Below are 56,851 nucleotides of genomic sequence, written 5' to 3'. Positions count from 1 at the left end.
CGCCGTGGCATCGGGCAACGACAACAAGGACGCGTGCTCCACCTCGCCCGCGCGGACGCCCGAGGCGATCACGGTCAACGCCACGGACAGCTCCGACACGCGGTCGACGTTCTCCAACTACGGGTCGTGCACGGACATCTTCGCGCCCGGCACGGGGATCACCTCGACGTGGAACAACGGCGGCACCAACTCCATCAGCGGCACCTCGATGGCGACGCCGCACGTGGCGGGCGCGGCTGCGCTGTACCTGTCGGGCAACACCTCGGCCACGCCGGCCCAGGTGGCCAAGGCGCTGACCGACAACGCCACCAGCGGCGCGGTGAAGAGCCCGGGTTCCGGCTCGCCGAACAAGCTGCTGTACACCGGGTTCATCGGCGACGGTGGCCCGAGCCCGTGCTCCGGTGGCTCGAACACCGATGACGTGGCGATTCCGGATGCGGGTTCGGCGGTGTCGAGCAGTGTGACGGTGTCGGGTTGTGATGGTGCGGGTTCGGTGTCGACGTCGGTGAAGGTGGACATCAACCACTCGTACACCGGTGATCTGGCGATCGATCTGGTCGGTCCGAGCGGGAATGCGATCGTGCTCCGCAAGGCCGGCGGTGTGGGTTCGGCGGGTGGGGTCCACGAGACCTTCACGGTGAACACCGGTTCGGAGAACAAGAACGGCACGTGGAAGCTGCGCGTGACCGACGTCTACTCCTACGACACCGGCACGGTCGACGGCTGGTCGATCTCCTTCTGATCCGCTCCCGCTTTACCGGTAGTCCCTCTCGATCGGGCGATCCCCGGCGACCCCGCCGGGGCTCGCACCACCCCTGTGCTCGTGGAGGAACAAGATCATGGGAACACCACTCCGGGCCGTGGCGGTCATCGCCGCCCTGGCCGCCCTCGGCCTGACGCCTCCGGCGTCGGCCCAGGCGGAAGCCGACTACGTCAAGGCGCGTCAGCCGTTCGCGGGCAGCTTCCTGGTCTCGCTCAAGGACGTGCCGCAGGGCGGTGCCACCGGCCAGGCCCAGATCCAGGCGCAGATCCAGCAGACGTCCGAACACCTCGTGGGCCGCTACGGCGGCCGGCTCAAGACCGTGTTCTCCGTCGCCATGCGCGGTTTCCTGGTGCGCGACCTGTCCGACGGCCAGGCCCGCAAGCTGGCCGCCGACCCGGCGGTCAAGCGGGTCTTCCAGGACGGCACGGCCAAGGCCGCCGACACGCAGAGCAACGCCACCTACGGCATCGACCGCGTGGACCAGAAGAACCTGCCGCTGGACACCAAGTACACCTACAACACCACCGCGTCGAACGTCACCACGTACGTGCTCGACTCGGGCATCCGCAAGTCCCACAGCGACTTCGAGGGCCGCGCGAGCTACGGCTACGACTTCGTGGACGAGGACCCGGAGGCGCAGGACTGCAACGGCCACGGCACGCACGTGTCCGGCACGATCGGCGGCAAGACCTGGGGCGTGGCCAAGAAGACCAAGCTGGTCGCGGTGCGCATCCTGGGCTGCGGCGGCAGCGCCCCGGACTCGGACGGCGTCGAGGGCATCGAGTGGATCGCCAAGAACGCGGTGAAGCCCGCCGTGGTCAACGGCAGCTTCACCTTCGACACCCCCGGCATCGGTGACGACGCGATCACCCGGCTGACGGCGGCGGGCGTCACGTTCGTGGTCGCGGCGGGCAACAGCTCGGCCGACGCGTGCAACACCGGCCCGGCCCGCAACACCAACGTCGTGTCGGTCGGCGCGACCGACAACAACGACAACCGGGCATCGTTCTCGAACTACGGTTCGTGCGTCGACATCTTCGCGCCCGGCAACAACATCACGTCGACCAGCAACTCCAGCGACACCGGCAGCACCAACATGAGCGGCACGTCCATGGCCTCGCCGCACGTGGCGGGCGGCGCGGCGCTCTACCTCGCGGGCAACCCGTCGGCCACGCCCGCGCAGGTGCTCAAGGCGCTGACCGACAAAGCGACCAACGGCGTGGTGAAGAACCCCGGCTCGGGTTCGCCGAACAAGCTGCTCTACACGGCCGACTTCGGCGGCGACGTGCCCAACCCGCCGTGCTCGGGCGGCTCGAACACCGATGACGTGGCGATTCCGGATGCGGGTTCGGCGGTGTCGAGCAGTGTGACGGTGTCGGGTTGTGATGGTGCGGGTTCGGTGTCGACGTCGGTGAAGGTGGACATCAACCACTCGTACACCGGTGATCTGGCGATCGATCTGGTCGGTCCGAGCGGGAATGCGATCGTGCTCCGCAAGGCCGGCGGTGTGGGTTCGGCGGGTGGGGTCCACGAGACCTTCACGGTGGACACGGGGTCGGAGAACAAGAACGGCACGTGGAAGTTGCGCGTGACCGACGTCTACTCCTACGACACCGGCACCGTGGACGGATGGAGCATCACCTTCTAGAAGAACCGGAGACCAACTGACAGGTGCGGGTGAGGCGGGGCGGCGTTCGGGTTGTGGACGCCGCCCCGCTGCCGCACGTCCTGCCCGTGACGCTCGCAAGCGCTTGCGGGGCACCGGTTCGCCGGCACTCCCGGCGGCAGCGGGTCACTTGGGGCAGTTGGGCACCGGTTCGTTCGCCCGCACGGCCACCGTTTCCACCCGCTGCGGCTGCGCGCCGGGACGCGGTGCCGGGATCGGGCAGATCCGCACCACGGCCGGCGGCGCACCCGTCCGGTTGCCGCTGTTGTCGAACGTGATCGGACCGCCGGCGCCCGCCACCGACTCCTGCGCCGTGGAGAAGCCGCTGATCGCCGTGTTGACCTGGCCGCGCAGCACCTGCCGGGACGCGGGCAGGGTCCGCAGGGCCGCCGCCACGGTCGCCACCGCGTCGTAGGCGTTGACCGCCCAGCCGTCGTCCACGTGGGCGACGTCGAAGCCCGCGTCGGTGAAGTGGCGCTCGAACTCGGCGAAGTCGGGGTGGTCGACGCCCGAGCCGTCCGCGCCGGACACCAGCGTGCACAGCAGCCGCACCCGGCCGCCGGTGAACGTGTCCGAGGACAGCCCGCCCAGGCGCAGGCTCTCCAGCACCGGGTCGTCCTCGGCGGTCCGCACGCGGTTGCTGTCCGAGGTGCTGAGCACGGTCACCGAGTCCGCCGCGCACTGGCCGTCGCCGAACGCGCTGTCCAGGCTGTTCAGGAACCGGCCCATGTCCCGGCCGCGCGCGATGTAGGCGACGCTGACCTCACCCGGCACCGAGCACAGCCGCTTCGCCGTCTGCGCCACCGTGCTCGGCTCGTCGGAGTCGAACTTCACCTCGACCAGGTCGTTGCCGAAGCGCTTCTGCATCAGCGGCAGGGCGGTGCAGGTGTAGGGGTCGGAGCCGCCGGTCGGCACCATGAGGAAGGTCGGCTCGGCGGCGACGGCCTTGCCCAGCTCGGCGATCTGCGCCGCCGCGCGGAACGCCACCCGGTAGTAGTAGTCCTTGCCGACGCCGCGCGGGTAGGTGCTGTCCTGGTCGCAGCCGGCGAAGCTCGGCTCGTCGGCGGCCGAACCGCTCTGGTCGAACCCCTCGGCGGTGACCAGGTCGGCGACCATCGGGATGCGGTTGCGCGCCAACAGGTCCGCCACCTCGGCGGTGTGCTGGTGGCTGAGCCCGACGCCGGCGACCGCGACCACCTCGGGCCGGTCGGCCAGCCGCCGCGCGACCTCCACGGCGGCTGTCGGGTCGGCGTACTGGCCGACGTGCCCCACCAGCAGCCGCACCGGGTGCAGGCAGCCGGGGCCGTTGGCCCGCCGCTGCCCGGCCGCCACGCCCTCCAGCTCGTGCCGGGCGCGCGACCCCGCGAACGGGTCGGTCAGGGTCAGCAGCACGCCGACGGTGACCGGCGTGCCGTTCGGCTCGCACTGGTCGGCGCTCGCGTTCTGCTCGGCGATCACCCGCATCACGGGCTCGAACCCGGGCAGCCCGAACGCGTACGGCCCCTCGCTGAGCCCGACGCACACCCCGCCGGACTCCCACCGGTCGGCGCTGGGCCACCCGTCGCGGCAGGCGAACCTCGGTCCCAGCACGGGCGCCGCGGCGAACCCCGCCACCAGCGCGGCCACCACCAGGACCGCCGCCGCGAGCCGCCACCAGTCGGTCCACCTCGGCGCGGGCCGGCCGCGCCGGGGCAGCACCAGGAACCGGTGGCGCGGTGCCACTGCGCGCGTCATCCGCGTCGCCCTCCCCGTCGCACGGCCCGCCGGATCATCGCCGCCGGGTCCTGGGCCTTGGGCGCGAGCGCCCGGTAGTCGACCTCTTCCAGGTCCTTGAGCTCGGCCAGCCGCTCGCGGGCCGAGACGCGCGGGTCGTGCTCCAGCACGGGCACCACGCCCAGCAGCCGGAACAGGTGGCCGGCCGGGGTGTCGCCCTCGCCGCGCGCGCAGACCTCGGCGAAGTCCCGGCGGCGCAGGTCGGGCGTGGCGACCACGGCGTCGAACAGCTCCAGCCACCGCGCGGTCGGCAGCGTCGGCAGCAGGTCCAGCAGCTCCCCGGCCACGCCCCGGCGGTCCCCGAGCAGCAGCCGGTGGTGCGGGTGCGCGGACGGCCCGGAGGCGAGCACGCCGACGACCTCGTCCCACGTCGGCCCGCGCCGCCCGTCGCCGGCCCGGCGGGCGTCCGGCCGCGCGTCCTCCGGCTCCGGCCGCCTGGCCGCGAGCGCCCGCAGGCCCAGGTAGCGGGCCAGCGGGTGCAGCCGGCGCGCGTCGGGCGGGGCGTCCGGCGGCGACCACAGCGTCGGCGAGGTGAACAGCGCCGACTCCAGGCCCAGCGGCGCGGGCAGCAGCGCCACCAGGGACTCCGCCTCCGCCAGGTGCCGCGCGGCCGACAGCGTGACCAGCGCCTCGCGCAGGGTCGCGTCGTCGTCCATGGTGGCCGACAGCCCGCGCGCGAACAGCCCCAGCAGGTGGTCGCCCAGCCGCCCGGCACCCGGACCCGGGCCGTCGAGCAGCCGGTCCACGTCGTGCACCAGGGCGGGTTCGTCGTGCAGCCGGTCCAGCACCGCGCGGGTGGCCTCGGGGTGACCGGCGGTCAGCCAGTGCACGGCCAGCCCGATCGTCTCGGCGATCGGCCCGGCCGCCCACAGCCGGTCCCGGGCGAGCTGGATCACGTCGTCGGAGGTCAGGTCCGCCGAGGTCACCCGCAGCCACCAGCCGGCGTCCGGCAGGTCGGCGAGCGCGGGCTCCACGGCGTGCGCGGGCGCGGGCAGCGCGCCGGTCAGCTCCGCCACCAGCGCGCCGCCGCTGGTGACCACGAGCGTCAACGGGTCGGGCAACCGCCCGTCCGGGCTGTTGCGGGTGGCCGCGAGCGCCCGCCGCACCCGCAGCACCGCGCCGACGAACGCCGTCGCGGACGGGGTGTCGCCGTCGTCGAGCAGCACCACCGCGTTGGCCGGCCGGTTGGCCATGCCGGCGAGGCTGTGCCGCAGGTCCGCCAGCAGCGCGGCCACCAGCAGGTCGTCCACGCCGCGCCGCACCACCGGGTCGTCACCGGCCGCGTGCGCGCCCAGCTCCAGCCGGACCAGCTCGGCGTCGTTGCCCAGGCCCTGCCCCCGGTGGCCGAACCAGTCCAGCGCCTCCGCGCTCCACACCCGGCGGGACAGCCACCGCGACCGCTGCAACCGGCCGACCACGTAGTCGGCGAGCTGGTTGGCGGCCGACTGGGCGATCTCCGCGCCCGGCGCGGCCAGGCCGCCGACCAGGTCGCCCGCGACGCCGATCAGCCGGCGGGTCAGGTCGGCCAGCGCGGCCCGGTCCCGGTAGGCCAGGTCGGCGGCGCGCAGCCGGGCCCGCGCGTCGTCGGGAGACAGGCCGGTGGTGTCGGTCTCGATGGCGATCTGGGCGAGCAGCACCCGCTCGAACGACAGCCGGTAGTAGGGCACCGCCTCGCTGAGCCCCAGCATGACCGCCGCGACCACCGGCCGGACCGCCCGGTCGCCGGCGCGGGCGTGCTCGCGCAGCCTCGGCCGCACCAGCACGCGCGGCGTCCGGCCGTGCCAGGTGTCGGCGACCTGGCCCAGCAGCGCCGTCCGCCCGCTGCCGCCGACCCCCTCGACGACCAGCACGGGTCTGCTCCCGGCGTCCGGCACCGCGACCAGCCGGTCCACCAGGTCGAGCAGTTCGGTCCGCCCCACGAACACCGTCGGCCCTTTCCGATAGCCCGGAGAACGCGATCCGCGCACGATGGCCGGACGCTAGCGGCCGGCGTGATCGCGGTGCTCCGTCCGGCAGCCGATTCACCCGGAACGAGTCCGCCCGCCGCCGGCGCTTCACCCGTTCGTCGGCACTGCGGCACCCTCGGTAGCCGGTGACTTCCCGCTCTATTGCGGAAAGTCCGCTGGTGGAGCCGCGTCCGCCCCTCAGGGAGCAGTGCGCCTGCGACCCCGGTGGCAGCCGCGCGCCGGCGGATTCCGACTCCACGGCGATGTCCCGCGCGGTGATCGTTCCTAGCGTCCGGGTGAACGCACGAACCCCACCACGAACGGACATCCCATGAACCGAATCGCCGAGAGGGCGGTGGCCGTGGCAGCGGTCCTCGCGGTCGGGGCACCGCCCGCCGCCGCCGACCCGGTCCGACCGACCCCGTCCGAACAGCAGGCCGTCGACTGGCACGGCTGCCGGACGGGTCCGGAGGACGAGGTCGGCGCGCGGCTGGACGCGGTGGGCGCGCGGTGCGCCGAAGTCGTCGTGCCGCTCGACTACCGCAAACCGGGCGGCCGGACGATCACCGTCGCCGTGGCCCGCCGTCCCGCCACGGACGGCGCGGCGCGGCTCGGCCCGCTGGTCGTGAACACCGGTGGACCCGGCCCGTCGCGCGACGGCGTGTCGTTCGTCGCGGAGAACTCGCCGCAGCTCGCCGCGCGCTACGACCTGATCGGCATCGACCCCCGGTTCTTCGGCCGCAGCACCCCGCTGGAGTGCGGCTGGCCCACCGGCCGGTACCTGCGCAGCGCGCAGTCCGCCAGTCCCGACCGCGCGTCGTTCGACCGCAGCGCGGCGGTGGCCGAGGACCTGGCCGCCCGCTGCGCGGGCCGGCGCGACCTGCTGCCGCACGCGTCCACCCGCAACATCGCGCGCGACCAGGACGTGGTGCGCGCCGTGCTCGGCGAGCGCCGGGTGTCGTACCTGGGCTGGTCCTACGGCACCTACCTGGGCGCGGTGTACCTCCAGATGTTCCCCGGCCGCGCCGACCGGGTCGTGCTGGACAGCGCGCTCGACCCCGACGCCTACGGCCCGGCCGTGACCCGCGAGACCGGTCCGGCCGACGCGGCGGCGCTGGAGGACTGGGCGGGTTGGGCCGCCGCCCACGATGCCGAGTACGGCCTCGGCGGCACGGCGGCGCGCGTGCTCGACACCGTGGAAGAGGTCCGCCGGGCGGCGACCCGCCGACCGCTGCGGGTCGGCGACCACCGGGTCGACGCGGCCACCCTGCCCGGTCTGCTGCTCACCGTCGACGACAGCGACGCCTCCTACGCGGCGTTCAGCGCGCGGGTGCGCGTGCTGCGCGACGCCGCCGGCGGAGCACCGGTCACGCCCACGCCGGACCTGGCGCAGATCCTCGCCCTCTACGACGACCCGGGCGTGAGCGCCGCGTTCGGCTTCAGCGCCGGCGAGGCCAACAAGTGCGCGGACCGCGCCGCGTCCCGCGACCCCGAGTCCTACTACCGCGACATCCGGGCGCACCAGGCCGCCGAACCCCTCTACGGCCCGCTCGCGCGGGACATCACGCCCTGCGCGTTCTGGCCGACCGCCCCGGTCGAGCCGCCCACCGCCGTCGGCAACGCCCACCCGGCCCTGATCGTGGGCGCGAGCGGCGACCCGGTCACGCCGTACCGGGGCCAGCTCACGCTGCACCGGGCGTTGAGCGGCTCGCGGATGGTCACGCTGGCGGGCGCGTTCCGGCACGGCGTGCACGGGTTCGCCGGTGCGGCGTGCGTGGACCGCGCGGTGGAGCGCTACCTGCTCGACGGCGTCCTCCCGGCCGCCGACGTCACCTGCCCGGCCTGACCGGGGCCGGCCCGGCCGGTTCGGCAGGACCCGGCCCGGTGGTCAGCGACCGCCGGGCCGGACCAGCCCCGCCTCGTACGCGGTCACCACCGCCTGCACCCGGTCCCGGACGTGCAGCTTGGCCAGGATGTTGCCGACGTGCGTCTTCACCGTGCCCTCGGCCACCGACAGCCGGGCGGCGATCTCCGCGTTGGGCCAGCCCCGGGCCATGGCCACCAGCACCTCCCGCTCCCGCCCGGTCAGCGCCGCGACGGCGCGCGCGGCGGCCGGGTCGAGCGCCGGGGCCAGGTGGTCGAGCAGCCGCCGGGTGGTCGACGCGGCGATCACCGCGTCCCCCGCGTGCACCGCCCGCACCGCGCGCAAGAGGTCCTCGGCCGGCGCGTCCTTGAGCAGGAAGCCGTGGGCACCGGCCCGGATCGCGGCCAGCGCGTGCTCGTCGAGGTCGTAGGTGGTCAGCACCACGACCTTCGGCGGGTGCGGCAGCGCCACCACCCGCCGGGTCGCCTCGATCCCGTCCAGCACCGGCATCCGCACGTCCACCAGGACCACGTCGGGCCGCAGCCGCCGGGCCTCCCGCACGCCGGCCAGCCCGTCGCCGGCCTCGCCGACCACCTCCAGGTCCGGCTGCGAGTCGACCACCATCCGCAGCCCGGTCCGCACCAGCTCCTGGTCCTCGACCAGCAGCACCCGCACCGGGGTCACCGCGCCACCACCGGGATGCGCGCGCACAGCGCCGCGCCGCCGGCCGGCCGCGCCGTCAACGCCACCGAGCCCCCGTGCACCGCGACCCGCTCCCGCATCCCGACGAGCCCGAGGCCGCCGCCGTCGCCCGGCGCGGGGCCCCTCCCGTCGTCCACCACGTCCACCGCCACCACGCCGGCCTCCGCCCGGACCGAGACCTCCGCCCGAGCCCCGCCGCCCGCGTGCTTCACCACGTTCGTCAACCCCTCCTGGACGATCCGGTACACCGCCGACCCGACCCCGGGCGGCACCGCGCCCGGCGGCCGGAACTCCAGCCGCACCTCCAGCCCGTTCGCGCGGACCCGCTCGACCAGCCCCGGCACGTCCTCGACGCCCGGCTGCGGCAGCACCTCCACCGGCCCGTCCCGCAGCACCCCCAGCACCCGCCGGGTCTCCGCCAGCGCCTGCCGCGCGCAGTCGCCGATCGCCACCAGCGCGGCGGCACCCGCGTCGGCCGCGTACCGGCCGCCGTCGGCCTGCGCGATCACCGCCGACAGCGAGTGCGCCACGACGTCGTGCACGTCCCGGGCGATCCGCCCCCGCTCGGCCAGCACCGCGAGCCGGTCCCGCTGCTCCCGCTCGACCTCCAGCAGCCGGGCGCGCTCGGCCAGCGCCGCCACCCGGTCGTGCCGGGCCCGGTGCAGCCCGCCGACCGCCCACGCGGCCAGCACGGTGCTCGCCAGGAACCCGCCGGTGAGCACGTGGGCGGACAGGGGCACGTCGAGCTGCGGCCACCCGACACCGCCCAGCACCGCACCGAACAGCCCGGCCCCCAACGAGAACCGCCCCCACGACGGCGGTCCGTGCGCGGTCACCGCGTGCACCGCGAGGGGGACGGCGAGGTCGGCGGGCAACGCGCCGACACCGTCCCGCACGGTCACCCACTGCGCGAACGCGACGAGGAAGACCGCACCAGCGCACCACACGGGCGCAACGCGCCGCACGGCCAGCGGCAGGCAGAGCAGCAGCGAGAACAGGAAGTACGCGAACCCCGCGCCGACGACCACCCCGAAACCGCAACACGCCGACGCGAGCACGAACGCGGCGACGCAGTCGACCACCACGGCGTTCCCGCGCATCCAGGAGTAGACCAGCGCGCCCGACACGCCGTCACTATAGGTACGCCCCGCCGGCCGGACCTCGGTCCGGAGTCGGACCTCCGACCGTCCGGCCTACGCCCGCAGGACTAGCTGTACTGCCCTGGGAGGTTGTGGTCGGTCCGACGCTAACGCACCGCTGACTCCGGCGGGCAGGCTGCGTCTTGCCCGGTGTGTCGTGGACGAGGGCTGGCCGCTGCGACGCGCGGCCGAACGGTTCCAGGTCTCGTCGACCACCGCCGGAACAGTTCGTACACGGTTTGCCAGGGGCCGTGGGCCGCAGCGACGTCCCGTCACGGGCAGCCGACCCGTGTCCGCTACCGGATGCCGTCGATGAGCTGTCGTCTGCGGGTTTTCTTGGTCGTCAGCCCCTCCACTGGAGACCTCGCTGCGTCTGTAACAACGACCCACCTGCGGTCACATCAGCTTTGAAACACGCGTTAGACGACCAACCGCACCCCGCTGGGTCGCCGGTTCAGGCCGGGCGGTCCAGATCGGCGACGATCCGGGCCAGCCGGGTGGTCCGGGCCGTCGCGGTGCGGGCCTTCATCAGGCTCAGGAGCAGGGCGTAGCGCCGGGTGCGGTCCAGGGCGGCGAACCGCTCGCGGGCGGTCGGGGCGTGGTCGAGGGCTTCGGTCAGGTCGGCCGGGACGGTGGCGGTGGCCTGCGGCTCGTACGCGGCGGCCCAGCGGCCGTCCCGTTGGGCCGCGCGGATGGCGGCCCAGCCCGCGTCGCGCATCCGGCCCGCTGCGATCAGCGCCTCCGCCTTGGCCACGTTGACCTGCGACCACGTGCTGCCCGCCCGGCGCGGTGAGTAGCGCTGGAGGTAGTGGTCGTCGTCCAGGCCGCGCCGCCGGCCGTCGATCCAGCCGTGGCACAGCGCGCCGTCCAGCGCCTCGGTGATCGTCACCGACGTCCTGCCCGAGTTCTTCTTGGCGATCTTCAGCCACACGCCGTCCGACTCGCGGTGGTGGGCGGCGAGCCACTGCTCCCACTGGGCGGCGTCGGCGAGGTCGAGGGAATCCACGGTGTCCTCCGGTGCTCGGTGTGGCACCCATCCTGCGCCGGGAAAGTGCTCATCCTCTGCGCACTTTCCCGGCGCACCGCGCATTCCCGGCGCACGCCGCACCGCCGACCGCGAGCGGCGGCGGGGAGGTCAGGCCGGCGTGATCCACCGGTCCACGATGTCGGTCAGCGCGCTCAGCGGTACGGCCCCGTTGGACAGCACCTGGTGGTGGAAGTCGCGCAGGTCGAACCGGTCGCCCAGGGCGCGTTCCGCCCGGGTCCGCAGGCCCTCGATGTGCAGCCGGCCCAGCAGGTAGGCCGGTGCCTGCCCCGGCCACGCGATGTACCGGTCGATCTCGTTGCGCACGTTGGACTCCGTCGCGGCGGTGTTGTCCCGCAGGAACGCCAGCGCCCGGTCCCGCGACCACCCGGCGTGGTGCATCCCGGTGTCCACCACGAGCCGGCACGCCCGCCAGGCGTCGAAGGACAGCATCCCCATCCGGTTCAGGTCGTCGGTGTAGAGGCCCATCTCGTCGGCCAGCCGCTCGGTGTAGAGCCCCCAGCCCTCCGCGTGCGCGGTCACGTAGGCGAACCGCCGGAAGTCCGGGATGTCCTTGAGCGACTGGGCCAGCGCGATCTGCAGGTGGTGCCCCGGCACGCTCTCGTGGAACGCCAGCGCCTCGTACTCGAACCGGGGCCGCTTGTGGGGCTCGTGCGTGTTCACCACGTGCGCGCCGGGCCGCGACCCGTCGTCGGCCGGCGGCCGGTAGTAGCCCAGCACCGAGCCCGCCGCCTCGGCCGGGTGCATCGCCTCGACCACGCACGGCGCGATCTCGTAGTGGCGGAAGTACCGGGGCAGCACGCCCTGCGCGCGTTCCAGGGCCGCGACCGCGCACGCCACGATCTCGTCGGCGGACTCGAAGCGCAGCTCCTCGTCGTCGCGCAGCCGGCGCAGCACCTCGGCCACGTCGGCCGTGCCGAACAGCCGCGAGCCCAGCTCCGCGACCTCCTCGTGCACCTCGGCCAGCCGGGCCAGCCCGATCCGGTGGATCTCCTCGGGCGGCAGCTCGGTGGTGGTGTGCGCGCGCAGCGACGCCGCGTACGCCTCCTCGCCGCCGGGCACGAAGCACATGCCGACGTGCTCGTCGTCCCGCGCGACGGGCAGCAGCGCGTCGGTGAGCGTGCCGGCCAGCCGGGCCAGCGCCGGCCGCACGGTCCGCTGCACCACCTCGGCCACCCGGGTCGCGTCGTCGCCGCGCGCGGGCCGCAGGAACGGGTCGTCCGCGAGGTCCGAGGCCAGGTAGCCGCGCAGCTGCTCCACCGCCTGGCGCACGCCCGTCGCGGTCGGGTGCCGCCCGTCCGCGCCGGCCTCCCGGTAGCGCTCGCCGGCCGCGTCGAAGTACCCGCCCAGGCCCTCCAGCCGGCGCAGGTAGTCCTCGGTGTTCCCGGCGGTGGTCAGGCGCACCACCGGCACCGAGCCGAACACCTGGCTCTGCACGCCGACCAGGCTCGCCGACACCGCGATCTCCGCCGTGCCGATGCCGAAGCCGCTCGCCAGCTCGGCCCGCTGGTCGCGCAGCAGCCGGTCCAGCATCGCGTGCGTCACCACGTCCTGGCCGGTCAGCCCCTGCGGGTCGATCGCGTCCAGCCTGCGCCGGAAGCCGTCCAGCCGGTCGACGCGCCGCCGGTCGGCGTCCCGGCTCGGATCGGGTACGTCGCCGTCGTACCCGGCGACGCCGTAGGTGGTGGCGGCGAACGGGTCGGTCTCGATGCCGTCCTGGAAGTAGTCCGCCGCCAGGTCGGCGAGCCGCTCGTCGGTCACAGTGCCCCCTCGGGGAAACGGTTCTCGTGGTCGGCAGGGTAGTGGCCGACCCCTAGGGCGGGCCGGCGTCACAAGGAGGGTCCGCCTCCACCGCTGCGATCCGCGCCACGCGCGCCAACCACCCCGGCACGGCCAGGGGGAGGAACAGCGCCAGCGCCACCGCGCCGGTGCCGCAGGGCACCTCCCCGCCGGCCCGCCACGCGGTCGGCGGGACGAGCGCGAGGACGAGGGCCAGGACCAGCAGCCGGCGCTTCGGGCGATTCCGCGTCACCGGGACTCCTTCCGCAGCAAGGGGTCCGATCGTCGCGGTGGCCGGGCGCGGTGCGCCTCGCCCGTGCCGGGTGACGCCCGCCGCCGGGCCGCCCGGCGCGGGCGAGGCCGGGTCGGCGCGGGGTCTGCCAGCATGGGTGCCGACGCTGAGGAGGCCCGGCGATGACCGAGGACGACCTGCGCCCGATCGACGTCGACGCGTACCGGGTGCTGCTCGACGAGCCGCGCACCGCGACCGACCTGGGCGAGCGGCTCGGCCTGGGCGCGGCGCGGGCGGGCGCGGTGCTGCGCCGCCTGGTCGACCTGGAACTGGTCACCCGGCTGCCCGGCCGGCCCGCCCGGTTCGCGGCGGTCGCGCCGGAGGTCGCGTTCGGCGGGCTGCTGGTGCGCAAGCAGAAGGACCTGGAGAAGGTGCGGCTGCTGCGCGCGGAGTTCCAGGAGCGGCACCGCCGCGCGGTGCGCGGCACGGACCCGGCGGCGCTGCTGGAGGTGGTGCGCGGCAGCGGCGAGATCTCCCGGCGCGCGGGCCAGCTGATGCGCTCGGCCCGGCAGGAGGTGCGGTTCGTCGACAAACCGCCGTACGCGCAGCCGCCGACCGTGCTGCACCCGGTGGAGCGCGAGCTGCTCGACCGTGGCGTCCGGTTCCGGGGCGTCTACGACCGCACGGCGCTGGAGCTGCACTCGATGGACGACGACCTGGAAGCCGGCCTGGCCCTGGGGGAGGAGGCGCGGGTGGTGCCCGACGCGCCGCTGAAGATGATCCTGGTCGACGCGCACCTGGGCCTGATCCCGCTCGACTCGGCCGCCCCCGAGCTGGGCACCGCGCTGGTGGTGCGGCCCTGCACGCTGCTCGACGCGCTCGGCGCGCTGTTCGAGAGCCTGTGGCGGCAGGCGCTCCCGCTCGCGGTGCACAACCACGGCACGCTGTCCACCCAGGACGCCCGGCTGCTGGCGCTGCTCACCACCGGGATGCCCGACCGCAGCATCGCCAAGCAGCTCGGGTTGAGCTACCGCACGTTCCAGCGCCGCCTGAGCGACCTCATGGCGGCGCTGGGCGCGCAGACCCGGTTCCAGGCCGGGCTGCGGGCGGCGGCCAAGGGGTGGGTGCGGGTCACCCCGCCCGGCTGACCGCCGCCCGGCGGGTCACGGGCTCCGGTACGCCTCCTGCACCGTCTGCCGCACCGCGTTGCCCCGGCTGTCCCGCGCTTCCGCGCGCAGCCAGACGTCGCCGGACACGGCCGGCGCGTCCACCGTCCACACGCCCTGCCCGGTGGGCGCGGTCGGCGCGTCGGTCCACGTCCTGCCGTCCGTCGACCACGAGACCCGCAGCCACACCACGGGTCCGGCACCGCGCGCCCCGGTGTGCGAGGCCGCCGCGACGTCGAACTTCCTGCCCGTCAACGTGTTCCGCACGTCCAGCGGCAGCCGGTAGTCCAGCGCGATCAGCGGCTGGAACGAGCACCGGTCGCCGTCCTGGCAGACGTAGCCGGTCGGCGGCGCCTCCGAGGACCGCGCCGAGGTGAACGACCACGACGTCTCGGTGCGCCGGGCGTGCCCGAGCAGCGGCGTGCTGGGCGCACCGGGGAAGCCGGGCCCGGCGAGCACGTCCACCACGTCCAACCGGTACGCGGCCGTCCCGGGCGCCATCGGGAACCGGGGGAACAGCGCGTACGGGCCGGTCACCGGCTGGACCTCCTGCCCGTCCCGGAACAGCCGGGCGGTGGTGGTGGCGAAGTACTTCGAGTTCTCGTGCGGGCTGACGTACGCGCCGCCGTCGACCCACTGGAGCGCCGGGGTGAACAGGTCGCCCTCCCGGCACTGGGAGCACAGCACGCCCCACCGGCCGCCCTGGTCGGCCCGGCGGCCCGGGTGGTCCGGTTCCAGCTCGACCGGGGAGGCGTGCAGCGGCGCGCGGAACCAGTGCTCCTCCGGCCGTTCCCGCTCGCCGGGCCGGTAGACCGAGAACCGGGTCAGCGACAGCGCGGCCTTCGTCGCCGACGAGGTCGCCACCCGCTTCCACACCACGGTGTCGTCACCCGGGCCGGTGTACTCGGTCCAGGAACCCGGGAACGGCAGCCGCACGCCCTGCGCGAACTGCGCCTTCCACAGCCCGTCCGGGAACGCGTACCACGTCTTCTGGCCGATCACGCCCGGCCGGTCGGCGTGGTAGGAGGTCTTCGTCGCCACGAGCTGGTCGGGCGCGTACCGGCGCACGTGGTCCGCCGGGACCCCGTCCCGGTCCACCACGTTCAGGTTGAACATCGCGTCCGGCGCGGGCCGCACGGTGATCTCCGCGTCGCCGCGCACCGCCGCCGCGTCCGCGCTGCCCAACGAGAACGCCGGGATCGGCAGGCCGGTGAGCGGCACCAGCGGCAGCGCGCCCGGCGCGTCGACGTAGGTGATCGCCGCGACCGCGCCCGCCGCCGCCGCGTTCCGCACGGCGGTGGCCGCCGCCGCGTTGACCGGGCCGACCGGGTCGGCCACCCCCGGCGGCACCGGCACCTTCACCAGCGCGACCTTGTCCCGCACGTCCGGCGCGTCGGCCGGCACCACGGCCACCCGGTGCGCGCCCGGCCACGCCACGGCCGCCGCCAGGTCGAAGACCGGCTCGAACGCGCGCCCGGCGACCGCGAGGTCCACCGCCGCCCGGCCCAGTGACGCCTGGTCCTGCAACGAGACCGCGCCCACCCGGGCGGGGGCGGACGGGGTGACCCGGACGTCCCAGCCGGTGGTGCCGGCGCTCACCCCCACCTCGGTGATCAGCCCCGGTGCGCCGGGCACCGCCGGCAGCACGCGGCGCAGCACCACCGTGCGGTCGCGCTGGTCGGTGCGCGAGGTGGTGGACAGCCCGACCGGCACCGCCGCGCGGCCGTCCAGGGTGATCGAGGTGGCGCGGTCCACCTTCACCTCGGCCGCGCTCAACCCGGTCCAGCGGCGGGTGGTGAGGGTGCGCTCCATCGTCCAGCCCAGCGCCGAGTACGACCCGGCGGGCAGCGACACCCGGCCCGCGCCGTCCACCAGGTCGACCCGGGTGGCCACCTCGCCCGCGAACGGGTCGTTGCGGTGGCCGACGCCCTGCGAGTCGTCGATGATCTGCGCCACGGCCTGCTTCGCGGGCGCTCCGGAGACGTCGAGCACCTTCAGCGACACCGGGAACAGCGGCGGCGCGTTGTAGGTGCTGACCGGGGTGCGGATCGTGCCGCCGTCCGGTGCGGTGGCGACGATCGTGCCGCCGTAGACGCCCGGCGGCCCCTCGTCCGGGTCGACCGTGACGGTCGTGGTGGACGTCGAGTGCGCCGGCACCCGCACGTCCGCGCGGGCGAGCTTCATCGCGGCGGCCGGCGGCGGGGCGCCGTCCCAGGAGTCCACCCGCAGCGCCAAGCCGAGCGACACCGGGGCGTCGCCCCCGTTGGTGTAGGTCACGTTCCGGTTCGCCGGCGCGGTGCCCTCGACCTTGCCGAAGCTCGCCGACGCCTGGCCGGTGGTCCGCTGGGAGACCGCGCGGGCCACGTCCAGCCGGCCCGCGCCCTGCTCGTACCACTTCGCGCCGACGTCCTTCGCGGTCGACGCCAGCACGTCCTTGATCGCCTGGCCGGTCCAGTCGGGGTGCTGCTGGGCCAGCAGCGCCGCCGCGCCCGCGACGTGCGGGGTGGCCATCGACGTGCCGGACGACGTGGTGTAGTTCTCGTCCACGGGCGTGCCGAGTGAGGTGCCCGCCGCCCGCGCGGCGACGATGTCCACGCCCGGCGCGACGATCTCCGGTTTCGCCAGCGCGTCCCGCAGGCGCGGGCCCCGGCTGGAGAACCAGGCCAGGTGGTCCTCGCGGTCCACCGCGCCCACGGTGAGCGCGGAGGACGCCGCGCCCGGCGTGGTGACCGAGCGGTCGGCCGGTCCCGCGTTCCCCGCTGCTACGACGAACAGCGTGCCGGTCTTCGCCGACAGGCGGTCGATCAGCCCGCTGAGCGGGTCCATGCCGTCGGTCGGCCCCGCGCCGAGGCTGAGGTTGACCACGTCCGCGCCCTGTGCCACCGCCCACTCGACGCCGGCCATCACCTGCGAGGTGTCACCCTCGCCGGACTGGCCGAACACCTTGGCGGACAACAGGGTTGCCGCCGGTGCGACACCCCGGTAGCGCCCGCCGGACGCCTTGCCGTCGCCCGCGATGGTGGACGCGACGTGCGTGCCGTGTCCGTTGTGGTCGGTGGCGTCGCCGTCGCCGCTGAAGTCCTCGGCGGCGGCGACCCGGCCCGCGAGGTCCGGGTGCCGCGCGTCGACCCCGGTGTCCACCACGGCGACCTTCACGCCCCGGCCGTCCAGCCCGCGCTCCCACGCGGCCGGTGCGCCGACCTGCTTGGTGCTGCGGTCCAACTGGACCTTCACCTTGCGGTCCAACGAGATCTTCGACAGGCCGAGCCGGCCGGCGGTCAGCGACTGCCAGAACTCCGGTGCCCGCGCCTTGTCCACGCCGACCGCGACCGCGCCCGCGCCCGGCAGCACCGCGCGCACGGCCAGGGAGGCGGACAGGGCCTGCCGGCCGTCGGGCTCGGCGATCAGCGGTATCCGGTCGGTGGCGTCGTCCTGGCGGCCGTCCGCGACCAGGGCCGTGACGTTGAACAGGGAGTGGTCGAGCTCGCCGCCGGACACCAGCGGCATCGCGTCGGACGGGTACACGAACACGCCTTCGCGGGTGGTGACCGTCCCGAAGGCGGGCGCGGCACCGTCCGCGCGGGGCGCGGGGTCGACCCGGACGGTGCCCGGGGTCTGGTGGTAGGACACGACGTCGCCGGTGATCAGGGTGACCCGGTGCACGGGTCCCGCCGCAGCGGGACCGGTCGGCCCGGGTGCGCCGGCCGCAGGGGGCGGACCGGTCTGGACCAGGGCGGCGACCAGCAGGGCCGCGCCGAAGCCCGTTCGGACACGCGTGGACATCTGGCCTCCTCGGTGGCAGGGAGTCCGAGGATGAGCCGGCTTTCAACAATGAGGAACTCTTGCGACCGGCGGCAACTCGCCGCCGGCGACTTGCCGCCACCGCCCGGCATCGTCCGCTCGCACGTCGTTTCCCGGGTTGTAGGGGCACATTTCCCGGTCGTGCCGCCGGGCGCAGACGTCGGCGGCCCGGCGGCAACGCCACGGACCCCGGCCGCCCGGTCGGCGGTCGGGGCCCTCGGCGTCCGGACGGGTCGCGTACCGGACGTGGCATCGCGGCTCAGGTCAGGTCACCCCGCGCGGTGGTAGGTCGAGCGGTCCCGCGCGGTGGTGCGGTGCGGTCAGTTCAGCGCGCCCGGCGTGCGCACGTGCAGGGAGAAGTCGCGCTGGTTGTTGTCGGTGTCGGTGCTGATGACGTCCCTGGCGGAGGAGACGGCGAGCAGCGGGTCGATCCCGGGCGGAACGATGGTCTGCGGGCGGGTGGCCGTGCCCTCGCGCGTGGCGGTCACGGGGACGGAGAACGCGACGCCGTCGACTCGCACGCCGGCCTGCGTGAAGACGCCCACGCCGCCGGTGTCCGGGATGCCCTGGCCGGTGAGCGAGATCGGCTGCACCAGCGCGCCGACGTCGACGGTGCCGGAGAACTGCGTGCCGGTCAGCACGACGACCGAGCCCGCGTTGCCGCGAGGCTCCAACACCATGCCGGGCAGGAAGTCGATCGCCGCCAGCAGCACGTTCGACGGGCTGTAGACCCGGACCTCGAAGTTCGCCAGGTCGATGTACTGGTTGCTGACGTTCAGGACCTCGATGAACTCGTCGAGCTGCCCGCTCGGCCCACGCGTCGCGACCTCGTTGACGACCAGGGACGACGAGACCATCGGTGCCACGCCGTCGCTGTCGGGCGCGGCCAGCGCGATACCGCCGGTGGTCGCGGTCGCGGTCAGCACGGCCAGGATCGCGGCGCTGCTCAGAAATCGACGCATGATAATTACCTCTCAACCACGTGTGTGAATCCTTCGACCGGGCCATCCAACTGGTCCCCGGTGTCACCAACAATGGTCCCGAGTGGTCATCAATGGAAAGGGGCCAGTTTGATCATCTGGTTATCCGTTGATTGTCGACATCTGCTTGCGGTGCTGCCTGCGCAGCCGGCGCTCAAACGCGGCGGCCCGCTCCAGCTCGTGTTCGGGGGTGTCCAGCACCTGGCCCAGCCACGCTCGCCAATAGGGGCCGGGAATGCGTTTACCCCGTTCCCAGCGCGATACCTCCTCCCGGGTGATGCTGTCGTTGCCGGAGGCGGAGTGCAGGCGTTCGGCCAGGTCGCACTGCGTCAGGCCCTGCACCCGCCGGAGTTCCGGCAGGATCTCGCTGATCGGTTCCGGTCTCGGCTCCCGCTCGTCCGCAGGCACGACAAGTACCCTCCTCTTCGCCCGTGTCGTGCAATCATCGGTCCATCATCGGAAGGTAGTACCAGGGAATTCACCCCGGTGCCACCCAGAATTTTTGGGGATCGATCTGCACGTGCGGCTGCACGTCATGGCGGCGGAGGTCGGAATTGTGAAAGCGGGGTCGTCCGGGCTAAGCCGGCGGCTCCGCGCAGTGGAAATCGCGCCGGTTGTTGTCGGTGTCGTTGCCGAACTCGTCCCGGGACAGCGCGAGCCCGCCGGGGCACGTGGCGGCGGCCTCGGCCTCGCGGCACGGGGAGTCGGCCGCGACGGCGACCCGGTCGACCAGCGCGCCGCTCCGGTCCAGCAGCGCCTGGCCGTCGCCGGAGACCTCCGGCACGGTCACCCGCCAGTCGGCGGGTCCGAGGTGGTCCGGCCCCGCGACGAGCAGCGGAGCACCCGGTCGCAGCGAGGTGCCGGCGGGCAATGTCGCCAGAATGGTCGTCGCCCGTCCGGTGCACGAGACGAGCGTCCACCCCGAGAGGTCGACCTCGGCGGTCGACGTGTTGCGCAGCTCGACGTAGCCGGTGGAACCGTGGGCGAGCACGCCGTGCACCTTGACCGGGCACTGGGCTGGGGGAAAGGACAGGCCGCACAGCACGGCCAGCGCGGCGGCCTGGTGCGGAAAAGTGATCATGGCCTCCAGTGTGGTATCGGCCCGGACGCCACGCAGGGGGCCAATGCCCCGGGGCCGCAGCGTGCGGGGGCCGTCCCACGATCGGGCGAGTGCGCGGTTTCACAGCGCAGGTGGTGTCCACAGAGGACTGTCAACGCCCGCGCCCCCGGCACCCGCCACGCCCTGCGCGAGCCCGCCACCCACCCCGCCCGTGGTACCGCCCGCTGCCCGCCGCTGCCCGCCGCCGCCCGCGCGCCGCTGCCCGTTTCCGCCTCGGCCCGCCGTCGCTGCCCACACCGCGCGTCGCCTCCCGCACTGTCGGTCGCCCCGCTGCCGTCCGCCGCTGCCGCACACCGACGCCGCAGCCCATCGCTGCCGCTGCCGTCCGCCGCTGCCATCCGCCGCCGTGTCCGCTGCCGTGGCCGTTGTGCTCGCCGACCCCGCTCGTCAGCCGCCCGCGAGGCCGCCCGTGCCCGGGGTCCAGCCGGTCGGCCCCGGGCCGGTCGGTGCCGGGCGGGCGAATAAGTGCCGTACCCCTACGGATCACGACCCTGATTGTTCCCGGACCGGTGCGGCCCGACAGTGAACCTCGCCGCCCCACCCCCTGCTGGAGCGGCTGTTCGCCTGGAAGGGAAGCACAGTGAAACGACCACGTCCCAGGGGCCTCGCACCCCTCGTCGCGGCGGCCTTGCTGCTACCGCTGCTCCCCCTGGCCGGAGCCTCCGCCGCGCCGGGCAACGCCCCTGCCGCGAACTACGAGGGCGACACCGTTCCGACCAGATCAGACGCCGGCGCGCTCTTCCACAACGGCCAGAACGCCACCGTCGACGAGTTCCCCGGGATCATCGCGGGCATCCGCGCGGGCGGCACCCGGCCGCAGGGCCAGACCTGCACCGGTTCCGTCGTCGCGCCCCGCAAGATCCTGATCGCCGCGCACTGCGCGGACGCCCAGGGCGAGAAGAGCTTCGTCTACGGCCTGGACGACCTCAACACCGGCGGCGGCTTCACCACCAAGGTCGTCGAGTACAAGAAGCACCCGAAGTACGTCAACTTCGACCAGGGCTACGACGTCGCGGTGGTCACCACCGCCGACGACATCCCGGTGCGCGGCGGCAAGTACGCGCAGTTCGCCACGTCCGCCGACTCCGGGCTGGCGACGCCGGGCAAGAGCGGCCTGGGCTTCGGCTACGGCAAGAAGGACTTCAACGACAACCAGCGCGACGTGACGCTGGACAAGGCGACGCTGCCGATCGTCAACGGCGACTCGGTGTGCCAGGGCGTCGGCGCCGGGTTCAAGTCCGCCACCATGATCTGCGCAGGGTACTCCGACGGCCGCACCACGATCCTGCCCGGTGACAGCGGCGGTCCGCTGATCGTCGAGGGCAAGATCGTCGGCGTCGCGTCGTGGAGCCGCAGCGACTTCAAGTGGTACAGCGTCTACGGGCGGCTGACCAACGACATGGGCGACTGGGTCAAGCAGGAGGTGGGCACGCCGCAGTCCGACTTCACCCTGGGCGCGTCGCCGTCGAGCCTGAAGGTCGCGGCCGGCAAGCACGCGTCCACCACGATCACGTCGGCGGCCGGCTCGGGTGGCGCGGAGAACGTGGCGCTGTCCGCGTCGGGCCTGCCGAGCGGGGCGAAGGCGGTGTTCCAGCCGACGTCGATCCAGACCGGGTCGAACGCGAAGCTGACCGTGGAGACGGCGACCACCACCCCCAACGGCACGTACACCGTGACCGTGACGGGCACCGGTTCCGGCGGCAAGACCGCCACCGCCACGGTGTCGCTGACCGTCGAGGGCGGCAACCAGGAGCCCGGCGACTTCACGCTCGGGCTGTCGCCGGCGAGCCTGAAGGTCGCGGCGGGCAAGTACGCGTCCACGACGGTCACCTCGGCGTCCGGGTCGGGCGGACCCGACACCGTGTCGCTGTCGGCGTCGGGCCTGCCGAGCGGGGCGAAGGCGGTGTTCCAGCCGACGTCGATCCAGACCGGGTCGAACGCGAAGCTGACCGTGGAGACGGCGGGCAGCACGCCGGCCGGCACGTACACCGTGACCGTGACGGGCACCGGTTCCGGCGGCAAGACCGCCACCACCACGCTGTCGCTGACCGTCGAGGGCGACGCGCCCGGCGGTGACGTGGCGGTCCGGCTCAGCCCGTCCTCGGCGTCCGTGCAGCAGGGCTTCTTCGCCCAGTTCTCGGTCACCGCGTCGGGCGGCACCGGCACCCTGTCGCTGACCGCGACCGGCAACCCGGCGGGCTCGCAGTTCCAGTTCAACCCGCGCTCGGTCGCCCAGGGCGGCACCAGCAGCGTGTTCGTGTCGACCGGCTTCCAGACGCCGCCGGGGACCTACCAGGTCACCATCAAGGCGACGGCTGCGGACGGCAAGAGCGGATCGGCCACGTTCACCCTCACCGTGACCCGGTGGGGTGGCCTCGGAGTGGTGTAGCCCCGGCGGAGGCTGACCACCGAAGCGGACCCCGGCCGACCGGCCGGGGTCCGCTCCGCCGTGTCCGCGACGGGACGCGGCGGAGCGGCGAGCGGGCGCGGCCGGTCGGCCGGGTCGGCGCAGCGCGGTCGGAAGACGGGGTCGGCGGTGGCCCTGGAGGTGGCCTGACGGGAGCGGTGCGGCCTGCGGCGGTCACGGGGTGCGCCGGGCGGCTGCGGGCGTCACAGCGGCTCTCGGCGACCGTGGCGACCCGGCACGATCGCGCCGGGCACGGGTGCCTCGGCACCGGACCGCCGCCGGCCGCCCGGCGTCAGGCGAGTTCCGCCCACACCACCTTGCCGCCCGCCGTGGGTGAGGTACCCCACTCGCGGCTCAGCGCCGCGACGATGATCAGGCCGCGCCCGCGCGCCGAGTCCACCTGCACCGGTCTGGGGTCGGGCATGGCGGGGGACTGGTCGGCCACCTCGATGCGGAGGCCCGCCTCGGTGCGGCCGACCGTCAGCTCCACAGGCCCCGACGCGTGGTCCACCGCGTTGGACACCAGCTCCGTGACCACCAGTGCCGCGTCCTCGGCCACGTCCGGGGACACGCCCCACGCCGCCACCGCCTCGCCCACGATGCGTCGGGCCTGGGCGGACGCGCCGGCGGTCGCGGGCAGCGTCACGGCCACCGGCGTCGCTGGCTCGTTGCGCACAATCCGCTCCCGTTGATCGGCCGTTACCGCATCGTCGCACATCCTGTCGCTTGGACCACCCAGTGGTCGCGTCCGACGCCCCGGTGCTGCACGATCTGTAGCGGCGCGGCACCCGCCGTGCGGGAAGGCTCGGACGCGATGGACTTGCAGGTGCGCAGTGAGGTCCGAGGCGGCTGGACGGTCGTCGCGGTGTCGGGTGAGCTGGACGCGGACACCGTGCCCGTGCTCTCCGACCACCTCGAAGGGACGCCGGGTGGGAGGGTGGTGGTCGACCTCAGCGAGGTGCCGTTCATGGACACCACCGGGCTGTCCCTGATGCTGGACTGGCACCGCCGGCTCGACGGCGCGGGCGGGCAGTTCCGGATGGCGTCGTTGCAGCCCTCGGTGCACAAGCTGTTCCGGCTGACCGAGTTGACCGAGGTCATGCACATCCACGGCACCGTGGAGGACGCGACCGCCTGACGGTCCCGTCCCGGCACCCGCGACCCCCGGCGTCACGCCTCGGCCTGCACGACCAGCAGCGTCAGGTCGTCGTGCTCGGCCGGTCCCAGCCAGGTGAACACGGTCCGCCGCACGTGCTCGGCCACCGCCTCGGCGGGCAGCCCCGCGCACTCGGCGAGGGCGGCCTTGAGCCGCGCGTCGCCGAACAGCTCCTGCCGGTCGTGGTGGGCGCGGGCCTCGGTCACGCCGTCGCTGTAGAGCAGCAGGGTCTCGCCCGGTCCGAGTGTGACGGTGGTCTGCTGGAACCGCACCTCGGACAGCACGCCGACGATCCCGCCGTGCACCGCGACCTCGTCGACCCGGCCGCCGGAGCGCAGCACCAGCGGCGCGGGGTGGCCGCCGGCTGCCAGGGCCACCCGCAGGCCGCCGGACTGCACCGGGACCAGGTTGCCGATGACCAGCGTCGTGAACAGCTTGCTGCCGGCGGCCCGCAGCGCCGCGTTGAGCAGGGTCAGCAGCTGCGCGGGCCGCTGCTCGACCACGAGCAGGGTGTGCAGGCTCGACCGCACCCGACCGGAGTGCACGGCGGCCTCCAGGCCGTTGCCGGCCACGTCGCCCAGCACGAACGCGGCGCTGCCGTCCTCGCGGGGGTGCACGTCGTAGAAGTCGCCGCCGATCGGCATCCCCCGGTGCGCGGGCTCGTAGACCCGGGCCAGCCGCACGCCCGGCACGACGGGCAGCGGGCTGGGCAGCAGGTGCGCCCGCAGCGCGGCCACGGCCCGCTCCTGGTCGTCCAGGCGGGTGCTGAGGCGGACGGCGGCGGCGGCCCGCTCCGCGTACCGGGTGAGCAGGTCGGGGTCGCGCAGGCCGCCGAAGCACACCAGCGCGCCGCCGCCGGCCAGCCGCACGGCCAGGCCGGGGCCGGTCGCGCCACCCCACGGGCCGTCACCTGGTCGGGTGATCTCGGCGTGTGGCTCGGTGCCGTCCAGCACGGCCGCCAGCGCCGGTGTGCCGCCGGCCACCTGCCGGGTGGTGCGGGCCGCCGTGATCTCGCCGTCCGGGCCGCGCCGCCACCACTCCAGGCGGCCCCGGGCGCTGGGCACGATCAGCACGGGGTGCGGCGAAGGGGCCATCTCGACCACGTTGAGCAGCGTCCCGGCGCGGTCGGTGATCGTGAGCAGGCGTCGGGACGCGTCCTCCAGGAACTCCTCGGCCCCCCGGTACCAGGCCGTCCAGCCGCCGCCGAGGTCCTGCGACCGACCGGCCACGATCGCGGGCGCACCGGGCCTGGCGTGCGGGAACAGGACGGCTGCCAGCGGGTTCGCCACCCGCACGACGCCCGCCGGGTCGAGCACCACGACGGCCTCGTGGAAGCCGTCCACGAGGCGGCGCCACGCGTCGAGGTCGAGGCCCGCCTCGGAACCTTGCCGGTAGCCCTGGGCCATCCTCGGCTCCTGTGTGTCGGGTCGTGCCCAACCTAGCGGACACGCCGCCACCGACAGTGGCAGGCTTGGCCCAGATCCGCTGACGTTGGAGGCCCCACGTGACGACCGCGCAGGACGACACGGACGTGACCCTCGCCCGGCTGCTGACCGCGATGCGCGAGATGCGCGACGGCAACTTCCGCCGCCGCCTCGTCGTGCCGCAGGGGCGCGCGGGCGAGCTCGCCGAGGTGTTCAACGAGATCGCGGAGCGCAACCAGTGGCTGGTCGGCGAGCTGGTGCGGGTGCGCCAGGCGGTGGGGCAGGAGGGCAGGCTGGCCGAGCGGCTGGCCCCCGGGGCCGGCCCCGGGGGCTGGGAGATGGCGGCCGGCTCGGTCAACGGGCTGGTCGACGACCTGACCCGGCCGACGACCGAGCTGAGCCGGGTGCTCGCGGCGGTGGCCGAGGGCGACCTGTCGCAGGAGATCACGGTGACCGGCCGGGGCGAGGTCGCCACCCTGGCGGAGAGCTTCAACTCGATGACCGCCACCCTGCGCACGTTCGCGGGTGAGGTGACCCGGGTGGCGCGGGAGGTCGGCACGGACGGCCGGCTGGGCGGTCAGGCGCAGGTCCCGGGCGTGGCGGGCACCTGGAAGGACCTCACCGACTCGGTGAACTTCATGTCCGACAACCTGACGGCGCAGGTCCGCGACATCGCCCAGGTGGCGACGGCGGTGGCGCAGGGCGACCTGTCGCAGAAGATCACCGTCACGGTGGCGGGCGAGATGCTGGAGCTGAAGGACACCGTCAACACGATGGTCGACCAGCTCTCGTCGTTCGCCGACGAGGTGACCCGGGTGGCGCGCGAGGTCGGCACGGACGGCCGGCTGGGCGGTCAGGCGCAGGTGCCGGGCGTCGGCGGCACCTGGCGCGACCTCACCGACAACGTGAACTTCATGGCGAACAACCTCACCTCGCAGGTCCGCAACATCGCCCAGGTCGCCACCGCCGTCGCGCAGGGCGACCTGTCGCAGAAGATCACCGTCGACGCGCGCGGCGAGATCCTGGAGCTCAAGGACACCATCAACACGATGGTCGACCAGCTCTCGTCGTTCGCCGACGAGGTCACGCGCGTGGCGCGCGAGGTCGGCACGGACGGCCGCCTCGGCGGCCAGGCGCAGGTGCCCGGCGTGGCCGGGACCTGGCGCGACCTGACCGACTCGGTGAACTTCATGGCGGGCAACCTCACCTCGCAGGTCCGCAACATCGCCCAGGTCACGACCGCCGTCGCGCAGGGCGACCTGTCGCAGAAGATCGACGTGGACGCGCGCGGCGAGATCCTCCAGCTCAAGACCACGATCAACACGATGGTGGACCAGCTCTCGTCGTTCGCGGCCGAGGTCACCCGGGTCGCCCGCGAGGTCGGCAGCGACGGGAGGCTGGGCGGTCAGGCGCAGGTGCCGGGTGTGGCGGGGACCTGGCGGGACCTGACCGACTCGGTGAACTTCATGGCGGGCAACCTGACCTCGCAGGTGCGCAACATCGCCCAGGTGGCGACGGCGGTGGCCCGGGGCGACCTGTCGCAGAAGATCACGGTGAACGCGCGCGGCGAGATCCTGGAGCTGAAGGACACCGTCAACACGATGGTCGACCAGCTCTCGTCGTTCGCCGACGAGGTCACGCGGGTGGCGCGGGAGGTCGGCACGGACGGCCGGCTGGGCGGTCAGGCGCAGGTGCCGGGCGTCGGCGGCACCTGGCGGGACCTGACCGACTCGGTGAACTTCATGGCCAACAACCTCACCGCGCAGGTCCGCAACATCGCCCAGGTGACCACGGCGGTCGCGGGCGGCGACCTGTCCCAGAAGATCACCGTCGACGCGCGCGGCGAGATCCTGGAACTCAAGTCGACCATCAACACCATGGTGGACCAGCTCTCCGGCTTCGCCGACGAGGTGACCCGGGTGGCGCGGGAGGTCGGCACGGACGGCCGGCTGGGCGGCCAGGCGCGGGTGCCGGGGGTGGCGGGCACCTGGAAGGACCTCACCGACAACGTCAACGTCATGGCGGACAACCTGTCCACCCAGGTCCGCAGCATCGCGGCGGTGGCCACGGCGGTCGCGGGCGGCGACCTGTCCAAGAAGATCACCGTCGAGGCCAAGGGCGAGGTCGCCGCGCTCGCCGACACGATCAACGGCATGGTCGACACGCTGCGGGCGTTCGCCGACGAGGTCACCCGGGTGTCCCGCGAGGTCGGCACCGAGGGCATCCTCGGCGGCCAGGCGCGGGTGCCGAACGTGGCCGGCACCTGGAAGGACCTCACCGAGAACGTCAACTTCATGGCGAACAACCTCACCAACCAGGTGCGCAACATCGCCCAGGTGACCACGGCGGTGGCCCGGGGCGACCTGTCGAAGAAGATCGACGTGGACGCGCGCGGCGAGATCCTGGAGCTCAAGACCACGATCAACACCATGGTCGCCCAGCTCTCGTCGTTCGCCGACGAGGTCACCCGGGTCGCCCGCGAGGTCGGCACCGAGGGCAAGCTCGGCGGCCAGGCCGAGGTCGAGGGCGTCTCGGGCACCTGGAAGCGGCTCACCGAGAACGTCAACGAGCTGGCCGGCAACCTCACCCGGCAGGTGCGCGCGATCGCCGTGGTGGCCACGGCGGTGACCGCCGGCGACCTGACCCGGCAGATCACCGTGGACGCCTCCGGCGAGGTCGCCGAGCTCAAGGACAACGTCAACCGGATGATCGGCAACCTGCGCGAGTCCACCCGCGCCAACCGGGAGCAGGACTGGCTCAAGACCAACCTGGCCCGGCTGTCCGGCCTCATGCAGGGCCACCGCGACCTGCACGCCATGGCGTCGCTGGTGATCAGCGAGCTGACCCCGCTGGTGTCCGCGCAGCACGGGGCGTTCTTCCTGGTCGACGGCGAGTCCGACGCGCTGGAGCTGACCGCGACCTACGCCTACCAGCCCACCGGCCGGCCGACCCGGTTCGCCCGGGGCGAGTCGCTGGTCGGCCAGGTCGCCGTGGAGAAGAAGACCGTCCTGGTCAACGACGTGCCGCCGGGCTACCTGGACATCGGGTCCGGGATGGGCTCCGCGCCGCCGGTCGACCTGGTGATCCTGCCGATCGTCTTCCAGGGCGAGACGCTGGGCGTGATCGAGCTGGGGTCGTTCGGCGCGTTCACCGCGACCCACCTGGACCTGCTGGACCAGTTGAAGGAGAACATCGGCGTCAACGTGAACACCATGCTCGCCAACGCCCGCACGGACAGCCTGCTGGTCGAGTCGCAGCGGCTCACCGAGGAGCTGCGGGCGGGCTCGGTCGAGCTGGAGGCGCGGGCGCGGCAGCTCTCGTCGGCGTCGAAGTACAAGTCCGAGTTCATGGCGAACATGTCGCACGAGCTGCGCACGCCGTTGAACTCGCTGCTGATCCTGGCCAAGCTGCTGGCCGACAACCTCGACGGCAACCTCAACCCCAAGCAGGTCGAGTTCGCCCGGACGATCCACTCCTCCGGCACCGACCTGCTCCAGCTCATCGACGACATCCTGGACCTGACCAAGGTCGAGTCCGGGCACATGCAGGTGCAGACCGACCCGGTGCGGGTGTCGGACGTGGTCGCCTACGTGGAGGCGCTCACCCTGCCGCTGGCCGCCGAGAAGGGCCTGGAGTTCGAGGTGGCGGTGGACGACGACGTGCCGTCCACCCTGCACACCGACGAGCACCGGTTGCAGCAGATCCTGCGCAACCTGCTGTCCAACGCGGTGAAGTTCACCCACGACGGTGAGATCCGGCTGGGCATCCGCCTCGGCGACGGCACGGTCGCGTTCGACGTGCGCGACACCGGCATCGGCATCCCGGCGGAGAAGCTGGCGGTGATCTTCGAGGCGTTCCAGCAGGCCGACGGGACCACGTCGCGCAAGTACGGCGGCACCGGCCTGGGCCTGTCGATCAGCCGTGAGCTGGCGACCCTGCTGGACGGCCGGCTGGACGTGCGCAGCGAGCCCGGCACGGGGTCGACGTTCACGCTGTACCTGCCGCTGGGCGAGCAGGGCCTGGTGCCGGCACCGGTGGATCCCGAGGTGGAGGAGCTGTCGCCGTCCGGGATGGCGGTGCTGGAGACCTCGGTCGCCGAGCCCGTGCCGCCGGCCTCGGCCCCGGCCGAGCTGCCGCCCGCGCCGATGCGCTTCCACGGCGAGAAGGTGCTGATCGTCGACGACGACCTGCGCAACGTGTTCGCGCTGACCAGCGTGCTGGAGCTGCACGGCCTGGAGGTGATCTACGCGGACAACGGGATCACCGGCGTGCGGGCGCTGGAGCAGTACGACGACGTGTCGCTGGTGCTGATGGACATCATGATGCCGGAGCTGGACGGCAACGCGACGGTGGCGGCGATCCGGGCCATGGCGCGCTACGCGGACCTGCCGGTGATCGCCGTGACGGCGAAGGCGATGAAGGGCGACCGGGAGAAGAGCCTGGCGTCGGGGGCGACGGACTACGTGACCAAGCCCGTGGACACCGAGCACCTGCTCCGCCTGATCGCCTTCTACCTGGGGCTGGACCAGGACTGAGGGCGCGGCCGGCCCCCGCTGCCGGCGGGTGGGGCGCGCGGCGTCACCCGGTTCACCGGATCGTGTGGCACCGGAGGCGGTCCACCGGGGCCGGGCGGGGCGCGCGGCGGCGTCAGCGCGGCTGGTGGCTCAGCCGGTGCACGCGGTCCAGGGCTGCTTCCGGCGAGTCGCACAGCGGCAGGTGGCGGGCCAGGCCGGTCACCTGGAGGGGGCGCAGGACGGCTCGCGCGGTGGTCGCGACGGCCAGCGCCGGGTGCGCGCGGACGGCGTCCACCAGCAGCCTGATGCCGGCCGAGCCGAAGAACGTGACGGCGTCGAGGTCGAGCACGAGGGCCGCCGCCGGTTCGCGCAGGGCGGTGCGCACCAGGGGCGCGGTGTCCTGGTCGACCTCGCCCACCACCCGCACCAGCAGGACGTCGTCGTGCCGAGAGGTGCGGACGGTGATCAGCGGCTGCTCCATACCGGCACTCCCGACGCGGTGGATGGCTGCGTCGATCGACCGTACGGGAGGGCGGGGGCGGTCACAACTTCCCGAAGGGTCCTCGGCCCAGCTTGCGGACGGTGTCCACGATCTCGGTGTTCGGCACGCCCTTCACCAGGTACTCGGTGACGCCCCAGTGGCGCATCTCGGCGATCGTCACGGGGTCGGCGTGCGCGGAGAACACCATCACCCGGGTGGTGGGGCAGCGGTGCCGCAGCTCGCGGGCGACGAGCAGGCCGCCGCCGCCGGGCATCCGGACGTCCAGCACGACCACGTCGGGGGCGTGCTGCTCGGCCTGCTCGACGGCCTCGGGCGCGGTGCGGGCGACGGCCACGACGGTGAGGTCCGGCTCGGCCTCCAGCACCTCGTGCAGGGCCTCGCCGATCATGGCGTCGTCGTCGCAGATCAGGATGCGGGTCATGGCGTCGTCGTGGGCAGCCAGAACCGGACGGCGGTGCCACCTCCGGGACGGGCGGCGAAGGTCCACCAGCCGCCCGCGGTCTCGCTGCGCTCCCGCATCTCGATCATGCCGAAGTGTTCCAGACCGGCCTGCACGTCGGCCGAGTGCGACACGCCGATGCCGTTGTCGGCGACCTCGACCAGCGTGCCGTGGTCCACAGTGGACAGCGTGATGACCACGTCCGTCGCCCGCGCGTGCTTGTGCACGTTGGTCAGCGCTTCCTGCACGACCCGGAAGATGGTGATGGAGGTGTCCTTGGGCGGCTCGCGGTCCAACCCGTCCTCCACGGTGCACGACAGCTCCGAGGACGGCGTGAAGTCGACCAGGTACGCCTCCAGCGCGTGCACCAGGCCGAAGCCGTCGATCTCGGGCGGGCGCAGCCGGAACACCAGGGCCCGCAGCCGGCTGATCGAGCCGCGCACCGCCTCGTCCAGGTCGTGCACGGTGCGGGCGTGCTCCTCGGGCAGCCTGCGCTCCAGCAGTTGCAGCCGCATCCCGACGGCGACCATGGCCTGGATCGAGTCGTCGTGCACGTCCCACGCGATCCGCCGCCGCTCCAGCTCCTGCGCCTCGACCAGGTGGCCGACCAGCCCCCGCCGCTCCAGCAGCTGCTGCTCGGCCCGCCGCCGCTCGGTCATGTCCCGGGTGACCTTGCCGAACCCGTGCAGCCGCCCGGTGTCGTCGAACAGGGCGGTGATCACCACGTTCGCCCAGAACCGGCTGCCGTCCTTGCGCAGCCGCCACCCCTCGTCCTCCAGCCGCCCGTCGGCGATGGCGGCCTCCAGCTCGCGGCCGGGCTTGTCGGTGACGATGTCCTCCGGCGGGTAGAACGCCGAGAAGTGGCGGCCGATGATCTCCTCCGCGCGGTAGCCCTTGATGCGCTCGGCACCGGAGTTCCAGCTCACGATGTGCCCGCCGGGGTCCAGCATGAAGATCGCGTAGTCGACGACGCCCTCCACGAGGAGCTGGAACGCCGAGTCGGGCATCCGGTCGGGGGGTCGGGGTGGGGTCGCCATACCCGTACTGTGCACCACGGGCGGCGCTAGCCCAGCTCGCACCACACGACCTTCCCCTGTCCGTGGGGCGTCACACCCCAGCGGAGGGCCAACCGGTCGACCAGGGGCATCCCCCAGCCGCCGTCGGTGCCCTGCGGGCGCAGCCGAGGGGGGACGGGGCTGCCGTCGGACACCTCCACCAGCACTCGCAGCGGGCCGCCGGTCAGCCGCAGCACGGCCGGGCCGAGGGCGTGCCGGCAGGCGTTGGCGACCAGCTCGGACACGACGAGCACCACGTCGTCGTGGTCGCCCCGGTAGTCCCAGCAGCTCAGCGTCCGGCGGGTGAAGTCGCGTGCGAGGGCCGCGCCGCCGGGACCGGTGGGCGGCCCGAAATCAGCCACCTGGTCGGCCACCGGTACGTCCACGCTCGCAGCGTGGGACAAGCCGGCCCCGCCGGCGAGACGCAACGGTGCCGGCGCGCGTAGTGCGGATGCACCACGCGGTCAGTCGACCAGGCCCTCCCGGCGCGCGATCGACACCGCTTCCAGCTTCGACCGGGCACCGAGCTTGTCCAGCACGCGCTGCACGTGGTTGCGCACGGTGTTGCGGGCGACGCCGAGCCGCCGGCCGATCTCGTCGGTGGACACGCCGTCCGCGAGCAGCGACAGGGTCTCGCGCTCCCGCGCGGTGAGCGACGCCCCGGCGACCGGCGTGCGCCCGGTCAGCCGGTCCAGCACGCCGGTGAGCAGGCTGCCGTCGAACACGGTCTCGCCCCGCGCGACCCGCCGCACCGCGTCGGCCAGCTCCTCCAGCCGCGCCGACTTGAGCACCAGGCCCGCGCCGCCGGCGTCGACCACCCGGGCGGCCACGCCGGCGGTGGCGTCGCCGGTCAGCACCAGGACGCGCGCCCCCACCGCGCGCAGGCCCGCGATGGCGGAGACGCCGTCGCCGTCGGGCAGCCGGCGGTCCAGCACCACCACGTCCGGCCGGTGCCGCGCGGCGGCCTGCGCGGCGGCGGCGACGGACCGGACCGACGCCACCACCAGCACGCCCGGGTCCCGCTGGAGCGCCAGCCCGATCGCCTCCGCCACCATGTCGTGGTCCTCGACCAGCAGGACCCGGATCGGGCCGGGTGGGGGTGGTTCGGCCATGTGCGACGTCCTCGGGGAGGGGAGTCCGGGACTCCGCAAGCGGGGTTGGGGCCACCCTAGACCGGGAGGGACCGGAGGGTGGGGCCGAGGCAGGCCGGCACCACCGGCTCCGAGCTGGGCACGGGCAGGGCGGTGAACCGGTCGCGGAAGCGCTCGGCGGCGGCCAGGTGGTCGCGCAGGGCAGTGCGCAGAAGGGCCGTGCCGGCCACCAGCGGGCCGGCGACCACGGCCAGCCTCGCCACCCGGTCCGGATGCACACCGCCACGGCCTCGCGGGTCCGGACGCAGGACGTCGGCGACCAGCGGGTGTCGCCTCCGCGTCCCACCCGGCCCGGTGCAGCAGGCTCGCGCACTCGTGCACCAGTGCGGCAAGGGGCGAGCGCTCCACCGGTTCCCCGGCAGGCGGTCATCGCCTCGACCCGACCACGCGCGGCGAGCACCACCGCCCTGCCCTGCAACGCCTTCACGTCTCGTGGGTCGGCGCTGCAACGCGGTTCTCCACCACCGCACCGGCGGACGGGGGCGCGCTGTCCGGGGTGGACGGTGCCGCTCGGCTATCAGCCGAGCGGCCCGCCCAGGAGCGGCGCGGTCGGCACACCCGACCCGCCCGTCGTCGGCGTGATGGTCATCCCGGCCCGAACGCAGCGGTTCGGCCTTCCGATCAGTGGAACCGGCCGTTGACCCGCCCGGCGGCCCGAACCTACGTTCCGACCACCCGCCGCGCGGTGTGCCCACCGGGGCGGCACGGCCCCCGGGACGGGGCGGACCGGGCGGGCCGGACAACCCTTGGTCGAAGGAACAGGAGGGCGCGGTGCCACTCGACACCACCACGCCGCACTACCGGCGGGACACCGGCTCCCACCCGCCGGTCCGCTGGCCGGACTACCGGTCCAACGCGGCCCGGTCGCCGCACCGGCCGTTCGCGCTGCTGCCGCAGCGGCTCGGCGAGATCACCGGGCCGCTGCTCGGCGAGGGCCGGGTGGGCCCGCACGACAACGACCTGACCCTGGGCCACGACGGCGAGCCGCAGGGCCAGCGGATCACCGTCTCCGGGCGGGTGCTCGACGGCGACGGGCGACCGGTCGCCGGCACCCTGCTGGAGGTCTGGCAGGCCAACGCGGGCGGGCGCTACCGGCACGACGGCGACCGGCACCCCGCCCCGCTGGACCCGAACTTCACCGGCGTCGGCCGCACGATCACCGACGCGGACGGGCGCTACGCGTTCACCACGATCCAGCCCGGTGCCTACCCGTGGCGCAACCACGACAACGCGTGGCGTCCCGCGCACATCCACTTCTCGCTGTTCGGCACCGCGTTCACGCAGCGGCTGATCACCCAGATGTACTTCCCGGGCGACCCGCTGTTCTTCCAGGACCCGATCTTCAACTCGGTGCGCGACCCGAAGGCGCGCGAGGCGCTGATCGCGCGGTTCGACCTGGGCAGCACGGTTCCCGAGTGGTCCCTGGGGTACCAGTGGGACATCGTGCTGCGGGGCACGAACCCGACGCCGCTGGAGGACGAGGACGACGACGATGACTGAGCTGCAGACCACGCCGTCGCAGACGGTCGGCCCGTTCTTCGCGCACGGCCTGTTCTGGGAGGACGGCCCGTTCGTGGTGCCCGAGGGCACCGAGGGCGCGTTCCGGGTCGAGGGCCGGGTGCTCGACGGCAACGGCGAACCGGTGCCGGACGCCGTGGTGGAGACCTGGCAGGCCGACCCGGGCGGCCGCTTCGACCACCCCGACGACCCGCGCGGTGCGGTGCGGTGGAAGGATTTCCGGGGCTTCGGCCGCGCGGCGACGGACGCGGAGGGGCGGTGGGGCCTGCTCACCGTGAAACCCGGCCCGCTGCCCTCGGGCGACGGCCGGGAGGCACCCCACCTGAACGTGTCGGTGTTCTGCCGGGGGATGCTGGTCCGGCTGGTCACCCGCATCTACTTCCCGGACGAGGAGGCCAACGCCGACGACCCGGTCCTGCGCTCGATCGGCGACCCGGCGGCGCGCGGCACGCTCATCGCCGCGACCACCCCGCACGGCTACCACTTCGACATCCGCTTGCAAGGGGAGCATGAAACCGTCTTCTTCGACGTCTGAGCTGTTCGGGCCGCTGTTCACCGACCCGGCCGTGGAGGCGGAGATATCCGACCGGGCGTGGCTGCGGGCCATGCTGGACTTCGAGCGCGCGCTGGCGATCGTCCAGGCGCGGGCGGGCGTGGTGCCCGAAGAGGCGGCCCGGATGGTGGTGACCGCGATCGACGTCGGCCACTACGACCCGGCCGCCCTCGGCGAGGCGGCGCGCGGCAGCGGCACCCCCGTGGTGCCGCTGGTCCGGGCCATCGGCGCGCACGTCACCGCCGAGGGGCGGGCCGCCGTGCACAACGGCGCGACCAGCCAGGACGTCCTGGACACCGCGCTGTCGCTGGTCGCGTTCCGGGCGCTGGGCCCGATCCTGGACGGGCTGGCGGGCGTGGCGGGGGAGTGCGAGCGGCTGGCCCGCAGGCACCGGGAGACGCTGATCGCCGGGCGGACGCTGGCGCAGCACGCGCTGCCCACGACGTTCGGCCTCAAGTGCGCGGGCTGGCTGGTGGCCGTGGACGAGGCCGCCGAGGTGCTGGAACGGGTGCGGGAGCGGCGGTTGGCCGTGCAGTTCGGCGGTGCGGCGGGCACCCTGGCCGCCGTCGCCGACCCCGGGCTGACCGACCAGCTCGCGGTGCAGCTGGGGCTGGTCGCGCCGCTGATCCCGTGGCACACCGACCGGACCCGGGTCGCCGAGCTGGCGTGCGCGCTGGGCGGCGCGTCGGGCGTGCTGGCCAAGATCGCGCAGGACGTGGTGCTGCTGGCCCAGACCGAGGTGGCCGAGGTCGCCGAGGCCGAGGGCGGCACGTCGTCGGCCATGCCGCACAAGCACAACCCGGTGCGGGCGGTGCTGGTCACGGCGGGCACGCGGCGGGTGCCCGCCCTGGTGTCGGCGGTGCTGTCCGCGATGCCGCAGGAGCACGAGCGCGCGGCCGGCGCGTGGCACAGCGAGTGGCAGTCGGTGACCGAGCTGCTGCGCCTGGTCGGCGGCGCGGTGCACGGGCTGCGCGAGCTGCTGTCCCGGCTGCGCGTCGACCCGGACCGGATGCGGCGCAACCTGGACCTGACCGGTGGCCTGCTGATGGCGGAGAACGTGGCGGTGCGGCTGGCCGCGCGGATCGGCCGCACCGAGGCCCAGGAGCTGGTCGCCGAGGTGTGCCGGGCGGCCGTGCTCAACGGCGGCACGCTGCGCGACGCGCTGCGGGCCGACCTGCGGATCGACCTGTCCGAACAGGAGATCGACGAGGCGCTGGACCCGGCCGGGTACGTCGGCAGCGCGGGCGTGTTCGTGGACCGGGCGCTGGCGGCGCACCGGGGGAAGGCCGAGAGATGAAGCTGCACCACGAGCTGAGCGGACCCGAGGACGCGCCGGTCGTCGTCCTGGGCAACTCGCTGGGCACCACCACCGCGCTGTGGGAGCCGCAGCTCCCGGAGCTGGAGCAGCGCTTCCGGGTGCTGCGCTACGACCACCGGGGGCACGGCGGCAGCCCCGCGTCCACCGGTCCGCTGCGGGTCGACGACCTGGCCGAGGACGTGCTGGAGCTGCTGGACGGCCTGGGCCTGCCCCGGGTGTCCTACTGCGGCGTGTCGATGGGCGCGATGGTCGGGATGTGGCTGGCCGGCCACGCGCCGGAGCGCGTCGACCGGCTGGTCCTGCTGTGCACCACCGCGTACTACGACACCGCGCGGCCGTGGCAGGAGCGCGCCTCGGCGGTGCGCGCGAACGGCACCGCCTCCATCGCGCCCGCCGTGGTGGCCCGCTGGTTCACGCCGGCGCTGGCCGAGCGGTCGCCGGCGACGGTGGACCGGTTCCGGGCGGTGCTGTCCGCAGTGGACGACGAGAGCTACGCGGCGTGCTGCGAGGCGTTGGGGGCGCTGGACCTGCGCTCGGTGCTGCCGGTGATCGAGGCGCCGACGGCGGTGGTCGCCGGCGCGCTGGACGAGGCCACCCCGCCCGACCGCCTGCGGGCGATCGCGGACGCCGTCCCGGGCGCGGAGCTGCACGTGCTGGACGGCGCCGCCCACCTGGCCAACGTCGAGGCGGCGGGCGCCGTCTCGAAGATCCTGAGGGAGCACCTGGCGTGAACGAGCACGACGAGGGGATGCGGGTCCGCCGCGAGGTGCTCGGCGACGAGCACGTCGACCGGGCGGTGGCGCGCGCGGACGGCTTCACCGCCGACTTCCAGGACCTGATCACCCGCTACGCCTGGGGCACGATCTGGACCCGGCCGGGCCTGGACCGCCGGACCCGCTCGTGCATCACGCTGGCGATGCTGGCCACCCTGGGCCACGAGGACGAGCTGGCGATGCACGTGCGCGCCGCGCTGCGCAACGGCCTGACCCGGGACGAGATCAAGGAGGTCCTGCTCCAGGTGGCGGTCTACGCGGGCGTGCCCGCCGCCAACCGCGCGTTCGCCGTCGCCCAGCCCGTCCTGGCGGAGGAGCCGGGGACTGCCTGACCGGCCGTGCCCGCCGGGCAGGTCACCACGTCGGGCGTGCGCAGATCCCGCCGTCGACCACCAGGTCGTGGCCGGTGATGAAGGAGGCCCTCGGCGAGGCCAGGAAGACGCAGGCGTCGCCGACGTCCTCCGGCGTGCCCAGCCGGCCCAGCGGTGCGGCGGCGTGCCAGCGCGCGACGCCCTCGGGCCACTCGTCGGCCAGGCCGGGCCGGTCGACCAGGCCCGGTGACACGGTGTTGACCCGCACCCCGAACCGGCCGCACTCCAGCGCCGCCGCGCGGGCGTGGGCGATCAGCGCGGCTTTCGAGGCGCTGTAGTGGGCGTGCCCGTGCGCCGGGTGGCGGCCCTCGACGGACGCGATGTGCGTGATCGAGCCGCCCGTGCCGCGCATCACCTCGACCGCCGCCTGCGTGCAGGCGAACGCGCTGGTCACGTTCGTGTCCAGGACCGAGCGCCACTCGTCGGCGGTCATCCCGTCCAGCTCGCGGACCGGTTGGACGCCCGCGCAGTTCACCACTGCGTCCAGCCGCCCCCGCCACGCCGCCGCCGCGCCCACCAGCCGCGCGCACTCCTGCGGGGAGGTCAGGTCCGCCCGCACGGCCAGTGCGCCCGGCAGCGCCACCTCGCCCCGGTGGTGGTGCGCGACGACGTGCGCGCCGGCCTGCGCGAACCGCCGGGCGACACCCGCCCCGATCCCGCCGCTCGCGCCCGTGACGAGCACGACCGCGCCGCCGAGGTCCACTAGACCGGGGCCAACGGCGTGTGCGGGGCGGCGGGCAGCTCCACGCGGATCGGGTCGCCCGGCCGGACCTCGCCGCCGACCAGCACCACGGACATGATCCCGGCCCTGCGCACCACGGCGCCGTGCTCGTCGCGGCCCACCACGTGCTTGAGCAGCCCCTCGCGGAACGCCTCGATCTGCGGGCACGGGTTGCGCAGCCCCGTCACCTCCACCACGGCCTCCGCGCCGAGCCGCAGCAGCGAGCCGGTGGGCAGGCCGAGCAGGTCCACGCCCCGGGTGGTGATGTTCTCGCCGAGCTGACCGGCGGCGACGTCGAAACCGAGGGCGTTGAGCTCCTCGTGCAGCTCGGCGTGCATCAGGTGCACCTGGCGCAGGTTCGGTTGCGCAGGGTCACGGCGCACCCGGGAGCGGTGCTTGACCAGCTCGCCCGCGTGGACGTCCCCGTCGACGCCGAGACCGGCGACCAGCCGCACGCCGTCCCGGGTGGGTTTTGTGAACGTGTACTCCGCGCTGCGGCTGACGGCCACGACGATTCCCATGTTCCGGACCCTAATCGGTAAGACTTCGGGCGGTCACGGCGATAACCGGGGTGTACACCCCTGCGGACGACGGTGAATGATCATGGACGACGACGAATTGACCCACCGGGCACGCGCGATGCTGCGTGCCGTCGCGGCCGGCCGCGCCGAGGTGACGCGCAGCCGCGAACCCGACCTCCGGGTGGACGGGCTGCTGTGCAGCGACCAGGCCACCGCACGCCAACTGGCGCACGCCGGGCTGGTCCGACCGGTCCGGCTCGACGGTCACGGCCAGTGGTCGCCGGCCGAGCTGACCCCGGCAGGCCGGGCCCTGCTCGCCTGATCCCGGGCCCGCGCCACCACCCGGCGCGCACCGCACGTCGCCTTGCCCGCGCGTGCCGCGATCAGGCGGTCACGCGGTCCAGGAACGCGGCCAGGTTGGTCGCCGTGCGCTCGATCAGCCGGTCCAGCGGCAGCGACTCGTGGAACCGGCTGCCGGGGCCGGCGTCCTTCTTGCCGCGCAGGTACAGCGAGCACGCCAGGTCGCTGCAGAAGTACGCGCCGACCGAGTTGCCGAGCTGGCCCTGCTTGCCCGACTTGCGCGCGGTCATCAGCGCCACGCCGTCGCCCAGGTGCGTGGTCAGGCACAGCGAGCACATGCTGCGCCGCGCCTGCCCGGCCCGGGGTGCGGCCCGGCGCAGCGCGACGCCCACGAACCCGTCGCCGGTCTCGGTGACCAGGTAGGAGCGCTCGGACGAGGCCGGGTCCTGCCAGCCGAGGAAGTCCAGGTCGTCCCACGGCCGCGCGTCGAGGTCCCGGGGTACGGCCAGCCGCGTCCGCTCGCCCTTGGTGCAGTTGACGAACGACGCGCGGATGTCGCGTTCGGTAGCCGGTTTCATGCCCGGCACGCTAACCTCGGCTAGAGGCCCTAGGCAACTGGATAACCCACCTAGGCGGAGGGGAGCGGGATGGCTCGCGCGGGGATCACCGCCGACCGCCTGACCAGGGCGGCGGTGGAGCTGGCCGACGAGTCCGGCTTCGCGGGCGTCACCGTGTCGGCGCTGGCCCGCCGCTTCGGCGTCAAGGACGCGAGCCTGTACTCGCACATCCGCAGCGCCCACGAGCTGCGCTCGCGGGTGGCCGGGCTGGCGCTGGCCGAGATGGCCGACCGCGCGGCCGAGGCGCTGGCCGGCCGGGCGGGCAAGGACGCGCTGGTGGCGTTCGCCAACGCCTACCGCGACTACGCCAGGCAATACCCGGGCCGGTACGCCGCCGCCCAGTACCCGCTGGACCCGGAGGCGGCCGGGGCGGGCGCGGCCCGGCGGCACTCCGACCTGACCCGGGCGATCCTGCGCGGCTACCGGCTGTCCGAACCGGACCAGACCGACGCGGTGCGGCTGCTGCACAGCGCGCTGCACGGCTACACCTCGCTGGAGGCCGCCGGCGGGTTCTCGCACCACCCGCGCGGCGCGGACGTCTCGTGGTCGCGGGCGCTGGACGCGCTGGACGCCGTGCTGGCGAACTGGCCCGCCTGACACACTCCACGGGTGCCCCACCCCGGTTCCCGCACCAGGACGACGGACCTGTGGCTGCTGCCCGAGGACGAGGCCCTCCTCGGGCAGCGGATCGGTAACGCCCTGCCCACCGGGTGGCTGTGCAGCCAACCCGGCCCGGTGGGGCTGCACCGGGTGCACCTGCACGCCACCGTCGCGGAGGCGTTCGACTGCGGGGGTGTCCAGGTGTTCCTGCCGCTGCCCGCCGGTGCCGCCGCGCCGGACGGCGTCGAGGTGGCCGGCGGGGTCGTCACCGACCCCGGACTGCGCGGCGCGGCCATCGTCCAGTTGCTGCGCTCGCACGTGCGCGGCGGCGTGTTCGGGTGCGGGAGGCTGGCCGTGCGCTGGTCCGAACCGGACGTGGGCCCCGAGCTGCACCGGCTGCTCGGCGAGCAGGTGGCCGAGGTGTGGCGGGCCCTGCGCGCGGCGACCCGGCCCGCCGCCCTGCGCGACGCCACCGGGCGCGAGCTGTCCGGGACGCGGATCGGCGCGGCGGCGCGGGAGCTGGTCGTCCGCACGGGGATTCCGCTGAGCCGCAACGGCGGCCCGCACCGGCACCTCGCGCGCTGACCCCTCGAACGTCCACAAAGGACCTCCCGAGACGGCGCACCGGGGCTGCGAGGGGTGACCGTTCGCCGCTGTTGCGCCGTTCGAGTGGTCTCCGCTCGGCGGTCGGGGGAGTGGCGACCCCGTGCGCGCCGTCGACTCCTGCTGCGGATCGACTGCGGAACCCCGGAGTGACCGGACTGCCCGCCCGCGTCGCCGGGGCCGGTTTCACCCGGCGACCGCCTTCCGCCGCCCGGCAGGTGAGGCTACCCTAACCATCGGAGAGGTCCGGATCACTCCCACGCGTGCAGAACTTAGGTTAGGGTAACCGAAGTTCGATCATTCCCTGTTGTCGCACCGATGGGACAGTCATGCCACAGCCACCTGTCTTCGACGTCCTCGGCGTCGGCTTCGGTCCGTCGAACCTGGCGCTCGCCATCGCCGTCACCGAGCACAACGCCGCCGCGCGGCCCGAAGACGTGGTCACGGCCCACTTCCTGGAGCGCCAGCCCCGGTTCGGCTGGCACCGGGGGATGCTGATCGAGGACGCCACCATGCAGGTGTCCTTCCTCAAGGACCTGGTCACCCTGCGCAACCCGAGCAGCTCGTTCAGCTTCCTGAACTACCTGCACGGCCGGGGCCGCCTGGTGGACTTCGTCAACCACAAGAACCTGTTCCCGCTGCGGGTGGAGTTCCACGACTACTTCGAGTGGGCCGCCGGCAAGGTGGACGACCTGGTGTCCTACGACCACGACGTGGTGTCGGTCGAGCCGGTGGCCGACGGCGGCCCGGTCACCCACTTCGACGTCACCTCGCGCACGCCGTCCGGCGAGGTCGAGGTCCGCCGCGCGCGCAACCTCGTGGTGGCGACCGGGTTGCGGGCCCGGCTGCCCGAGGGCGTGGTCCAGTCCGAGCGGATCTGGCACAACCGCGACTTCCTGCGCCGGGTCGAGCAGCTGGAGGACCCGCGCCGGCTGGTCGTGGTCGGCGCGGGGCAGAGCGGCGCGGAGGTGACCGCGTTCCTGCACGAGAGGTTCCGCGACGCCGAGGTGTGCGCGGTGTTCGCCCGCTACGGCTACAGCCCGGCCGACGACAGCTCGTTCGCCAACCGGATCTTCGACCCGGCCGCCGTGGACGACTTCTACACCGCGCCCGAGGACGTCAAGCGGCGGCTGATGGACTACCACGCCAACACCAACTACGCGGTGGTCGACCACGACCTGATCGCCGACCTCTACCGGCGGGTCTACCGGGAGAAGGTCGTTGGCGCGCAAAGGCTGCGGCTGCTCAACCTGTCGCAGGTCGCCGGCCTGGAGGAGCACCCGGGCGGCGTGCGGGTCACCGTCGAGTCGCTGTCCGACGGCCGCCGCGCCACGCTCGACGCGGACGTCGTCGTCTACGCCACCGGCTACCGCGAGGCCGACCCGACCGGCCTGCTGGGCACGCTGGCCGGCCGCTGCCGGCGCGACGAGCACGACCGGCTCCGGGTGCTGCGCGACTACCGCCTGGAGACCGACGACGGCATCCGGGGCGGCATCTACCTCCAGGGCGGCACCGAGCACACGCACGGCATCTCGTCGTCCCTGCTGTCCAACACCTCCGTGCGGGTGGGGGAGATCCTCCAGTCCGTCCTCGACCGCCGTGAACCGGCGGTCCCGGTGCAGCCCGCGTACGCCGTGAGTGCGCTGCACACCGCCTGACCTCCCGACCCCGGGCGCGGTCGATTTGGTCCACAGTGGACGGATGTGCGACCGTGCCTCGGTTCCGGTCCTGCCCGCTCCGGGCTCCTGGCCACGACGGCGATCGACGCCCGGAGAGCCCTGCCGGGTGATCGCGGACCCGGAGACCGACACCCCGCTGGTCGTGCCGCTGCGGGGGCAACGCATCCCGGCCGACCCGTCCGCTGACGGCACCACCGACCCGCTGACCGCCCGCCGGGGCCGAGCCGCCCGTTCGCCGATTGCCGAAAAAGGGAATTCGCGGAATAGATCGCGCCCGCCGGCATTGCCGTGGTACAAATAAGGGTTACTTCACCCGTGAAAGGGTGGAAATGGTATGACCCAGTGTATCACAGGGGGCAAGCGTGGTAACAGGGGAATTGAATTCGGAACAGGAGCGGATTGCGTCGCTCTACCGCCGGCTGGACCTGGAGCGCGCGGCGGCGAAGGCCGAGCTGGCGGCGGCGCTGCTCGACCCGCACGAGCAGCGCTGGCACCGGGAAGTGGCGGTGCGCACGCTGTCCGAGCAGGTCAGCCGCCTGTCCGTGGCCGACCGGAGCCTGTGCTTCGGGCGCACCGACCACGCCGACGGCACCCGCACCTACATCGGCCGGGTCGGTCTGCTCGACCCCGCCGACGACTACCGGCCGCTGCTCACCGACTGGCGCGCGCCGATCGCCCGCCCGTTCTACACGGCCACCGGGGCGCACCCGGAGGGGATCACCAGGCGGAGGCACTACCGCACCCGGGGACGGCGGCTGGAGAGCTTCCACGACGACGAGCTCCAGCTCGACGGGACCACCCTGCTGGAAGCGCTGAACGCGCCCCGGACGGACACCATGCGCGACATCGTGGCGACCATCCAGGCCGAGCAGGACGAGGTGATCCGGCTCGACCACCGGGGCGTCCTGGTCATCGAGGGCGGGCCGGGCACCGGGAAGACCGCCGTGGCCCTGCACCGCGTCGCCTACCTGCTGTACACGCAGCGCGAGCGGCTGTCCCGGCAGGGCGTGCTCGTCGTCGGGCCCAACCCCGGGTTCCTGCGCTACGTCGGCGACGTGCTGCCCTCGCTCGGGGAGACCGACGTGGTGTTCGCGTCGCCCGGCGAGCTGTTCCCCGGCGTGCGCACCACCCGCGAGGACCTCCCGGAGTTGCAGGGCCTCAAGGGCGGGCTGTCGGCGGTCGGGCTGGTGCGCGAGGCGCTCGCGGACCGGCAGGAGCTGCCCGACGAGCCGGTGCCGGTCGAGCTGGAGGACGTGACCGTGCTCGTGGACGCCCCGGTCGCCGCCGTGGCCCGCGAGCGGGCGCGCGCCACCGGGCTGCGGCACAACGAGGCCCGCCAGGTGTTCCGGGACGCCCTGGCCGACGCCCTGGTCGTGCCCGCGCTGACCCTGATCGGCCGGAACTGGCCCGAACTGGCCGTGGACGTCCGGCGCGAGCTGGCCGGCAGCGCCGACCTGGACGCGGTCGTGGACGCCCTGTGGCCGCCGCTGACGGCGTGCGACCTGCTGGCCGACCTCTACGAGGGCCGGTGCTTCGCGCTGGGCTACCCCGAGCTGCACCGGGAGGACGGCCGGGCGTGGACGGTCTCCGACGTCCCGCTGCTGGACGAGGCCGCCGAGCTGCTGGGCACGTCCGACGAGGCCCGGCGGGCCGCCGCGCGGCGGCGGGCGGCCGAGGTCGAGTACGCCCGGGGCGTGCTGGAGGTGATCGACACCGACGCGGCCGGGCACGAGGACGAGCTGCGGGCGGTCGACCTGGTCGACGCCGAGTGGCTGGCCGACCGGCACGAGGCGCGCGACCACCGGACGGTCGCCGAGCGCGCCGGGGCCGACCGGGAGTGGACCTACGGGCACGTCGTGGTGGACGAGGCGCAGGAGCTGTCCGAGATGGACTGGCGGGTGCTGATGCGGCGCAGCCCCAACCGGTCGATGACCGTGGTCGGCGACCTGGCCCAGCGGCAGGCCGAGGCGGGCGCGCGGTCCTGGGACGCGCTGCTCGCGCCGTACGTGGGCGCCAGGTGGGTGCACCGGAGGCTGACGGTCAACTACCGGACGCCTGCGGCGATCATGCGCTACGCCGCGCCGGCGCTGGCGGAGGTCGACCCCCGTGCCGAGCTGCCCACCTCGGTGCGGCGCGGCGAACCGCCGGTCGAGCTGGCCGTGGACGACCTGGCCGTGGTGTCGCGGCTGGTCACCGGGCCCGGGACGAGCGCGGTGATCTCGGTCGACGGGCCGGTCACCCCGCGCGCGGCCAAGGGGCTGGAGTTCGACACCGTCGTGGTGGTCGAGCCCGAGCGGATGACGGCGGCGGAGCGGTACGTGGCGCTGACCAGGGCCACCCGGCGGCTGGTCGTGGTGCGGCGGAGGACCTGACCCGTCCCCGGCCCGGCGGGCGGCGGAATGCCCCGCCGCCCGCCGGGCGTTGCACCCGGCGAGGGCCACCGCACGACCGAGGGGACCGACGTGGACGTCACCGTGTCCGACAACGCCGCCGCATCGCGCTTCGAGATCTTCCTCGACGGCGAGCGAGCCGGGTTCGCCGACTACGAGCTGGAGCCCGGCCGCATCACGTTCACCCACACCGAGGTGGCCGTGGAGGGCAGGGGCCTGGGCGGCAGGCTGGTCGAGCACGCCCTGCTGGACGCCCGCGAGCGCGGCCTCGCCGTGGTGCCGCAGTGCCCGTTCGTGGCGGGCTACCTCGACAAGCACCCCGAACTCGAGCACCCCGGGGCCTGACCCGGCCGCGAGGCGGGCCCGGCCGGCCGGGCCCGCCGTGGCCCGCCTCGCGCAGGACGGCTAGCGGGGCAGCTTCACCACGGTCACGAAGAAGTCGTCGATCTGCCGCACGACCTCGATGAACCGGTCGAAGTCCACCGGCTTGGTGACGTAGGCGTTGGCGTGCAGGTTGTAGCTGCGCAGGATGTCCTCCTCCGCCTCCGAGGTGGTCAGCACCACCACCGGGATCGACCGCAGCGCCGCGTCGGCCTTCACCTCCGCCAGCACCTCCCGCCCGTCCATCTTCGGCAGGTTCAGGTCCAGCAGGATCAACCCCGGCCGGGGCGCGTCCGCGTGCTCGCCCTCGCGCCGCAGGAACTCCAGCGCCTCGACGCCGTCGCGCACCACGTGGAGCTGGTTGCGGATCTTGTGGTGCTCGAACGCCTCCTGGGTCATCAGGGCGTCGCCGGGGTCGTCCTCGACGAGCAGGACGTCGACCACGTTCAGCGAGTCATTCATGGGTGTCCTCTGCTACCGGCAGGGTGAACTTGAAGGTGGTGCCGGCGTCGTGACCTGTGTCCAACCAGATGGTGCCGCCGTGGTACTCGATGATCTTCCGGCACATGGCCAGGCCGATGCCGGTGCCCGGGTAGTCGTCCTTGTGGTGCAGGCGCTGGAAGATGACGAAGATCCGCTCAGCGTACTCGGGTTCGATCCCGATGCCGTCGTCGCGGACGGTGAACGTCCAGAGTTCACCGGTCCGCTCCACCTCGACCCGCACCTCCGGCGGCCCCTCGCCGTGGAACTTCAGCGCGTTGCCGATCAGGTTGCCGAACACCCCGCCCAGCAGCGACGCCTCGCCGCGCACGGTCGGCAGGTCCGGCGTGACCACCGTCGCCCCGGTCCGCTCGATCACGTCGGAGTAGCTGTCCAGCACTTGGGCGACCGTCTCGTTGAGGTCGACCGCCACGTGCTCGCGGGTCATCCGCCCGACCCGGGAGAACGCCAGCAGGTCGTTGATCAGCACCTGCATCCGCTTCGCGCCGTCCACGGCGAACCGCAGGTACTGCTCGCCCCGCTCGTCGAGCTGGCCGGAGTAGCGGCGCTCCAGGAGCTGGCAGAAGCTCGCCACCTTGCGCAGCGGCTCCTGGAGGTCGTGCGAGGCCACGTAGGCGAACTGCTCCAGCTCCGAGTTCGACCGGCGCAGCTCCTCGACGTCGTTGAGGATGCGGGCCCGCATCGCGTCCACGTCCTGGCCCAGCATCACGGTCTCGCGCGGCCCGACGATCTGCACGGCGTGCTCGAAGTCACCCGACGACACCTGCCGGACCTGCGCGGCCAGGCCGGTCAGCGGCTTGATCAGGATGCGGTGCAGCACCGCGGCCACCCCGGCGATGATCACCACGAGCAGCACGCCCAGCGCGATCACCAGGTAGAGCACCTGGTCGGCGACGCCGTCCAGGCCGGAGCGCGCGGCGGCGGACTCGTCGTTGAGCACCCGCTGGAGGTCGCCGACCTCCCGGCGCACGGCGTCGAACAGCTCCTTGCCGCGCGCGGTGTCGGCCTGGTCGGCCAGCGGGCGGCCCGCCGACCGGACGGCCGTGATCACCACGTCGGCGTACCCGGCCCGCCAGCCGACCGCCAGCTCCTTGATCGAGTCCACCCGCTGCGCCAGGTCGGGCCGCACCGAGGCGATCGCGTCGCGGGCGTTGCGCAGCGCGTCCTGCTCGGCCCGCAGCCCGTCCTGGTAGGGGTCGAGGAACTCCTCGCGCGCGGTGAGCGCGAACCCGCGCACCCCGTTCTCCTGGTCGATCAGGGCGGCGTCGAGCTCCAGCGCGTGCCGCCGCGCCGGGCCGACCTGGTCCAGCAGCAGCGTGCGGGCGTTGGTGAGGCTGTTCAGCGCCACCGCCACGCCGCCGATCGCGCCGGCGCAGACGATGATCAGGATCGTCACGGACGCGATCAGCAGCCTGCTCGCCGGCCACCGGGTGCGGTAGTCCATCAGCCCTCGTCCGAGATCAGCAGCACGGCCATGTCGTCGTCCAGCTCCCCGCCGTTGAGTTCCTTCACCCGCGAGATCAGCTCGTCGAGCAAACCCTCGGGGTGGCTGCGCCAGTCCGGTCTGGTCCTGGTCACCCGGCCGATCAGCTCGATCAGCCGTTCGGAGCCGAGGCGCTCGGTGTCGCCGGTCACCCGGCCCTCCACCAGCCCGTCGGTGTAGAGCAGCAGCGACCAGCCGGGCGGCAGCGGCACGTCCAGGCCGCTCCACGTGCTGTCCGGCAGCACGCCCAGCGGCAGGCCCGCGCGGTCCCGGGGCAGCTCCACCACGCGGTCGCCGACCAGCAGCATCGGCTCCGGGTGCCCGGCCAGGTAGATCCGCGCCCAGCGGCGGTCGGGCGACACGGTGACCATGCACGCCGTGGTGAACAGGCCGGGCTGGTGGCGCTCGTGCTCCAGGATCTCGTGCAGCGTGCGCAGCACCCGCGACGGCTCCTGGTCGGCCAGCACCAGCGCCCGCCACGCGATGCGCAGGAAGACGCCCAGCGCGGCCTCGTCCGGGCCGTGCCCGCACACGTCGCCGACGATGGCCTGCAACGTGCCGTCGGGGGTGCGCACGACGTCGAAGAAGTCGCCGCCGAGCAGCATCCGGCTGCCGCCGGGCTGGTAGCGGAACTCCAGGCCCAGGCCCTGGCCGCGCTCCAGGATCGGCGAGGGCAGCAGGCCGCGTTCCAGCCGGGTCTTCTCCGAGGCGAGCAGCTGCTCGTCGCGGAGCTGACGGTGGGTCTCCTCGGCGTGCTTGCGGCCGACCGCGTAGCGGATGCCGCGCAGCAGCGCCGAGCCGTCCACCTGGCCCTTGACCAGGAAGTCCTCCGCGCCGGCGGCGACCGAGCGCTCGCCCTGCCGCTCGTCGTCCAGGCCGGTGAGCACGATGATCGCGGCCGGCGAGGACAGCGCGAGCAGCCGGTTGAGCCCGTCCAGCCCCGTGGTGTCGGGCAGGCCGAGGTCCAGCAGCACGCAGTCCGCGCGGGGCACCAGGGGCACCGCCTCGCGCAGCGTGCGCACCCGGCGCAGGTCGACGTCCGCGCCGACCTCTTCCAGCAGCGCTTCGACCAGCACCGCGTCGCCCTCGTCGTCTTCGACGAGCAGCACGGTGATGCGGCCGTCCGCCGCACGCGTTCCGTTGGACCCGGTCACGGGAAGGGACCCTAGCCGAACGGTGATCACGGCCGGTCCGCACCGGTTCGGTGGGTCGCGGGAACCACCCGGTGCGGGTGGGCGAAGATCCCGGTGTGAGTTTCACGCGGATGGTGGCGTTGACCGCGCGGTTGCCCAGGCGCGGCAGGGGGTTCTGGTACTCGGTGGCCATCGACCTGCTGTGGCCGTTGGTCGTGGTGTTCGTGCGGCTGCGGATGGCGGGCGGGCGCAACATCCCCGGTGAGGGGAAGGTGCTGCTCGCGTCCAACCACCTGTCGTTCGCCGACCCGGTGACGCTGACCGCGTTCACGCTGGCGTCCGGGCGGGTGCCGCGCTACCTGGCGAAGGCGAGCCTGTGGCGGGTGCCCGTGCTCGGGTGGGTGATGTCGGGCGGGCGGCACATCCCGGTCGACCGGGGCACGGCCCGCGCCGGCCGGGCGGTGGACGTCGCGCGCGACTCGCTGGATGACGGCCAGTGCGTGATCGTCTACCCGGAGGGCACGTTCACCAGCGACCCGGACGGCTGGCCGATGCGCGGCAAGAACGGCGTGGCGCGGCTGGCGCTGGCGTCCCGCACGCCGGTCGTGCCGGTGGCCCAGTGGGGCACCCGGCGGCTGCTGCCGCCCGGCTCCTACCTGCCCCGGCCGTGGACGAAGGTGCACGTGGTGGCCGGTGCGCCGGTCGACCTGTCGGACCTCTACGGGCTGGAGCCGACCAAGCAGGTGCTCGACGAGGCGACCGGGCGGATCATGGCCGCCATCACCACCCTGCTGGTCGGTGTCCGCGAACTCCCACATCCTGGGAGGCGGTGACGGGTCCCGTTGCCCTCGCCGGCGTTCGGGACTCTCCGCTGTCCCGCATCGTGGAGCGTGGGCGATGGGCGATCGACCTGCGCGCAGGGGTCTCGGCGAGGACTTGTGGGCGGTGATCGTCGGCCTGGCCTCGTTCGCGCCGGCCCTCACGGGCATGATCCCGCCGGGACCGGTGCCGTGATGACCGCCCCGGAGCAGACCCGGGGACCACTCCGGGACGCGGCCCTCGGCGTGGTCAACGACCTGCGCACGTGGTTCCCGGTCCTGGCGTTCGTCGGCATCGGCCTGGAGTTCCGGGTGGGCGCGCTCAAGCAGGCCGGGTGGTGACCGGTGGGCGTGTTCGCCGCGTCGACCGGGGTGAACGTGCGGGCCGCGCTAGGGTCGGCGGTCCTGCTGTTTCGACCGCTCCCAGCTCAGGTACTGGCCGGCGGCGGTGGACAGGCTGGTCAGCAGCCACACCGCCACGCCCGCGTCGTCGGTGACGCCGATCAGCGGCAGGAACTCGGGCAGGACGTCGATCGGCGAGACCAGGTAGACCAGCGCGAAGCCCCACTGGGCCAGCCGGGTCGTCGGCAGGCCGTACGCCTTGCGCGCCCGCAGCAGCCGGGGCAGCGCCTTGGCGCGGTCGACGACCGAGCCGACCGGTTCGGGCTCGCCGCGCGCGACCCGCCGGCGCTTGCGCCGGGTGACGCCCAGCGCGATCGAACCCGCGCCCAGCAGCAGCAGCGCGACGCCGACCGCGACCGGCGGCAGGCCGACCAGGTCCGCGTCGCGCCAGACCAGGGTCGACACCCCGAGCGCGGCGAGCATGATGCCGAGGAAGACCACCGGCCCATGGTATCGACTCCGGGCCGCTCCGGTCGGTGCGCCGGGCGGCCGGTCACCGCCGGCGCTCGACCACCGCCGCGTACCAGAGCCCGGCCGAGGCCACCGCGCACCCGGCCGCCGTCGCACCCCGCCACACCGCCGGCTCGGACGCCGACAGCACCCCGTTCCACACCGCCACCGCCAGGAAGACGACGGCCAGGGCCACCAACGGTCCCGACCGGACCGGACGTCGGCTGCCGCGCGATCTCATGCCCTGAACAGCGCTCCGGGCCGGCGCGGCGTTACCGGGCGGGCTCGCGGGCCGGGCGCGGCGCGGGCTCGCCGGTGAACCCCGCCCAGTGCCGCACGTCGAACCGCTCCGGCCCGCCCGCCCCGCCCAGCGGCACGCCCCGGTCCCGCACCGCCCGCGCGGTCGCCGCCGCCTGCCGGTCCAGCAGCCGGTCCACCTCGCCGCCGGTCAGCCCGTCGATCTCCTCCCAGAAGGTCAGCACCCGGTTCACGTACAGGGCCACCAGGTGGTCGCGGGCGGGTTCGAACAGGCCACCGGCCACGGCGGCGAGCGCGTCGGACAGGAGGGCCGGCCACTCGTCCGTGGTCACCCGCAGCCCCCACGGCGCGGGCCGCAGCCCGCGCGCGGAGGGGAACACCCGCGCCACCCCGTCCCGGTGCGCCGCCAGGTAGCGCGCGACCGACGCGGTCACCCGGGACACGACCTCCGGGTCCTGCCGCACCGCCGTGCCGTCCACCGCCGCCCGTGCCCCCGGTCGTCCGGGCCCGGCCGGGCGCAGCCGGTCGGTGCGCAGCACGACGTGGAACAGCGAGTCCAGCACCTGCTGCGGCAGCCGCAGGATCTTCGGGAACGGCGAGTTGTGCAGCTTGCGCCCCAACGGCACCTCCACCACCCGGATGCCCTCGCGCAGCGCGTTCGCGGTCAACCACACGTCGATGCCGTACAGCGAGGCGCTCTCCGGGCGCGGCCACCCGAGCGACCGCTCCAGCAGCGCCCGGTTGAACGCGAACTCGCCCCCGATCGGCTGCTGCACGTGCACCCCGTACACCGCCGCCAGCAGCGGGCTGGCCAGGTGGTTCGTGGTGTTCGCCTCGTACCGGTCGCGCCGGTACGAGGGCACCGCGAGCACCGGCTCGGCACCCGCCACCGCGTCCGCCAGCCGCCCCACCCAGCCGGGTTCGGCCGACCGCACGTCCGCGTCCAGCAGCAGCACCCGGTCGGCGGCCAGCGCGCGGGCCCGGTCCATGACGGCGAACACGTTCGTGCCCTTGCCGGTCCCCTCGCCGGGGGAGGAGACGACCACCTTGCGCGCCCGCAGCGGCGTCCCGGCGAACCGCGCGGCAGTCCCGTCCGTGCTGCCGTTCTCGGCGAGCACGACCACGTTCGTCCCGTGCGGGAACGCGCGGTGCAGCCCCTCGTCGGCGGCCGAGGCCACCGCGCCGACCGTGCGCGCCTCGTCCCGGGCGGGGATGCCGACGACGGTGACCGGACCGCGACCCGCTCCGGGGCCGAATTCTTCGTGCACGGTGCTACCGAAACACGACCTCCGCGAACCGGCTCACCGGGGTCGCGCGCGGGGTCCGCTCCGGACCGGCGGGCGGGGGTGCGCCCGCGTGCGCACGACCGGGCCGTGCGCGGGCGGGACGGGCAGCGGCTGGGACTCCTGCTGCTGCCGAGGCACCCCGTGCCGCTCCTGCTCGGCCCGCGCCCGGGCTTCGAACCGCACCCGGTACTCCTCGAACTGCGCCACCGCCTGCGCCCGGGGCACCTCGAACCGCCCGGACGGCCCGTCGACCCGATCTGCCGCCGGCAACGCCCTCACACCCCCACCCGCACTCCCGACCTCTACAACCCCAGCCCCCACCTCCACGTTCCCCGCTCCCACGTCCCCCACTCCAGCACTCCTCTCTCCACCCCTCTCCCCATTCCTCTCCGGCAACCGGTGTGGTGGGGCGAGGTGCTGGGGCCGCTGCCGATCCGGTCCCGCGACCCGGTTCTGCCGCCACAGCTCCGTCGACAGCTTGATCATCGCGGTCGGCGCGTCCAGCCCGACCATCCCCACCAGCCGGCCGTCGTCCACGAAGCCGGTGATCGTCCGGTGGTCCTTGCGCGACCCGGCCAGGGTCGTCGTGTCCTTGCCCATCGACGGCAGCCCGGAACCCTGGATGCGCATCCCGTACTGCTCGGTCCAGAACCTCGGGACGGGGGTGAACGGCCGCGCGGCCTCCCGGCCCGCCAACAGGTTCTCCGCCGCCGCCCGCCCCATCTCCACCGCGTTGAGCCAGTGCTCGACCCGGCGCGGTCGTCCCCCGAAGCGCAGGTTGGGCCACTGCGCCACGTCACCCGCCGCCACGACGTCGGTGCCGCCGACCACGTGGCACGTGGGCTCGCACAGCACCCCGTCCTCCAGCACCAGCCCGGAACCGCGCAGCCAGGCCACCGACGGCGACGCCCCGACCGCGATCACCACGACCGCCGCGAAGAACACCTGCCCGTCCGAGAGGTGGATCGCCACCCCGCCCGCCTGCGGCATCCAGTGCCGGATCTTGACGCCCATCGCCATCCGCACGCCCCGCGCCCGGTGCGCCTCGGTGACGGTGTCGGCGATGTTCTTGCCGACCGCGCTGCCCAGCAGCGTCGAGGACCGGCTGACGATCGCCACGTCCCGACCCATCGACTTCACCGACGCCGCCATCTCGCAGCCGATCAGGCCGCCGCCGATCACCACCACCAGCCCCTGCGTGGAGTTGATCGCCTGTTTGATGGCGATGGCGTCGTCCACCGTGCGCAGCACGTGGATGCGCTGGTCCTGGCGCGGGGCGCCCTGCAGGTGCCGGGGCTCTACGCCGGTGGCGATCACCAGCCCGTCGTAGCCGAGCTCCTCGCCGCCGGGCAGGCCGACCACCCGCCGGTCCGGCTCCAGGTGCGTCGCGGCCGTGCCCAGCCGCCAGATGGCGTTGAGCTCGCGGCTGATGGTCAGCCGCAGGTCCGACGCGTGCAGCTCGCCGTTGACGGCCTCCTTGGACAGCGCGGGCCGGTGGTAGGGCAGGTGCCGCTCCGCGCTGACGATGACGATCTCGCCCCGGAACCCCAGCTCGCGCAACCGCTCCCCGGCCCGCAGGCCGGCCAGGCCGCCGCCCGCGACGACCACCCGTTCCTCGCTCCTCACCGCACACGCTCCCGCAGCTCGATCGCGCGCATCGGGCACGCGCGCGCGGCGGCCCGCGCCTTGGCGAACAGCTCGGGTGGCGGCCGGCGCTCGTAGCGCAGCCGCTCGTCGTCGACGAGCTGGAACAGACCGGGCGCCTCGGCCTGGCAGATGCCGTAGCGGTGGCAGCGCTCGTTGTCCACGCTGATGTCCAGCGCGCTGCCGCCCGCGCCGTCCGGCTCGGGCTCGAAGCCCGGTTCGGGCTCCAACATGCCCAGCCGCACCAGGACGTGCGGCGGCAGGAAGCGGGCCAGGGCGATCGTCGCGGTGGGCACGAGGATCGTCAGGCCCGCCAGCCACAACGTGGCCAAGGTGCCGTTGGCGACCGCGCCGAACCACGAGTGCACCACGGTCAGCGCCACCGCCGCGTACGCGGCCTGGTGCAGCCGGAGCCACTTGCGGTAGTAGACCTTCTTGCGCAGCCCCGAGGTGAACGCGACGACCAGCATGAGTTCCAGGCCCACGATGCCCAGCGCGTGCCGGAACAGGCCGCCGTTGAACAGCGGCACGGAGATCTGGGAGAGCGCGAACGGGGAGAGGGTGAGCAGGGTGAACGCGAAGGCGTGCAGGCAGCCGAAGGCCAGGGCCAGCGTCGCCAGCACCATGTGGCTGTTGCGCAGCCCCTGCCGGCCGGTGACCTTGTTCGCCCAGCCGGTGGCGATCAGGACGCCCCAGCACAGGGTGGCGCACATGAATGCGTAGGCCAGGCGTGCCGAGATCTGCGCCACGTGGCGCACCCCGGCGTCGTGGTCGCCGCCGGTCGCCTGCGCGACCAGCAGCGGGACCTGGGAGAGCACGGTGGGACCTCCGAGATGGCGGGGGAGAACTCGCAGGTGTGAGGGGAAGGGTGCCCGCCCGGCGGGCCGTGCAGGAGTGGTCACGGCCACGCCGGGCGACCGGAACGCCTACCGGCAACCTCCTTTCACTTGACGTTCGCCTTGGGCCGCAACAGGCGCAGGACCACGAGGGTCACCACCGCGCCCGCCAGGCACAGGAGGAGGACGATCAGGGCGGACGGTCCGTCCGAACCGGACACTTGTGACGCGGTCCGCACCGGTGGGGCGTCCACCGCGCCGGCGGCGACCGGTTTGGACAGTCCCGCGTCGGTCACTGCGTTGGTGCTCTCCAACAGGGTCATGTGCTTGAGCACGACCTGGTTGCACACCTGGGCGAACTGCCGGATCGCCTCGTTGCGGGTGTTCGCGCGGACCGTGGACACCACGGGGAAGATCGCGCCGTGCGCGGCCCGGAGCCGGTTGGCGAACGAGTCGTCGAACGCCGCGCCGGTCCGCGACCGCATCTCGGCCATCCACGACTGCTGGTCGGCGTTGGGGGAGTCGGGCAGCGGCACGCCCATCCGGCCCGCCAACCGCACCACCCGCTCGTCCAGGAACGCGTGGTCGCTCATGAGCTGCGCGCCGACCTCCTGCACGCGCCGGCTGGAAGCCCTGGTGGTCGCCTCCTCGCCCATGGGCATCTCCCACAGGCCCGCGAGCCGGACCTTGACCAGGAGTTCCTTGTCCAGCGCGGTGATCGGCCCGAGCGGCGTCTGCTCCACGGGCCCGGACGCCGGCGGGTCGTCACCGCGCGCGGTACCCGCGAACGTCGGCCAGAACACCACCGCGAGCGCCAGCACCGACGCGCAGAAGCGCCCGAAACGCCTGCCTGCCACGGCGGAGGCCCTCAGTTGCCGCCGCCCGCGTCCGCCTGGGCCTTCTTGCCCTCCGGCGTGACCGCGAACCACGTGCCGCCCTTGCCCTGCCCGGTCAGGTCACCGGCCTTCTTGTCGCCGGTGTGCCGGTAGAGGGGCCAGCCCGCGAGCGTGACCTGCTTCGTGCCGTCGGCCCGGTCCACCGAGCCGACCACCGTCGGATCGACACCGGAGGTCATGGTGTGCTCGCCGACCAGCACCGGCGGCCAGGACTCGGCGCAGTCGCCGTCACAATTGGACGTGGGCGGTTTCGCGGTGTCCTTGTCGTAGCGGTAGAGCGCGTAGCCGCCCGCGTCGGCGACAAACCAGCCGACCTGCTCCGACTCGGTCGCCGACAGCATCTGGTGCGGCTCCCTGCCGAATTCCGGCTGCTGCCGCACAGCCGTCGTACCGGGGTCGGCCCCACCGGCACCGCCCGCGTCGCCGCCGGTCACCGCGCCACACGCGCTGACCAGTACCAACGCCACCACGGACGGGCTGGCGAACAACACACTCCGGGAACGTCGACCACGCATCGTTGGTCCTTTCTACCGCTGGCGGGATCCGCCGAAGGGACCAGCGATGGGAGGGTCGCGGTCCGGCCGAACAGGCGGATACCGGGAAGTACGGACACGATGCGGTGACGGTTCACAAACAAAACGGGGACTTTTTCTGCTCCGAAACCCTCGACTTCTCACCCGTTCGCGCGCTTGGATGCACGGCGTGGCGCGGCACAGACGCAGCACTCAACCCCCGAGAGATCACGCGTGGCCGGAACTCAGCCTGGAAGACGAGCTGATCCGCAGGCTCTACCAGGAGTTCGGCAGTGCGCTGCTGGGACATGCCATGCGGCTGACGGGCAGTGACCGGCAGTGGGCAGAGGACATCGTGCAGGAGACGCTGGTGCGGGCGTGGCGCAACGCCGAGAAGCTGGAGCGGGACCCCGTCCTGCTGCGCTCCTGGCTGTTCACCGTCGCCCGCCGCCTGGTCATCGACGACCGGCGCAAGCGCAGCGTCCGACCGCAGGAGTCGGAGTTGACCCCGTCCGATGAGGCCCCGGTGCGGGACGAAGCGGACCGCACCCTGGCGGCGATAGTGGTCGCCGAGGCGATGAACGGACTGACGGAGGAGCACCGGGAGGCTATTCTCGAAACGTACTTGCGGGACCGGACGGTCGGGGAAGCCGCGGCGGTGCTCGGGGTGCCGCCGGGCACGGTGAAGTCCAGGGTGTACTACGCACTCCGCGCCCTGCGGCGGGCACTGCAGGATCGGGGCTGACAGGTGACATCGCGGCCGGACCACGTCGACGTGGCGGCGTACGTCCTCGGGATCCTCGACGAGGACGAGGTGGACGCCTTCGAGAACCACCTCGCCCAGTGCCGTCGCTGCGCGTTGGACCTGCGCGATTTCGCCGTACTGCCAGACCTCTTGGACGAAGCCGACGCGAACGGGATGCTGCGCGCGAACGCGGGGGAGCGCCCGGACGGGCGTTCGGTCCGCGCGATGCTGGACACCGTCACCGAAGACCGAGCCCGACGACGCCGCAACACGCTGCTCCTGTCCGCCGCTGCGGCCGTGCTGCTGATCGTGCTGACCGCCGTGACAACGGTCGGCTTGTCGTCGCCGCAGGGCGACAACAACGCTCTGGTCCCGACCACGACAACTCCGACGGTGCCGGGGCCTTCCGCGGTGGCGAAGAACGCCCCCGACGGCTCCGGCACCGTCACCAGAACAGACCCGACGACGGGTGTCTGGGCAAGGCTCAACGCCACGCCGGAACCCTGGGGAACATCGGTAACCTTGGAAGTGAAGGGCACCAGGACTCCGGTCCGCTGCGAACTGGTGGCGAAGGCCAAGACGGGCGAGACCCTGGTGGTGGGCTCCTGGCTGGCCGGAACGTCCACAGCGGACAGCGAGCCGCTAGAGCTCAACTCCTCGGTGGGCCTCAGATGGCACGAAATCGCCGAGTTCCAAGTACGAACCCCCAACACCCCCACCCCTCTGGTCCGCCTACCAACGGACTAAACCCACACCCCCGCCCCTCCCACACTCCACCCACCAAGTCGTGTCATCCCCGTGTGGCCCGCGCGCAGCGAACCGCGCTTGAGTGGGGTGTGCAAGCACGCCCTTCGCTTGCACACCCCACTCAAGGGTGGTTGTCTCCGACCGGGCCACACGGGGATGACACGACGACCC

At 73.8% G+C, this 56,851-nt stretch carries 54 protein-coding genes (1 of these 54 cut by a window edge); 22 read left to right on the top strand and 32 right to left on the bottom strand.

What is annotated here, in order from left to right; genetic code table 11:
• Both AB0I60_RS33520 and AB0I60_RS33515 read left to right on the top strand, forming a co-directional pair.
• Positions 1–742, top strand: partial view of a S8 family serine peptidase gene (locus AB0I60_RS33520; RefSeq protein ID WP_360737182.1) — the 3' portion only. Its footprint begins 818 nt before the window's first position; 742 of the gene's 1,560 nt are visible here — the last part of the coding sequence; its start codon lies beyond the left edge, outside the window; the stop codon is at positions 740–742.
• A gap of 97 nt (positions 743–839) precedes the next feature.
• On the top strand, positions 840–2,411 hold the full coding sequence (locus tag AB0I60_RS33515; RefSeq protein ID WP_360737179.1) for a S8 family serine peptidase: 1,572 nt from the start codon (positions 840–842) through the stop codon (positions 2,409–2,411).
• Between the two features lie 144 nt (positions 2,412–2,555).
• On the opposite strand, the gene AB0I60_RS33510 is transcribed toward AB0I60_RS33515, so the two are convergent.
• Positions 2,556–4,163, bottom strand: a complete 1,608-nt coding sequence (locus AB0I60_RS33510) for an ABC transporter substrate-binding protein (protein ID WP_360737177.1) — start codon at positions 4,161–4,163, stop codon at positions 2,556–2,558.
• Complete coding sequence (locus AB0I60_RS33505; protein ID WP_360737174.1) at positions 4,160–6,127, bottom strand: hypothetical protein; 1,968 nt, start codon at positions 6,125–6,127, stop codon at positions 4,160–4,162. Before AB0I60_RS33505 ends, AB0I60_RS33510 begins: the two co-directional genes overlap by 4 nt.
• Before the next feature lie 352 nt (positions 6,128–6,479).
• On the opposite strand from AB0I60_RS33505, the gene AB0I60_RS33500 reads away from it, so the two are divergent.
• Positions 6,480–7,994 (top strand): alpha/beta hydrolase, encoded by a 1,515-nt coding sequence (locus AB0I60_RS33500; RefSeq protein WP_360737172.1) that lies wholly within the window; start codon positions 6,480–6,482, stop codon positions 7,992–7,994.
• 42 nt (positions 7,995–8,036) lie between these two features.
• Here AB0I60_RS33500 and AB0I60_RS33495 read toward each other — a convergent pair whose 3' ends face one another.
• From AB0I60_RS33495 to AB0I60_RS33475, 5 genes are all read right to left on the bottom strand, one after another.
• Positions 8,037–8,696 (bottom strand): response regulator transcription factor, encoded by a 660-nt coding sequence (locus tag AB0I60_RS33495; protein WP_360737168.1) that lies wholly within the window; start codon positions 8,694–8,696, stop codon positions 8,037–8,039.
• Positions 8,693–9,841: a histidine kinase gene (locus AB0I60_RS33490; protein ID WP_360737165.1), complete on the bottom strand. Its 1,149-nt coding sequence runs from the start codon at positions 9,839–9,841 to the stop codon at positions 8,693–8,695. Before AB0I60_RS33490 ends, AB0I60_RS33495 begins: the two co-directional genes overlap by 4 nt.
• A gap of 466 nt (positions 9,842–10,307) precedes the next feature.
• Positions 10,308–10,859 carry a YdeI/OmpD-associated family protein gene (locus tag AB0I60_RS33485; protein WP_360737162.1) on the bottom strand — a complete coding sequence of 184 codons (552 nt, stop codon included), beginning with the start codon at positions 10,857–10,859 and terminating at the stop codon, positions 10,308–10,310.
• A gap of 129 nt (positions 10,860–10,988) precedes the next feature.
• A complete protein-coding gene (locus AB0I60_RS33480; RefSeq protein ID WP_360737160.1) occupies positions 10,989–12,659 on the bottom strand; it encodes a DUF885 domain-containing protein in 1,671 nt (556 codons plus the stop codon).
• Positions 12,660–12,711: 52 nt separating this feature from the next.
• Positions 12,712–12,930: a hypothetical protein gene (locus AB0I60_RS33475; protein WP_360737158.1), complete on the bottom strand. Its 219-nt coding sequence runs from the start codon at positions 12,928–12,930 to the stop codon at positions 12,712–12,714.
• Between the two features lie 161 nt (positions 12,931–13,091).
• Here AB0I60_RS33475 and AB0I60_RS33470 point away from each other — a divergent pair, with 161 nt between their 5' ends.
• The gene (locus tag AB0I60_RS33470; RefSeq protein ID WP_360737156.1) at positions 13,092–14,057 is read left to right on the top strand and encodes a helix-turn-helix domain-containing protein; all 966 of its coding nucleotides are present in this window, start codon (positions 13,092–13,094) and stop codon (positions 14,055–14,057) included.
• Between the two features lie 15 nt (positions 14,058–14,072).
• On the opposite strand, the gene AB0I60_RS33465 is transcribed toward AB0I60_RS33470, so the two are convergent.
• The 4 genes from AB0I60_RS33465 to AB0I60_RS33450 all read right to left on the bottom strand — a co-directional run bounded on the left by AB0I60_RS33465 (position 14,073) and on the right by AB0I60_RS33450 (position 19,937).
• Entirely contained in the window at positions 14,073–17,858 is a 3,786-nt protein-coding gene (locus AB0I60_RS33465) for a S8 family serine peptidase (RefSeq protein ID WP_360737153.1), read from the bottom strand.
• A 338-nt stretch (positions 17,859–18,196) separates the two neighbouring features.
• The gene (locus AB0I60_RS33460) at positions 18,197–18,838 is read right to left on the bottom strand and encodes a lamin tail domain-containing protein (protein ID WP_360737150.1); all 642 of its coding nucleotides are present in this window, start codon (positions 18,836–18,838) and stop codon (positions 18,197–18,199) included.
• A 120-nt stretch (positions 18,839–18,958) separates the two neighbouring features.
• Positions 18,959–19,264 carry a helix-turn-helix transcriptional regulator gene (locus tag AB0I60_RS33455; protein ID WP_360737147.1) on the bottom strand — a complete coding sequence of 102 codons (306 nt, stop codon included), beginning with the start codon at positions 19,262–19,264 and terminating at the stop codon, positions 18,959–18,961.
• Between the two features lie 169 nt (positions 19,265–19,433).
• Positions 19,434–19,937 carry a lamin tail domain-containing protein gene (locus AB0I60_RS33450; RefSeq protein ID WP_360737145.1) on the bottom strand — a complete coding sequence of 168 codons (504 nt, stop codon included), beginning with the start codon at positions 19,935–19,937 and terminating at the stop codon, positions 19,434–19,436.
• 619 nt (positions 19,938–20,556) lie between these two features.
• Here AB0I60_RS33450 and AB0I60_RS33445 point away from each other — a divergent pair.
• Positions 20,557–22,365 (top strand): trypsin-like serine protease, encoded by a 1,809-nt coding sequence (locus AB0I60_RS33445; protein WP_360737142.1) that lies wholly within the window; start codon positions 20,557–20,559, stop codon positions 22,363–22,365.
• A gap of 310 nt (positions 22,366–22,675) precedes the next feature.
• Here the strand turns inward: AB0I60_RS33445 and AB0I60_RS33440 are convergent, their stop codons facing one another.
• On the bottom strand, positions 22,676–23,059 hold the full coding sequence (locus tag AB0I60_RS33440) for an ATP-binding protein (protein WP_360737139.1): 384 nt from the start codon (positions 23,057–23,059) through the stop codon (positions 22,676–22,678).
• Between the two features lie 138 nt (positions 23,060–23,197).
• Between AB0I60_RS33440 and AB0I60_RS33435 the strand changes: the two genes are divergently transcribed.
• On the top strand, positions 23,198–23,521 hold the full coding sequence (locus AB0I60_RS33435; protein ID WP_360737137.1) for an STAS domain-containing protein: 324 nt from the start codon (positions 23,198–23,200) through the stop codon (positions 23,519–23,521).
• Between the two features lie 32 nt (positions 23,522–23,553).
• Here AB0I60_RS33435 and AB0I60_RS33430 read toward each other — a convergent pair whose 3' ends face one another.
• Positions 23,554–24,945, bottom strand: coding sequence for a PP2C family protein-serine/threonine phosphatase (locus AB0I60_RS33430; RefSeq protein WP_360737135.1), 1,392 nt, complete (start codon positions 24,943–24,945; stop codon positions 23,554–23,556).
• Positions 24,946–25,097: 152 nt separating this feature from the next.
• Between AB0I60_RS33430 and AB0I60_RS33425 the strand changes: the two genes are divergently transcribed.
• A complete protein-coding gene (locus AB0I60_RS33425) occupies positions 25,098–29,498 on the top strand; it encodes a HAMP domain-containing protein (RefSeq protein WP_360737332.1) in 4,401 nt (1,466 codons plus the stop codon).
• Positions 29,499–29,610: 112 nt separating this feature from the next.
• On the opposite strand, the gene AB0I60_RS33420 is transcribed toward AB0I60_RS33425, so the two are convergent.
• The 6 genes from AB0I60_RS33420 to AB0I60_RS33395 all read right to left on the bottom strand — a co-directional run bounded on the left by AB0I60_RS33420 (position 29,611) and on the right by AB0I60_RS33395 (position 32,827).
• Positions 29,611–29,958, bottom strand: coding sequence for an STAS domain-containing protein (locus AB0I60_RS33420; protein WP_360737133.1), 348 nt, complete (start codon positions 29,956–29,958; stop codon positions 29,611–29,613).
• 61 nt (positions 29,959–30,019) lie between these two features.
• A complete protein-coding gene (locus AB0I60_RS33415) occupies positions 30,020–30,400 on the bottom strand; it encodes a response regulator transcription factor (protein ID WP_360737131.1) in 381 nt (126 codons plus the stop codon).
• Complete coding sequence (locus AB0I60_RS33410; protein WP_360737128.1) at positions 30,397–31,455, bottom strand: PAS domain-containing sensor histidine kinase; 1,059 nt, start codon at positions 31,453–31,455, stop codon at positions 30,397–30,399. Before AB0I60_RS33410 ends, AB0I60_RS33415 begins: the two co-directional genes overlap by 4 nt.
• A 26-nt stretch (positions 31,456–31,481) precedes the next feature.
• Positions 31,482–31,859: an ATP-binding protein gene (locus tag AB0I60_RS33405; protein ID WP_360737125.1), complete on the bottom strand. Its 378-nt coding sequence runs from the start codon at positions 31,857–31,859 to the stop codon at positions 31,482–31,484.
• A 78-nt stretch (positions 31,860–31,937) separates the two neighbouring features.
• Positions 31,938–32,585 carry a response regulator transcription factor gene (locus AB0I60_RS33400; protein WP_360737123.1) on the bottom strand — a complete coding sequence of 216 codons (648 nt, stop codon included), beginning with the start codon at positions 32,583–32,585 and terminating at the stop codon, positions 31,938–31,940.
• 56 nt (positions 32,586–32,641) lie between these two features.
• Positions 32,642–32,827 (bottom strand): hypothetical protein, encoded by a 186-nt coding sequence (locus tag AB0I60_RS33395; protein WP_360737121.1) that lies wholly within the window; start codon positions 32,825–32,827, stop codon positions 32,642–32,644.
• A 568-nt stretch (positions 32,828–33,395) separates the two neighbouring features.
• Here AB0I60_RS33395 and pcaH point away from each other — a divergent pair.
• From pcaH to pcaC, 5 genes are read left to right on the top strand one after another with little or no spacing between them, the layout of a single operon-like run.
• On the top strand, positions 33,396–34,124 hold the full coding sequence (gene pcaH, locus AB0I60_RS33390; RefSeq protein WP_360737119.1) for a protocatechuate 3,4-dioxygenase subunit beta: 729 nt from the start codon (positions 33,396–33,398) through the stop codon (positions 34,122–34,124).
• Complete coding sequence (gene pcaG, locus AB0I60_RS33385) at positions 34,117–34,677, top strand: protocatechuate 3,4-dioxygenase subunit alpha (protein WP_360737117.1); 561 nt, start codon at positions 34,117–34,119, stop codon at positions 34,675–34,677. Before pcaH ends, pcaG begins: the two co-directional genes overlap by 8 nt.
• Positions 34,652–35,992, top strand: coding sequence for a 3-carboxy-cis,cis-muconate cycloisomerase (gene pcaB, locus AB0I60_RS33380; RefSeq protein ID WP_360737114.1), 1,341 nt, complete (start codon positions 34,652–34,654; stop codon positions 35,990–35,992). Before pcaG ends, pcaB begins: the two co-directional genes overlap by 26 nt.
• Complete coding sequence (gene pcaD, locus AB0I60_RS33375) at positions 35,989–36,744, top strand: 3-oxoadipate enol-lactonase (protein WP_360737112.1); 756 nt, start codon at positions 35,989–35,991, stop codon at positions 36,742–36,744. Before pcaB ends, pcaD begins: the two co-directional genes overlap by 4 nt.
• Positions 36,745–36,761: 17 nt before the next feature.
• Positions 36,762–37,118, top strand: a complete 357-nt coding sequence (pcaC, locus tag AB0I60_RS33370) for a 4-carboxymuconolactone decarboxylase (RefSeq protein WP_360737330.1) — start codon at positions 36,762–36,764, stop codon at positions 37,116–37,118.
• A gap of 22 nt (positions 37,119–37,140) precedes the next feature.
• On the opposite strand, the gene AB0I60_RS33365 is transcribed toward pcaC, so the two are convergent.
• Positions 37,141–37,860: an SDR family NAD(P)-dependent oxidoreductase gene (locus AB0I60_RS33365; protein WP_360737110.1), complete on the bottom strand. Its 720-nt coding sequence runs from the start codon at positions 37,858–37,860 to the stop codon at positions 37,141–37,143.
• A complete protein-coding gene (locus AB0I60_RS33360) occupies positions 37,860–38,399 on the bottom strand; it encodes an MOSC domain-containing protein (protein ID WP_360737107.1) in 540 nt (179 codons plus the stop codon). The genes AB0I60_RS33365 and AB0I60_RS33360 overlap by 1 nt, the downstream gene beginning before the upstream one ends.
• Positions 38,400–38,475: 76 nt before the next feature.
• Between AB0I60_RS33360 and AB0I60_RS33355 the strand changes: the two genes are divergently transcribed.
• The gene (locus tag AB0I60_RS33355) at positions 38,476–38,721 is read left to right on the top strand and encodes a hypothetical protein (RefSeq protein WP_360737104.1); all 246 of its coding nucleotides are present in this window, start codon (positions 38,476–38,478) and stop codon (positions 38,719–38,721) included.
• Between the two features lie 61 nt (positions 38,722–38,782).
• On the opposite strand, the gene AB0I60_RS33350 is transcribed toward AB0I60_RS33355, so the two are convergent.
• Positions 38,783–39,277, bottom strand: coding sequence for an FBP domain-containing protein (locus tag AB0I60_RS33350; protein ID WP_360737101.1), 495 nt, complete (start codon positions 39,275–39,277; stop codon positions 38,783–38,785).
• Positions 39,278–39,346: 69 nt separating this feature from the next.
• Between AB0I60_RS33350 and AB0I60_RS33345 the strand changes: the two genes are divergently transcribed.
• The 5 genes from AB0I60_RS33345 to AB0I60_RS33325 all read left to right on the top strand — a co-directional run bounded on the left by AB0I60_RS33345 (position 39,347) and on the right by AB0I60_RS33325 (position 44,933).
• Entirely contained in the window at positions 39,347–39,913 is a 567-nt protein-coding gene (locus AB0I60_RS33345) for a WHG domain-containing protein (protein WP_360737099.1), read from the top strand.
• Positions 39,914–39,925: 12 nt separating this feature from the next.
• Positions 39,926–40,501 (top strand): hypothetical protein, encoded by a 576-nt coding sequence (locus AB0I60_RS33340; RefSeq protein WP_360737096.1) that lies wholly within the window; start codon positions 39,926–39,928, stop codon positions 40,499–40,501.
• Between the two features lie 347 nt (positions 40,502–40,848).
• Entirely contained in the window at positions 40,849–42,177 is a 1,329-nt protein-coding gene (locus tag AB0I60_RS33335) for a lysine N(6)-hydroxylase/L-ornithine N(5)-oxygenase family protein (protein WP_360737094.1), read from the top strand.
• A 398-nt stretch (positions 42,178–42,575) separates the two neighbouring features.
• Complete coding sequence (locus AB0I60_RS33330; RefSeq protein ID WP_360737091.1) at positions 42,576–44,570, top strand: UvrD-helicase domain-containing protein; 1,995 nt, start codon at positions 42,576–42,578, stop codon at positions 44,568–44,570.
• Positions 44,571–44,660: 90 nt separating this feature from the next.
• Complete coding sequence (locus AB0I60_RS33325) at positions 44,661–44,933, top strand: GNAT family N-acetyltransferase (RefSeq protein ID WP_360737089.1); 273 nt, start codon at positions 44,661–44,663, stop codon at positions 44,931–44,933.
• A 60-nt stretch (positions 44,934–44,993) separates the two neighbouring features.
• Here the strand turns inward: AB0I60_RS33325 and AB0I60_RS33320 are convergent, their stop codons facing one another.
• Genes AB0I60_RS33320 through AB0I60_RS33310 form a run of 3 tightly spaced genes read right to left on the bottom strand, consistent with a single transcriptional unit; the run spans position 44,994 to position 48,107 of the window.
• A complete protein-coding gene (locus tag AB0I60_RS33320; RefSeq protein ID WP_360737086.1) occupies positions 44,994–45,431 on the bottom strand; it encodes a response regulator in 438 nt (145 codons plus the stop codon).
• The gene (locus AB0I60_RS33315; protein ID WP_360737084.1) at positions 45,424–46,914 is read right to left on the bottom strand and encodes an ATP-binding protein; all 1,491 of its coding nucleotides are present in this window, start codon (positions 46,912–46,914) and stop codon (positions 45,424–45,426) included. The genes AB0I60_RS33320 and AB0I60_RS33315 overlap by 8 nt, the downstream gene beginning before the upstream one ends.
• A complete protein-coding gene (locus AB0I60_RS33310; protein ID WP_360737082.1) occupies positions 46,914–48,107 on the bottom strand; it encodes a SpoIIE family protein phosphatase in 1,194 nt (397 codons plus the stop codon). Before AB0I60_RS33310 ends, AB0I60_RS33315 begins: the two co-directional genes overlap by 1 nt.
• A 110-nt stretch (positions 48,108–48,217) precedes the next feature.
• On the opposite strand from AB0I60_RS33310, the gene AB0I60_RS33305 reads away from it, so the two are divergent.
• On the top strand, positions 48,218–48,919 hold the full coding sequence (locus AB0I60_RS33305; protein ID WP_360737328.1) for a lysophospholipid acyltransferase family protein: 702 nt from the start codon (positions 48,218–48,220) through the stop codon (positions 48,917–48,919).
• A 180-nt stretch (positions 48,920–49,099) separates the two neighbouring features.
• Entirely contained in the window at positions 49,100–49,246 is a 147-nt protein-coding gene (locus AB0I60_RS33300; protein ID WP_360737080.1) for a hypothetical protein, read from the top strand.
• A gap of 48 nt (positions 49,247–49,294) precedes the next feature.
• Here the strand turns inward: AB0I60_RS33300 and AB0I60_RS33295 are convergent, their stop codons facing one another.
• From AB0I60_RS33295 to AB0I60_RS33265, 7 genes are all read right to left on the bottom strand, one after another.
• A complete protein-coding gene (locus AB0I60_RS33295; protein WP_360737077.1) occupies positions 49,295–49,747 on the bottom strand; it encodes a YkvA family protein in 453 nt (150 codons plus the stop codon).
• Positions 49,748–49,799: 52 nt separating this feature from the next.
• On the bottom strand, positions 49,800–49,952 hold the full coding sequence (locus AB0I60_RS33290) for a hypothetical protein (RefSeq protein ID WP_360737074.1): 153 nt from the start codon (positions 49,950–49,952) through the stop codon (positions 49,800–49,802).
• 76 nt (positions 49,953–50,028) lie between these two features.
• Entirely contained in the window at positions 50,029–51,282 is a 1,254-nt protein-coding gene (locus AB0I60_RS33285; RefSeq protein WP_360737072.1) for a family 2 glycosyl transferase, read from the bottom strand.
• A 33-nt stretch (positions 51,283–51,315) separates the two neighbouring features.
• Positions 51,316–52,926 carry an FAD-dependent oxidoreductase gene (locus AB0I60_RS33280; protein ID WP_360737069.1) on the bottom strand — a complete coding sequence of 537 codons (1,611 nt, stop codon included), beginning with the start codon at positions 52,924–52,926 and terminating at the stop codon, positions 51,316–51,318.
• Complete coding sequence (locus AB0I60_RS33275) at positions 52,923–53,762, bottom strand: ferric reductase-like transmembrane domain-containing protein (protein WP_360737066.1); 840 nt, start codon at positions 53,760–53,762, stop codon at positions 52,923–52,925. Before AB0I60_RS33275 ends, AB0I60_RS33280 begins: the two co-directional genes overlap by 4 nt.
• Positions 53,763–53,887: 125 nt before the next feature.
• Complete coding sequence (locus AB0I60_RS33270) at positions 53,888–54,637, bottom strand: DUF4142 domain-containing protein (protein WP_360737064.1); 750 nt, start codon at positions 54,635–54,637, stop codon at positions 53,888–53,890.
• An 11-nt stretch (positions 54,638–54,648) separates the two neighbouring features.
• Entirely contained in the window at positions 54,649–55,167 is a 519-nt protein-coding gene (locus AB0I60_RS33265) for a hypothetical protein (RefSeq protein ID WP_360737062.1), read from the bottom strand.
• 202 nt (positions 55,168–55,369) lie between these two features.
• Between AB0I60_RS33265 and AB0I60_RS33260 the strand changes: the two genes are divergently transcribed.
• Positions 55,370–55,933: a sigma-70 family RNA polymerase sigma factor gene (locus tag AB0I60_RS33260; protein ID WP_360737059.1), complete on the top strand. Its 564-nt coding sequence runs from the start codon at positions 55,370–55,372 to the stop codon at positions 55,931–55,933.
• 30 nt (positions 55,934–55,963) lie between these two features.
• Positions 55,964–56,680 carry a zf-HC2 domain-containing protein gene (locus tag AB0I60_RS33255; protein WP_360737056.1) on the top strand — a complete coding sequence of 239 codons (717 nt, stop codon included), beginning with the start codon at positions 55,964–55,966 and terminating at the stop codon, positions 56,678–56,680.
• The last annotated feature ends 171 nt before the right edge of the window (positions 56,681–56,851 follow it).

Origin of the sequence: Actinosynnema sp. NPDC050436 (genome assembly GCF_040655415.1) — a bacterium.
Classification (GTDB): Bacteria; Actinomycetota; Actinomycetes; order Mycobacteriales; family Pseudonocardiaceae; genus Actinosynnema.
This window is presented reverse-complemented; position numbering and strand designations above follow the sequence as displayed.

Excerpts from the sequence above, each read along its gene's own strand:
- AB0I60_RS33350 (WP_360737101.1), bottom strand. The coding sequence starts at position 39,277 with ATGAAACCGGCTACCGAACGCGACATCCGCGCGTCGTTCGTCAACTGC.
- AB0I60_RS33320 (WP_360737086.1), bottom strand. The coding sequence starts at position 45,431 with ATGAATGACTCGCTGAACGTGGTCGACGTCCTGCTCGTCGAGGACGAC.
- AB0I60_RS33360 (WP_360737107.1), bottom strand. The coding sequence starts at position 38,399 with ATGGGAATCGTCGTGGCCGTCAGCCGCAGCGCGGAGTACACGTTCACA.
- AB0I60_RS33355 (WP_360737104.1), top strand. The coding sequence starts at position 38,476 with ATGATCATGGACGACGACGAATTGACCCACCGGGCACGCGCGATGCTG.
- AB0I60_RS33430 (WP_360737135.1), bottom strand. The coding sequence starts at position 24,945 with ATGGCCCAGGGCTACCGGCAAGGTTCCGAGGCGGGCCTCGACCTCGAC.
- AB0I60_RS33315 (WP_360737084.1), bottom strand. The coding sequence starts at position 46,914 with ATGGACTACCGCACCCGGTGGCCGGCGAGCAGGCTGCTGATCGCGTCC.
- AB0I60_RS33420 (WP_360737133.1), bottom strand. The coding sequence starts at position 29,958 with ATGGAGCAGCCGCTGATCACCGTCCGCACCTCTCGGCACGACGACGTC.
- pcaC (WP_360737330.1), top strand. The coding sequence starts at position 36,762 with ATGCGGGTCCGCCGCGAGGTGCTCGGCGACGAGCACGTCGACCGGGCG.
- AB0I60_RS33305 (WP_360737328.1), top strand. The coding sequence starts at position 48,218 with ATGGTGGCGTTGACCGCGCGGTTGCCCAGGCGCGGCAGGGGGTTCTGG.
- AB0I60_RS33415 (WP_360737131.1), bottom strand. The coding sequence starts at position 30,400 with ATGACCCGCATCCTGATCTGCGACGACGACGCCATGATCGGCGAGGCC.
- AB0I60_RS33425 (WP_360737332.1), top strand. The coding sequence starts at position 25,098 with ATGCGCGAGATGCGCGACGGCAACTTCCGCCGCCGCCTCGTCGTGCCG.
- pcaD (WP_360737112.1), top strand. The coding sequence starts at position 35,989 with ATGAAGCTGCACCACGAGCTGAGCGGACCCGAGGACGCGCCGGTCGTC.
- AB0I60_RS33335 (WP_360737094.1), top strand. The coding sequence starts at position 40,849 with ATGCCACAGCCACCTGTCTTCGACGTCCTCGGCGTCGGCTTCGGTCCG.
- AB0I60_RS33260 (WP_360737059.1), top strand. The coding sequence starts at position 55,370 with ATGCACGGCGTGGCGCGGCACAGACGCAGCACTCAACCCCCGAGAGAT.
- AB0I60_RS33435 (WP_360737137.1), top strand. The coding sequence starts at position 23,198 with ATGGACTTGCAGGTGCGCAGTGAGGTCCGAGGCGGCTGGACGGTCGTC.
- AB0I60_RS33470 (WP_360737156.1), top strand. The coding sequence starts at position 13,092 with ATGACCGAGGACGACCTGCGCCCGATCGACGTCGACGCGTACCGGGTG.
- AB0I60_RS33515 (WP_360737179.1), top strand. The coding sequence starts at position 840 with ATGGGAACACCACTCCGGGCCGTGGCGGTCATCGCCGCCCTGGCCGCC.
- AB0I60_RS33500 (WP_360737172.1), top strand. The coding sequence starts at position 6,480 with ATGAACCGAATCGCCGAGAGGGCGGTGGCCGTGGCAGCGGTCCTCGCG.
- AB0I60_RS33400 (WP_360737123.1), bottom strand. The coding sequence starts at position 32,585 with ATGGCCGAACCACCCCCACCCGGCCCGATCCGGGTCCTGCTGGTCGAG.
- AB0I60_RS33510 (WP_360737177.1), bottom strand. The coding sequence starts at position 4,163 with ATGACGCGCGCAGTGGCACCGCGCCACCGGTTCCTGGTGCTGCCCCGG.
- AB0I60_RS33460 (WP_360737150.1), bottom strand. The coding sequence starts at position 18,838 with ATGCGTCGATTTCTGAGCAGCGCCGCGATCCTGGCCGTGCTGACCGCG.
- AB0I60_RS33410 (WP_360737128.1), bottom strand. The coding sequence starts at position 31,455 with ATGGCGACCCCACCCCGACCCCCCGACCGGATGCCCGACTCGGCGTTC.
- AB0I60_RS33345 (WP_360737099.1), top strand. The coding sequence starts at position 39,347 with ATGGCTCGCGCGGGGATCACCGCCGACCGCCTGACCAGGGCGGCGGTG.
- pcaG (WP_360737117.1), top strand. The coding sequence starts at position 34,117 with ATGACTGAGCTGCAGACCACGCCGTCGCAGACGGTCGGCCCGTTCTTC.
- pcaB (WP_360737114.1), top strand. The coding sequence starts at position 34,652 with ATGAAACCGTCTTCTTCGACGTCTGAGCTGTTCGGGCCGCTGTTCACC.
- AB0I60_RS33465 (WP_360737153.1), bottom strand. The coding sequence starts at position 17,858 with ATGTCCACGCGTGTCCGAACGGGCTTCGGCGCGGCCCTGCTGGTCGCC.
- AB0I60_RS33300 (WP_360737080.1), top strand. The coding sequence starts at position 49,100 with ATGACCGCCCCGGAGCAGACCCGGGGACCACTCCGGGACGCGGCCCTC.
- AB0I60_RS33450 (WP_360737145.1), bottom strand. The coding sequence starts at position 19,937 with ATGATCACTTTTCCGCACCAGGCCGCCGCGCTGGCCGTGCTGTGCGGC.